51 protein-coding genes (2 of these 51 cut by a window edge) are annotated in these 56,365 nt (G+C 71.2%); 18 read left to right on the top strand and 33 right to left on the bottom strand.

All coding sequences use genetic code 11. The features are described from left to right. On the top strand, window positions 1–941 hold the 3' portion of the coding sequence (locus AB0C28_RS39710; RefSeq protein ID WP_357856235.1) for a DUF523 and DUF1722 domain-containing protein. The gene continues 28 nt to the left of window position 1, outside the view; the window shows 941 of its 969 coding nt (coding positions 29–969); its start codon lies off the left edge, out of view; its stop codon occupies window positions 939–941. A gap of 10 nt (window positions 942–951) precedes the next feature. Then, window positions 952–1,398, top strand: a complete 447-nt coding sequence (locus AB0C28_RS39705; protein WP_358080488.1) for an NUDIX domain-containing protein — start codon at window positions 952–954, stop codon at window positions 1,396–1,398. 70 nt (window positions 1,399–1,468) lie between these two features. Here the strand turns inward: AB0C28_RS39705 and AB0C28_RS39700 are convergent, their stop codons facing one another. Beyond that, a complete protein-coding gene (locus AB0C28_RS39700; protein ID WP_357856230.1) occupies window positions 1,469–2,272 on the bottom strand; it encodes a hypothetical protein in 804 nt (267 codons plus the stop codon). A 15-nt stretch (window positions 2,273–2,287) separates the two neighbouring features. Next, entirely contained in the window at window positions 2,288–2,914 is a 627-nt protein-coding gene (locus tag AB0C28_RS39695; protein WP_357856228.1) for a helix-turn-helix domain-containing protein, read from the bottom strand. A gap of 79 nt (window positions 2,915–2,993) precedes the next feature. Here AB0C28_RS39695 and AB0C28_RS39690 point away from each other — a divergent pair, with 79 nt between their 5' ends. After that, window positions 2,994–3,932, top strand: a complete 939-nt coding sequence (locus tag AB0C28_RS39690) for a zinc-binding dehydrogenase (protein WP_358080486.1) — start codon at window positions 2,994–2,996, stop codon at window positions 3,930–3,932. Between the two features lie 22 nt (window positions 3,933–3,954). On the opposite strand, the gene AB0C28_RS39685 is transcribed toward AB0C28_RS39690, so the two are convergent. Then, complete coding sequence (locus tag AB0C28_RS39685; protein WP_357856223.1) at window positions 3,955–5,100, bottom strand: pyridoxal phosphate-dependent aminotransferase; 1,146 nt, start codon at window positions 5,098–5,100, stop codon at window positions 3,955–3,957. A gap of 135 nt (window positions 5,101–5,235) precedes the next feature. Here AB0C28_RS39685 and AB0C28_RS39680 point away from each other — a divergent pair, with 135 nt between their 5' ends. Beyond that, window positions 5,236–5,688, top strand: a complete 453-nt coding sequence (locus AB0C28_RS39680) for a hypothetical protein (RefSeq protein WP_358080484.1) — start codon at window positions 5,236–5,238, stop codon at window positions 5,686–5,688. A gap of 234 nt (window positions 5,689–5,922) precedes the next feature. Here AB0C28_RS39680 and AB0C28_RS39675 read toward each other — a convergent pair whose 3' ends face one another. The 4 genes from AB0C28_RS39675 to AB0C28_RS39660 form a co-directional block, all read right to left on the bottom strand. After that, a complete protein-coding gene (locus tag AB0C28_RS39675; RefSeq protein ID WP_357856218.1) occupies window positions 5,923–7,554 on the bottom strand; it encodes a tetratricopeptide repeat protein in 1,632 nt (543 codons plus the stop codon). A 275-nt stretch (window positions 7,555–7,829) separates the two neighbouring features. Beyond that, window positions 7,830–9,083, bottom strand: coding sequence for a DMT family transporter (locus AB0C28_RS39670; RefSeq protein ID WP_357856215.1), 1,254 nt, complete (start codon window positions 9,081–9,083; stop codon window positions 7,830–7,832). 277 nt (window positions 9,084–9,360) lie between these two features. Beyond that, entirely contained in the window at window positions 9,361–9,849 is a 489-nt protein-coding gene (locus AB0C28_RS39665) for a GNAT family N-acetyltransferase (RefSeq protein WP_346108146.1), read from the bottom strand. Further along, entirely contained in the window at window positions 9,846–11,399 is a 1,554-nt protein-coding gene (locus AB0C28_RS39660) for an XRE family transcriptional regulator (protein ID WP_357856212.1), read from the bottom strand. Before AB0C28_RS39660 ends, AB0C28_RS39665 begins: the two co-directional genes overlap by 4 nt. A gap of 275 nt (window positions 11,400–11,674) precedes the next feature. Here AB0C28_RS39660 and AB0C28_RS39655 point away from each other — a divergent pair, with 275 nt between their 5' ends. The 4 genes from AB0C28_RS39655 to AB0C28_RS39640 all read left to right on the top strand — a co-directional run bounded on the left by AB0C28_RS39655 (window position 11,675) and on the right by AB0C28_RS39640 (window position 15,367). Further along, complete coding sequence (locus AB0C28_RS39655) at window positions 11,675–11,956, top strand: hypothetical protein (protein ID WP_106238446.1); 282 nt, start codon at window positions 11,675–11,677, stop codon at window positions 11,954–11,956. 626 nt (window positions 11,957–12,582) lie between these two features. After that, a complete protein-coding gene (locus tag AB0C28_RS39650; RefSeq protein WP_357856209.1) occupies window positions 12,583–13,446 on the top strand; it encodes a mechanosensitive ion channel family protein in 864 nt (287 codons plus the stop codon). Window positions 13,447–13,456: 10 nt separating this feature from the next. Beyond that, window positions 13,457–13,837, top strand: coding sequence for a globin (locus AB0C28_RS39645; protein ID WP_106238450.1), 381 nt, complete (start codon window positions 13,457–13,459; stop codon window positions 13,835–13,837). 18 nt (window positions 13,838–13,855) lie between these two features. Beyond that, on the top strand, window positions 13,856–15,367 hold the full coding sequence (locus tag AB0C28_RS39640) for a glycoside hydrolase family 13 protein (protein ID WP_357856381.1): 1,512 nt from the start codon (window positions 13,856–13,858) through the stop codon (window positions 15,365–15,367). A gap of 20 nt (window positions 15,368–15,387) precedes the next feature. On the opposite strand, the gene AB0C28_RS39635 is transcribed toward AB0C28_RS39640, so the two are convergent. From AB0C28_RS39635 to AB0C28_RS39625, 3 genes are read right to left on the bottom strand one after another with little or no spacing between them, the layout of a single operon-like run. Then, entirely contained in the window at window positions 15,388–16,551 is a 1,164-nt protein-coding gene (locus AB0C28_RS39635; RefSeq protein ID WP_357856205.1) for an MFS transporter, read from the bottom strand. Next, window positions 16,548–16,967: a thioesterase family protein gene (locus AB0C28_RS39630; RefSeq protein ID WP_358080482.1), complete on the bottom strand. Its 420-nt coding sequence runs from the start codon at window positions 16,965–16,967 to the stop codon at window positions 16,548–16,550. Before AB0C28_RS39630 ends, AB0C28_RS39635 begins: the two co-directional genes overlap by 4 nt. Before the next feature lie 23 nt (window positions 16,968–16,990). Then, window positions 16,991–18,427 (bottom strand): MFS transporter, encoded by a 1,437-nt coding sequence (locus tag AB0C28_RS39625; RefSeq protein WP_357856199.1) that lies wholly within the window; start codon window positions 18,425–18,427, stop codon window positions 16,991–16,993. A gap of 73 nt (window positions 18,428–18,500) precedes the next feature. Between AB0C28_RS39625 and AB0C28_RS39620 the strand changes: the two genes are divergently transcribed. Next, window positions 18,501–19,421: an SDR family oxidoreductase gene (locus tag AB0C28_RS39620; protein ID WP_357856197.1), complete on the top strand. Its 921-nt coding sequence runs from the start codon at window positions 18,501–18,503 to the stop codon at window positions 19,419–19,421. Between the two features lies 1 nt (window position 19,422). Next, entirely contained in the window at window positions 19,423–20,241 is an 819-nt protein-coding gene (locus AB0C28_RS39615; RefSeq protein WP_357856194.1) for a MaoC/PaaZ C-terminal domain-containing protein, read from the top strand. A 103-nt stretch (window positions 20,242–20,344) separates the two neighbouring features. Here AB0C28_RS39615 and AB0C28_RS39610 read toward each other — a convergent pair whose 3' ends face one another. Further along, window positions 20,345–20,956 carry a TetR/AcrR family transcriptional regulator gene (locus tag AB0C28_RS39610; protein WP_346108130.1) on the bottom strand — a complete coding sequence of 204 codons (612 nt, stop codon included), beginning with the start codon at window positions 20,954–20,956 and terminating at the stop codon, window positions 20,345–20,347. Between the two features lie 109 nt (window positions 20,957–21,065). Between AB0C28_RS39610 and AB0C28_RS39605 the strand changes: the two genes are divergently transcribed. Continuing rightward, window positions 21,066–22,220, top strand: coding sequence for an acyl-CoA dehydrogenase family protein (locus tag AB0C28_RS39605; RefSeq protein ID WP_346108129.1), 1,155 nt, complete (start codon window positions 21,066–21,068; stop codon window positions 22,218–22,220). A gap of 5 nt (window positions 22,221–22,225) precedes the next feature. Next, window positions 22,226–24,310, top strand: coding sequence for an acetate--CoA ligase family protein (locus AB0C28_RS39600; protein WP_358080480.1), 2,085 nt, complete (start codon window positions 22,226–22,228; stop codon window positions 24,308–24,310). Window positions 24,311–24,366: 56 nt separating this feature from the next. Here the strand turns inward: AB0C28_RS39600 and AB0C28_RS39595 are convergent, their stop codons facing one another. The 6 genes from AB0C28_RS39595 to AB0C28_RS39570 all read right to left on the bottom strand — a co-directional run bounded on the left by AB0C28_RS39595 (window position 24,367) and on the right by AB0C28_RS39570 (window position 28,845). Next, window positions 24,367–25,530 carry an ATP-binding protein gene (locus AB0C28_RS39595; protein ID WP_358080478.1) on the bottom strand — a complete coding sequence of 388 codons (1,164 nt, stop codon included), beginning with the start codon at window positions 25,528–25,530 and terminating at the stop codon, window positions 24,367–24,369. Window positions 25,531–25,577: 47 nt separating this feature from the next. Beyond that, window positions 25,578–26,210: a response regulator transcription factor gene (locus AB0C28_RS39590; RefSeq protein WP_358080476.1), complete on the bottom strand. Its 633-nt coding sequence runs from the start codon at window positions 26,208–26,210 to the stop codon at window positions 25,578–25,580. 205 nt (window positions 26,211–26,415) lie between these two features. Next, window positions 26,416–26,667, bottom strand: coding sequence for an SCO4226 family nickel-binding protein (locus AB0C28_RS39585; RefSeq protein ID WP_357856180.1), 252 nt, complete (start codon window positions 26,665–26,667; stop codon window positions 26,416–26,418). Between the two features lie 62 nt (window positions 26,668–26,729). After that, the gene (locus tag AB0C28_RS39580) at window positions 26,730–27,857 is read right to left on the bottom strand and encodes a thiolase (RefSeq protein ID WP_357856177.1); all 1,128 of its coding nucleotides are present in this window, start codon (window positions 27,855–27,857) and stop codon (window positions 26,730–26,732) included. Further along, window positions 27,854–28,261: a Zn-ribbon domain-containing OB-fold protein gene (locus tag AB0C28_RS39575; RefSeq protein ID WP_357856174.1), complete on the bottom strand. Its 408-nt coding sequence runs from the start codon at window positions 28,259–28,261 to the stop codon at window positions 27,854–27,856. The genes AB0C28_RS39580 and AB0C28_RS39575 overlap by 4 nt, the downstream gene beginning before the upstream one ends. A 56-nt stretch (window positions 28,262–28,317) precedes the next feature. Continuing rightward, window positions 28,318–28,845 (bottom strand): VOC family protein, encoded by a 528-nt coding sequence (locus AB0C28_RS39570; protein WP_358080474.1) that lies wholly within the window; start codon window positions 28,843–28,845, stop codon window positions 28,318–28,320. Window positions 28,846–28,982: 137 nt separating this feature from the next. Between AB0C28_RS39570 and AB0C28_RS39565 the strand changes: the two genes are divergently transcribed. Further along, the gene (locus AB0C28_RS39565; RefSeq protein ID WP_357856168.1) at window positions 28,983–30,302 is read left to right on the top strand and encodes an MFS transporter; all 1,320 of its coding nucleotides are present in this window, start codon (window positions 28,983–28,985) and stop codon (window positions 30,300–30,302) included. Window positions 30,303–30,804: 502 nt separating this feature from the next. On the opposite strand, the gene ettA is transcribed toward AB0C28_RS39565, so the two are convergent. The 5 genes from ettA to AB0C28_RS39540 all read right to left on the bottom strand — a co-directional run bounded on the left by ettA (window position 30,805) and on the right by AB0C28_RS39540 (window position 40,430). Beyond that, on the bottom strand, window positions 30,805–32,469 hold the full coding sequence (gene ettA / locus AB0C28_RS39560) for an energy-dependent translational throttle protein EttA (protein ID WP_357856165.1): 1,665 nt from the start codon (window positions 32,467–32,469) through the stop codon (window positions 30,805–30,807). A gap of 445 nt (window positions 32,470–32,914) precedes the next feature. After that, entirely contained in the window at window positions 32,915–34,207 is a 1,293-nt protein-coding gene (locus AB0C28_RS39555; RefSeq protein ID WP_357856162.1) for a GGDEF domain-containing protein, read from the bottom strand. 918 nt (window positions 34,208–35,125) lie between these two features. Continuing rightward, the gene (locus tag AB0C28_RS39550) at window positions 35,126–36,208 is read right to left on the bottom strand and encodes a single-stranded DNA-binding protein (RefSeq protein ID WP_358080472.1); all 1,083 of its coding nucleotides are present in this window, start codon (window positions 36,206–36,208) and stop codon (window positions 35,126–35,128) included. 593 nt (window positions 36,209–36,801) lie between these two features. Continuing rightward, window positions 36,802–38,415: a YfjP family GTPase gene (locus tag AB0C28_RS39545; RefSeq protein ID WP_357855910.1), complete on the bottom strand. Its 1,614-nt coding sequence runs from the start codon at window positions 38,413–38,415 to the stop codon at window positions 36,802–36,804. Window positions 38,416–38,420: 5 nt separating this feature from the next. Beyond that, window positions 38,421–40,430: a dynamin family protein gene (locus AB0C28_RS39540; RefSeq protein ID WP_358080470.1), complete on the bottom strand. Its 2,010-nt coding sequence runs from the start codon at window positions 40,428–40,430 to the stop codon at window positions 38,421–38,423. A gap of 51 nt (window positions 40,431–40,481) precedes the next feature. Between AB0C28_RS39540 and AB0C28_RS39535 the strand changes: the two genes are divergently transcribed. Beyond that, window positions 40,482–41,147 (top strand): hypothetical protein, encoded by a 666-nt coding sequence (locus tag AB0C28_RS39535; protein WP_358080469.1) that lies wholly within the window; start codon window positions 40,482–40,484, stop codon window positions 41,145–41,147. A 699-nt stretch (window positions 41,148–41,846) separates the two neighbouring features. Further along, a complete protein-coding gene (locus tag AB0C28_RS39530) occupies window positions 41,847–41,972 on the top strand; it encodes a hypothetical protein (protein ID WP_358080468.1) in 126 nt (41 codons plus the stop codon). Between the two features lie 29 nt (window positions 41,973–42,001). On the opposite strand, the gene cobA is transcribed toward AB0C28_RS39530, so the two are convergent. From cobA to AB0C28_RS39500, 6 genes are all read right to left on the bottom strand, one after another. Continuing rightward, on the bottom strand, window positions 42,002–43,234 hold the full coding sequence (gene cobA, locus AB0C28_RS39525; protein ID WP_357855900.1) for a uroporphyrinogen-III C-methyltransferase: 1,233 nt from the start codon (window positions 43,232–43,234) through the stop codon (window positions 42,002–42,004). 78 nt (window positions 43,235–43,312) lie between these two features. Then, entirely contained in the window at window positions 43,313–44,326 is a 1,014-nt protein-coding gene (gene speB / locus AB0C28_RS39520; RefSeq protein WP_357855897.1) for an agmatinase, read from the bottom strand. A 24-nt stretch (window positions 44,327–44,350) separates the two neighbouring features. After that, window positions 44,351–45,421, bottom strand: a complete 1,071-nt coding sequence (gene cobT / locus AB0C28_RS39515) for a nicotinate-nucleotide--dimethylbenzimidazole phosphoribosyltransferase (protein WP_357855894.1) — start codon at window positions 45,419–45,421, stop codon at window positions 44,351–44,353. A 56-nt stretch (window positions 45,422–45,477) separates the two neighbouring features. After that, window positions 45,478–46,323: a sirohydrochlorin chelatase gene (locus AB0C28_RS39510; RefSeq protein ID WP_357855890.1), complete on the bottom strand. Its 846-nt coding sequence runs from the start codon at window positions 46,321–46,323 to the stop codon at window positions 45,478–45,480. A 70-nt stretch (window positions 46,324–46,393) separates the two neighbouring features. Continuing rightward, complete coding sequence (gene cbiE / locus AB0C28_RS39505; RefSeq protein ID WP_357855887.1) at window positions 46,394–47,569, bottom strand: precorrin-6y C5,15-methyltransferase (decarboxylating) subunit CbiE; 1,176 nt, start codon at window positions 47,567–47,569, stop codon at window positions 46,394–46,396. 146 nt (window positions 47,570–47,715) lie between these two features. Beyond that, the gene (locus AB0C28_RS39500) at window positions 47,716–48,795 is read right to left on the bottom strand and encodes a GNAT family N-acetyltransferase (RefSeq protein WP_357855884.1); all 1,080 of its coding nucleotides are present in this window, start codon (window positions 48,793–48,795) and stop codon (window positions 47,716–47,718) included. A gap of 202 nt (window positions 48,796–48,997) precedes the next feature. Here AB0C28_RS39500 and AB0C28_RS39495 point away from each other — a divergent pair, with 202 nt between their 5' ends. Beyond that, complete coding sequence (locus AB0C28_RS39495; RefSeq protein WP_357855881.1) at window positions 48,998–50,008, top strand: Vms1/Ankzf1 family peptidyl-tRNA hydrolase; 1,011 nt, start codon at window positions 48,998–49,000, stop codon at window positions 50,006–50,008. A 62-nt stretch (window positions 50,009–50,070) separates the two neighbouring features. Here AB0C28_RS39495 and AB0C28_RS39490 read toward each other — a convergent pair whose 3' ends face one another. The 3 genes from AB0C28_RS39490 to AB0C28_RS39480 are packed head-to-tail and all read right to left on the bottom strand — an operon-like array spanning window position 50,071 to window position 52,734. Continuing rightward, a complete protein-coding gene (locus tag AB0C28_RS39490; protein WP_346105710.1) occupies window positions 50,071–50,628 on the bottom strand; it encodes an LUD domain-containing protein in 558 nt (185 codons plus the stop codon). Then, window positions 50,615–52,006, bottom strand: a complete 1,392-nt coding sequence (locus tag AB0C28_RS39485; RefSeq protein ID WP_358080466.1) for a lactate utilization protein B — start codon at window positions 52,004–52,006, stop codon at window positions 50,615–50,617. The genes AB0C28_RS39490 and AB0C28_RS39485 overlap by 14 nt, the downstream gene beginning before the upstream one ends. Further along, window positions 52,003–52,734: a (Fe-S)-binding protein gene (locus AB0C28_RS39480; protein ID WP_357855874.1), complete on the bottom strand. Its 732-nt coding sequence runs from the start codon at window positions 52,732–52,734 to the stop codon at window positions 52,003–52,005. Before AB0C28_RS39480 ends, AB0C28_RS39485 begins: the two co-directional genes overlap by 4 nt. 97 nt (window positions 52,735–52,831) lie before the next feature. Here AB0C28_RS39480 and AB0C28_RS39475 point away from each other — a divergent pair, with 97 nt between their 5' ends. Then, the gene (locus AB0C28_RS39475) at window positions 52,832–53,530 is read left to right on the top strand and encodes an FCD domain-containing protein (RefSeq protein ID WP_346105716.1); all 699 of its coding nucleotides are present in this window, start codon (window positions 52,832–52,834) and stop codon (window positions 53,528–53,530) included. Window positions 53,531–53,572: 42 nt separating this feature from the next. Here AB0C28_RS39475 and AB0C28_RS39470 read toward each other — a convergent pair whose 3' ends face one another. Next, on the bottom strand, window positions 53,573–55,003 hold the full coding sequence (locus tag AB0C28_RS39470) for a sulfatase (RefSeq protein ID WP_357855868.1): 1,431 nt from the start codon (window positions 55,001–55,003) through the stop codon (window positions 53,573–53,575). 82 nt (window positions 55,004–55,085) lie between these two features. Here AB0C28_RS39470 and AB0C28_RS39465 point away from each other — a divergent pair, with 82 nt between their 5' ends. After that, the gene (locus tag AB0C28_RS39465) at window positions 55,086–56,087 is read left to right on the top strand and encodes an LLM class F420-dependent oxidoreductase (protein WP_358080464.1); all 1,002 of its coding nucleotides are present in this window, start codon (window positions 55,086–55,088) and stop codon (window positions 56,085–56,087) included. A gap of 39 nt (window positions 56,088–56,126) precedes the next feature. Here AB0C28_RS39465 and AB0C28_RS39460 read toward each other — a convergent pair whose 3' ends face one another. Next, a protein-coding gene (locus AB0C28_RS39460; RefSeq protein ID WP_358080462.1) for an FtsX-like permease family protein crosses the window boundary here: on the bottom strand, window positions 56,127–56,365 show its end. It continues 1,702 nt past the right edge of the window; the window shows 239 of its 1,941 coding nt (coding positions 1,703–1,941); its start codon lies beyond the right edge, outside the window — the gene reads right to left on this strand; its stop codon occupies window positions 56,127–56,129.

The raw sequence follows: 56,365 nt of genomic DNA, 5'->3' as shown, positions 1-56,365 counted from the left end.
GTCCTCGGGTGGGCGTGTCGTCCTGCCTGGTGGGTGAGCTGGTCAGATACAACGGCGGGCACAGCCGCGACCGCTTCCTGACCGATGTCCTGGCTCCGTACGTCGACTGGGTGCCCGTCTGCCCCGAGATGGAGGCGGGTCTCGGCACCCCGCGCGAGACCCTGCGCCAGGAGCTGTCGGGCGAGGGCCCCCGGCTCGTGACGCGGGCGACGCACGAGGACCTGACCGACCGCATGACGGCGCTGGCCGAGCGGCGGGCGGCCGAGCTGGACGTCGACGGATACGTGTTCAAGTCCAAAAGCCCCACCTGCGGCATCCACGGCGTGCCCCTCTACCCCGAGGAGGGGCCGCCGCTCGGCCGGCGCAACCGGGGGCTGTTCGCCGGGATCGTCATGGAACATCACCCGCTGCTCCCGGTCGAGGACGAGGGCCGCCTGCGTGACGCGCTGCTGCGGGAGAGCTTCGTCGAGCGTGTCTTCGCGCATGCCCGGCTGCGCGCGCTGCTCGAAGGCGACTGGCGGCCGCGTGACCTGGTCGCCTTCCACGCCCGGCACAAGATGCAGGTGCTCGCGCACGATCCCCAGCTCTACCGGGAGGCGGGCCGCGTGGTCGCGCGGGCGGGGTCGCTGCCGCGCGAGGAGGTGGGCGCCCGTTACGCCGAGGTGTTCCAGCGCGCGCTCGCTACCAAGGCCACCCCGGGCAGGAACGTCAACGTGCTGCAGCACTGTCTCGGCATGCTCGCGCTCGATCCGGTCCGGCGGGCCGACCTGGTGGAGGTGATCGACTCCTACCAGGCGGGCCTGGTGCCGCTGAGCGTGCCTACGACGCTGCTGCTCCATCACGCGCGGGGGGAGGCGGCGGCGTACGTACGCGACCAGACGTACTTCTCCCCCTACCCCGACGACCTGCGGCTGCGTAACCACGTCCCCGCCCGGGGATAACGTTCACCCTGTGAACGCGCTCAACGACCGGCTCGCCGCGCGGGTGGTGTGCCTCGACCGCGACGGCAGGGTGCTGCTGATGCACTGGTACGACGAGGTCGACCAGGTGGACGTCTGGGAGCCGCCCGGCGGCGGGGTCGAGGCGGGTGAGACGCCGCTGGAGGCCGCCCGGCGGGAACTGGAGGAGGAGACCGGGCTGCCGGGCTCGGCCGTGCTGGACGATCGCTGCGTCGAGGTCGGGCGGGACTTCCGCTGGCTGGGCGTGCGGTACGTCAAGCGCGAGCCGTTCTACCTGGCTAGATTCGCCGAGGCCCGCCCGGAGGTGCGTCCAGGGCGCCTGACCGAGGAGGAACTGGGCGCCTTCCGCGGCCATGTGTGGGCCGCGGAACTGCCCGGGGACGTGCAGCCGCCGGAGCTGGCGGCGGTCGTGGCGGAACTCGTGGGCGAGCGACGGTAAGGCGCTCAGGACCGCTCGCTCTCCCGTCGCCCCGTCAGCGCACGCCGGCCCTCGCTCTCCCGTCGCCCCGTCAGCGCATGCCGGCCCGCCCGGCCCCTCCGCTCTGGTGGCCCAGTTCTTCGAGCGTGGTGGCCATCAGGTCGCGCAGCAGCGCCCCCGACACCTTCTCGTGCTCCTCCTCCACCGGCAGCCCCTTGCCGATCCGGTCGCGGTAGACCTCGCGCGCGTGCGCGTCCACGTAGGGCAGCGCGGTCATCGCGACGACCACGGTGACCCTGGTGCCGCCGCGGGGCAGGACGGCCACGGCGTGGGTGCGCAGGCAGGTCTCCTCGGGGGAGCCGTACCAGCCGCACTTGACCGCCGCCTTGGGCGAGCGCAGCGCGTCGCGGGCGCCGAACGTCTGCTCGTCGCCCACGTCGCCCATCCAGCCGAGCACGGTCCCGGCCACCGGGTCGCCCGCCGCGGCGGCCTGGGCGAGCACCGCGTAGGCGGTGGCCACCTCCTCGGCCGCGACCTCGACCGAGCCGAACCTGGACTGGTCGCCGTTCGGCGGCGTCCAGGCCACGCCGGTGCGTTCGCGCAGGTCGTCGAGGATGACGCGGGGGCCGACGGAGAGCCACAGGTTGAGCGTGTCGGCGTTGGAGGAGACGACGACGGCGGGCTCGGCGTGGCGGCGCCACCGCTCGGCGTCGGGGATGTGGGCGGCGCTCATCCAGGCGTAGAGCGGCTTGAGCAAGGAGGCGCAGCGCAGCCGGGTCAGGCCCGACCTGGCGTTGACGGTGCGGGCGGGCGGCCCGCCGTAGCCGCGTCTGATGCCCGCCGCCTGGACGCTGGCGCTGTGGTCGAGGTCACGGAACAGATCGTTGTAGCCCACGCACCCACCGTAGCCCTACGGGGCGTGTCCCCAGCGCCGTTCGTACCACTCGGGGCTCGGCGGTTCGCCCGGCAGGCCGGTCGTGCCCGGCGCGCGCAGGCCGTCGAGGGCGACGGCGAGCAGGCGCTGCTCGGCCTGGTCGTGCTCGGGGGCGGGCGGGCCGGGGGCGGGGCGGCTGAACTGCTCGATCAGCAGGGCGATGTCGAGCCGGGTCACGTCGTTCCTGAGCACCCCGGCCTCGTGCGCCCTGGCCACGAGCCGGGCGGCGGCCTCGCCTGCGGTGCGGGCGACGCGCCACATCTCGTCGGTGACCTCGATGGTGCCGGCGACCGGCGCCAGCGCGCCCGACTTGTCGGCCACGCTGCCGCGTACGTAGAGTGCCAGCCCCTCCCACGGGTCGGCGTGGGTCAGCCCCGCCTCGGCGCGCTCCAGGCTGCGTTCCATGGCGATCAGGCACAGGCGCTGGAGCAGCTCCTCCTTGGTGCGGTAGCGGCGATAGAGGCTGCCCATGCCGACGCCCGCCTTCCTGGCGATGGCCGACACGGGAGCGTCGAAGCCCTGCGTGGTGAACACCTCGTGCGCCGCCCGCAGCAGGGCCAGATCGTTGCGTGCGGCCTCGGCCTGCCTGCCGCGTGTGCTCATGACGTACAGGATATTGCGGAGCGCAGCGCTCCGTTAAGCTAGTCGGAGCGATTTGCTCCGATAAGAGATGAGGTACGACATGCGCGCGGTGGTCCTTCGGCGGTACGGCGGGGCGGAGACGCTGGTGGTGGAGGAGGTGCCCGACCCCGTTCCCGGGGCCGGGCAGGTGCTGGTGGAGGTGGAGGTGGCGGGCATCACGTTCGTGGAGACGCAGCTGCGCGCCGACCGGGGGCCGCGCCGCGTCGAGCTGCCGGCCGTGCTCGGCAACGGTGTCGCCGGTACGGTACGCGCGACCGGCGACGGCGTGGACCCCTCCGTCGTGGGCACGCGCGTGGTCAGCACGCTGGGCGGCCTCGGCGGCTACGCGGAGCTGGCCGTGGCCCAGGCCGGCGACCTCATCCCGATCCCCGGGGACCTGTCGCCCGAGGTCGCGGTGGCGCTGCTCGCGGACGGGCGCACCGCTTTGGGGCTGGTCGGCGCCGCCGCGCCGGCGCCCGGCGAGTGGGTGCTGGTCGAGGCGGCCGGCGGCGGTGTGGGCAGCCTGCTCGTGCAGCTCGCCCGGCGGGCGGGGGCCCATGTGGTCGGCGCGGCGGGCAGCGCGGCCAAACGCGAACTGGCCGCGTCACTCGGCGCCGAGCTGACCGTGGACTACACCGGCCCCGGCTGGACCCGGATCGTCCGGGAGGCGACCGGCGGCCTGGACGTGGTCTTCGACGGGGTCGGCGGCGAGATCGGCGCCGCGGCTCAGGGGTTGCTCAAGGACGGGGGCCGGCTGAGCGTGTACGGGATGGCGGGCGGGGCCATGACCACCCCCGATCCCCGGGTGACCGCCGTGTCCTGGCCCGCCACGGATCTGCGCGAGCTGGCCAGGCGGGCGCTGGAACTGGCCTCCGCCGGGCAACTGCGGCCGGTCATCGGGGCCACGTACCCGCTGGAGTCGGCCGCGCAGGCGCACGCCGCCATCGAGGCCCGCACGATCACCGGCAAGAGCCTGCTCAGACCGGCACGGCAGCCTTAGCAGGCGCTTGACCAGGCTCGGCTCAGGCCAGCGCTGCCGCGAACCGGGCTCGTAGCTCGGACAGGCGCTTGACGGGCTCGGCGCTGAAGACCAGGCGCACGTACCGGCGGGCGACCTCCTCCCCCCACGCCGTCATCGGAGTGGCGGCCACGCGCCCGCGTTCGAGCAGGCGGGCCGAGAGCACGTCCGCCGTCAGCCCCATGGCCTCGGCGTCCACCAGGCACGACCAGCCGCCGCCCGCCCGTACCAGCGGCAGGTCGGCGAGCTGGGCGACCACCGTCTCGTGGCGGGCCTGGTATTCGGCCACCGCCTCCGCGACGCCCGACGGCTCCCTGAGCGCGGCGGCGGCGCCGATCTGGTGGAACCCGCTGGCCACGGTCGTGTTGTAGATGGTCGCCACCATGATCCGGGACATGATGTCGGCCGGGCCCGCCACCCAGCCGATCCGCCAGCCGATCATGCGGTATTCCTTCGACACCGACCCGATGATGATCGTGCGCTCACCCAGGCCCTCCACGCGGCACGGGTTGATCCGCGGATGGCCGTCGAAGACGATGCGTTCCATGGCCGCGTCGTAGATCAGGTAGGCGCCGGTGCGCTCGCAGGCCCGCGCCACCGCCGTCCAGTCCTCCTCGTCGAGGACCACGCCCGACGGCATCGACGGGCTCATCAGTAGCAGCGCCGCGGCCGAGCGCACCTCGCCGAGCGCGTCGCGGTCCAGCCGCCAGTGGCCGCCCTCCACGCGCAGGGGGACCAGGTGGGGGCGGGCGCCCGCCAGGCGTACGCGCTGGAGCAGGCCCGCGTAGGTGGGGTCGGTGAGGACCACCTGGTCGCCGGGCTCGGTGGTGGCCAGCAGCACGGGCATGACCGCCGAGGTGCCGCCCGAGGTGATGGCGATCTGGCGTACCGGGTCGTAGTCGAGCCCGGTGCGCAGGCGCAGGTCCGCCGCCACCGCCTCGCACAGCTCGGGCAGGCCGGTGAACGGCAGCCAGCTGTTGCCCGTCCCCTCCGCCAGGGACCGGGTCGTCGCCGCCACGGCCGCCGGCGGGGGCGGGACGTCGGTGTCGAGGTTCTCCATCCGCAGCACGTCGGGGTCGGCTCCGGCCGCAGCGGCGACCTTGTCGATGTCGAACGGCTGAACCTGCGCGAATCGGGAGTTGGGCCGCATCACAGCACCTCCGTCGAAGAGCGTTCCGTATACGGAACGGTCTCTCAGCCACGAACCCCTGTCAAGCGCCCCGAGGGGAAGTGGAGACAGGCGAGCGGGCGTCCGGTGGGCTCGGCGGATGGCAGCATGGGCGACATGAGGGGGCGTATGGGGCGGGCGGCTGCGGTGTGCGCCGTGCTCGGTGTGCTGTGGTGGGCCTCCGTGCGGCTGGCCTGGACCGGCGTCGGCTGCGAGGAATGGGGCTGCCTGCCGCCGGCCCTCGGCCTCGTCGTGGCGATCAGCCTGGCCCTGCTCGCCGGGTTCGCCCTGGCGCTGGAGCGGGTGGGCGTGCGACCGGGGCGGCGGGTGGCGCTGGTGGCCGCGGGCGTGCTGGTGGTGCTGCGACTGGCCGGCGAGTCACTGCCCTCGTGGACGTCACCACTCGCGGACCTGGCCGCGGCAGTAGCGGCGTTCGCGGGAGCGGGTGCGCTGGCGGCGTTCATGACGGAGCCCGGGGTGGCGCGATGGTGGAAGGTGGTGGCCGCGCTCGGGCTGGCGGCACTGCTGCCGGTCGCGCTGGCCGCCTCCCTGGCCCGCTACGGCCTGTGAGCTCAGCGCTGGCCGCCTCCCTGGCGCGCTACGGCCTGCGAGGTCACGCCGGCCGCCGCCCTAGCATCGCTACGGTCTCTGGAGACGCCACCGCTTCGCCCCGACGGCGGGGCCCTCACGCGCGCCCTCGCCCCGGCAACGAGCACACACGACCGGCAGGACCGCAGGTTGCGCGCGGGCCCAGCCGTCACGCTCCGCTGAGGACAGGCAGACCGCGCGACGGCCGTCCGCGTCTCACGACAGGTGGGCCGCGCGACGGTCGTCCGCCTCCGCATCGGCGTCGCGGCCCAGGGCGCGTAGGGCGACCGCGCGGTTGGCGTACAGGTCGGCCTGGGGTTGTCGTTCGATGGCGCGCGTGAGGTCGGACACCGCCCCCTCCACGTCGCCCATCGCGTACCTCAGCACCCCCCGGTTCCCCCAGGCCGCAGGCAGCTCGGGGGCCAGGGCCACGGCGCGGTCGAGTGCCGTCCGCGCCTCGGCGTGGCGGCCCGCCGCGGTCTCCAGCTGGCCCAGCACCGTGAGCAGGTGCGGGCTGTCGGGGGCCAGCGCCAGCCCGGACTCGACGTCGCGCGCGGCCTCCTCGTCCAGGCCCGCCCCGGCCAGCAGCCCGGCCCGGTTGATGTAGGCGTCCACGGCGTCGGGGTCGAGCTCGATCACCCGTCCGAGGTCGGCCAGCGCCCCCTCGACGTCGCCCCGTACGGTACGCAGCTCCGCCCGGTTGTAGTACGCCTCGGGCAGCGGCGGCCCGGCGGCGATGGCCCGTTCGAAGTCCGACAGCGCGTCGTCGTGGCGTCCGAGCTTGAACAGCAGATTGCCGCGTTCCAGATAGTGGTCGGGAAAGCCGGGATCGATCGCGATGGCCGCCCCGTAGTCCTCCAGGGCCTCCTTGGTGTGCCCGAGCCCGGCCAGCAGCTGCGCCCGGTTGGCCAGCAGCACCATCCGGTGCAGCGGATGGCGCTCCCCCAGCTCGCGCGCCAGCTCGATGGCCGACTCCACCAGCTCAAGCGCGGCGTCCAGCCGGCCCTGCCGCAGCTCGACCAGGGCCAGGCCGTTGCGGTCGAAGCCGAGCTTGAAGGCCCGCTCGGCCGGGTCGGGTAACAGGGTGGAGATGGCGATGGCCAGGTTGACCCAGGACCTGGCCCGGCCCAGGTCGCGGCGGGCGGGGTCGGGGTGGCGGGCGTCGAGCATGCCGGTCCCGTACGCCGCCGCGGCGTGCATCGCCGGATCCTGGCTGCTCAGGCGCACCCGGTCCCAGACCGCCCGCGCCTCGGAGGTACGGCCGAGCCCGCCGAGCGCGGTCGCCGTGCGCTGGGCGAAGCGCCACCAGCGGGCGCCGCCCGGCTCGGTCCGCGCCATGCCCCGCTCCCCCAACTCGGCCGCGGCGTGCAGGAAGCCCTCCCGCGTGCAGCGGTCGACGAGCGTCCAGAGCTCGTCGGCGTCGCGGGTGTCAGGCGGGGGCTCGGGGCCGCCGGAGTACACCGTGATCGACAACGTCGTGGGCGGGATGCGCCGCATCATGACCTCGACCAGCTCGGTGTCGGTCGGGTCGGCCGCGTCGCCGTTGCACACGGCCAGCGCCGCACCCGGGGACACGGCGTCGCGTACGTACTCGGCCAGGCCGTTGGCCAGCCGCAGCGTCCGGCGCGGAGCGGGCACGAGGATGCGCTCGTCCTCGGAGAGCCCGGCCTCGATCGTGCCACGTCCGGCCCGGACGAGTCCGGCCAGTTCGGGCGCGGCGGCGAGGATCTCGATGTCGTGGGCCGCCACGAGAGCGGGTGAGCGACGCAAAGTGTCAGGTACCAGGGCCGGCAGCAGCGCCGCGGCCACGGTGTAGGGGCCGCGCGGCCGCCGGTGTGCGTCGATCATCGGCGTGATCAGCCGCGCGACCCCGGGTCGGGCAGGCGGTGAGCCCTGAACCCTGAGGTGGGACCTCTCCTCGATCACCCCTTGTGAATGACGCTGGAGGTCCCTGCCAGCCTCGCGGTTCCAGGCTTGCGGACGACGATGCGCTTCATGACATGCCTCTCCACTTGGGGGTAATTACCTATTATTGAGTCACCCCACCGGATATCAAGGTTTATTCCGATTAAGTGGGAGGCTAATGGATAAAAAGCACTTGCCTTTTGAATGGTATATCTAACCTATTTGGAGCGAAACCACCGGCGCAATCGTGTGGTATGAGGTGCCGAATCCTCCATCAGGTCGCACAGGCACCGGCCGAGCAGGGTGACCGACTGGCAACACCCGGGCCCGTGTCCCCCCTTCGCCCGGACGATGAACGTCGCCCGCTCGATCAGCCGCTCCAGGCTCGGCTCGGCGCCTCCCTTCAGCGAGCGCGTCTGCCAGGGACACGACCTGACGTCCCGGCAGGCGCTCTTCGCCAGGTACGTGGCCGCGCCGCCCTGCAACCCCAGCGGATCCTCCCGTCTGGCCCGCCTCCCGTCCAGCGCCCTGGCGGCCCGGCCCGCCACCTTCAGCAGATCACGGCGGCCGAGCTCTTTTCTCGTACGTCCGGTCCTGGCCGGCAGCGCCAGCAGCGTCGCCCCCGCCATCAGCACGCCGCCCGCCACCATGCCCCAGCCGATCTCCTCGTGGAACCAGACCACCGCGATCACGGCCACCCAGACCGGCTGCGAGGACATGAGGATCTGGCTCGGCACCGCGGGCACGTGCGCCTGAGCGTAGGAACGGGCCAGGAACCCCAGCGCGCACGCCACCACGGACAGGTGCGCCAGGATCAGCCAGTCGGACACACTCCCCGGCACGGAGATCCCGTCGCGCACGGCGGCGCCCCCGGTGAGCCCGCCGATGGTGAAGAGCTGGATCACGGTCAGCGCGTACGCGGGAAAGCCGGACGGACGCCTGGACAGGCGGGCCAGCATGAGCGTGTGGCCGGCGTACAGGGCGGCGGCGGTGAGCGTGACGCCCAGCGCGAGCACCGACACCTTGTGCCCCTCGACCCCGCGCAGCAGCGTGAAGACGGTCATACCGGTCAGCGCGAGCAGCACCCCGCCCCAGATCCGCCGCCGCACCGGCTCCCTGAACAGCAGCAGCGACAGGATCGGCGTCACGATCACGGTGCAGCCGACGGCGAACCCCGACACCGCCGAGGGCAGGTGGTCCAGCGCGAGCGCCTGACCGACCTGTCCCACCCCGAACATCACCCCGAGCGTGATCCCGTGGATCCACGTCTCCCGCGACAGCCCCCGCAGGCTCTTCGGCCGGAACAGGAACAACGTCGTCGCCGCGATCAGATAACGCTCGGCGAGCAGATCCTCCACAGGTAACCGGGGAATGAGATCTTTCATCAGCGGAAAGGCCGACCCCCAAGCGGCGCTGACGAACAACAGAAGCACGGCTCCCAGAAGGGGGCGGGGAGCGGGTACGCCTGCCATGAGAAAAGCATGGCACTACTATTCGCAGCCGTAGATGTACAGGGAGCAGCCGGTGAGGCTTAGCTACACCTGGGTGGTAAGACCCTCACCCGGAGGCTCGGACATCCTTATCCCGGGGATCCGAAAAGCGCCAAATCGTCCGGCGGAATCGATCTCCGGCCACGAGGAGGAAAATCAAGATCGGCGGAAAGGGCACGCCGGGAGCCCCGGGAAACGGTCACCGGGAAGGACGAGAGGGGGCGGCCCCAGGAGGAGGGGGACGGGGCCGTGCGGTGGTTCAGCGGTCGAGTACGGCCGGCGGGATCAGGTGTTTCTCCCCGTAGACGACGACCAGGTCACCGACCCGTTCGCGGGAGAGTTCGCGCCATCCCTGGCGCGCGTACAGCGCCAGCGCGGCCTCCTGGTTGAGCGTCGTGTCACCTCTGACGCGGTGGAACCCGAGCTCGACCGCACGCCGCTCCAGCGCGACCAGCATGGCCGTGCCGAAACCACGGCCCTGGAACTCGGGGTGCACCCGTAAGCGGCACACCTCGGCGGTGCCGGTGTCGACGGGTCTCAGCCCGCCCATGGACACCACCCGCGAGCCCGCTTCCCCGACCAGGAAGTCCCCGCCGCAGGCCAGGTAGATCTCCTGGATGCGGGGGAAGTCGTCGTCGTAGTAGACGCCGTCGCCGGGGACCAGGCCCACCTCCGCCAGGCAGATCCGGTGGAGGGCGAGGATGGTGTCGAGATCGGACCAGCGATAGCGCCTGATCGTGAGCTTCATTTATCAGCGCCCTTCAGATTGGGCTTCGGCCGCCGCCTGATCAGCGCCTTGAGCCCCTCCAGCCCGGGAGCGTTGGGATCGGCCTCCATGATGGCCTGTTCGAGCCGCAGCGCGGGCCGCACGATGAAGTCGGTGAGATAGTCGTCGGTGATCAGGCTGAGCGCGTTGGTGGCGACGGTCACCGCCTCCCCGACGTCACCGTCGAGCAGCCGGCAGTGGGCCTGGTCCAGCCTGATCAGCGTCTGGTCGAGGATGTGGTTGTCGTATTTGCCCAGCGCCTGGTCGAGCACCACCTCGGCCTCGATCGTCTGGCCGAGCTTGGTCAGCACGTCGCCCTGGTAGAAGTAGAGCTGCCGCTCGGTGTAGCCGAACGCCATGTCCTCCTTGTCGTCGGGCTTCATGTGGGAGAAGGCGTTTCTGGCCCGGGCCAGCGCGCGCTTGGCCTGGTCGACGATCTCCTTCTTGCTCTCGCCTCCCGACAGCATGGCCAGCGCCCTGGCCTCGACGACCGGAGCCATGGCCTGCGCCGGGCACGGCATGGAGCCGGCCATGTCGCGGCTCTTCTTGGCCAGGGTGAGCGCCTCGCGGGCGTCGCCGAAGTAGAGGGGGACGAGCGACTCGCGGGCCGTGATCCACGCCCGCAGCGCGCGGTCGCCGGTCTCGTCGGCCGCGGTACGCCCGGTGCGGAAGAACGAGCGGGCCAGCCGGTGGTCACCCAGGTTGATCATGATCATGCCGCTCAGCCCGGACAGCTGCGCGGCCATCCGGCACAGGCGCTCTTGCAGGTCGATGGGCTGGCGGCGGGACATGGCGGCGCGTACGGCGCTCAGTTCGAGCAGCACGTCGCACAGCAGCCGTAGCGGGGCCGTCGTCGTGTACTGGCGGCCGAAGCTGACCGTCGACTCCTCCCACTGGTCGAGCATCGCGGCGGACACGGTGGAGGACACCAGTGTCTCGTCCAGCCTGCGTTTGATGCCCTCGCACGCGCCCAGCACCGGCCCGTCGAGCTGCATGGAGGCGTTGCCGTCGGTGTTGAGCAGCGTTAACAACGTGCGGCGCAGGACGTTCTCGTCCTCCTCCGCGGCGGGGTCGCTCTCCGCGGGCTGCATGAGCAGCTCGCGCTCGGGAGGCGGCGCCGGGCGCTCCTTGATCTCGGCCGTCACGAGCCCCGGCATCCGGTGCCCGTGGCCGCAGATGCACGGGGCGTCGTAGCCGAGCGCGACCGGCTCGACCCGGTAGACGGTGCACAGGTAGTGGAGGTATTCGGGGCCGGGGCGTTTCAGCCCGCTCTCGTACGCCGACAGCAGCGTCTCGCCGATGCCCGGCTGGGGCTTGGAGTCACGCTCGAACAGGGCGCGCACCTGCTCGATGACGTCGGCCAGCGCGATCCCGTAGGACAGGCGGTGCGCCTTGATCCTCGTGGTGCCGAACGGGCCCGTGCACGCTTCGTGGATCTCTTCCGCTATCTGGGCGGACGTGCGCCCGACGGCCAGGCCCTTGGCCCTGATCCGCCGGGCGATCTCCGTCTCCCGGTGCTGTCTGCCGGACATCCCGGCCCCTCTCCCGCATGTCTCGACCGGTCCGCAACTGGTGACTTAGCGTAGCCCTCAGATTGCTGTGCGCCTACCCATGACTATGAAGCAATGCCGGATGGATGGGAAACGCCCGCAACCAGCCTACGGTTAAGGATCGTCCTCCCCGGGACTGTTTCTTACAACCCATGAGTGAGAAGCCACTCCCCGTGAGCGGAACGGGCCGTTGCGCGAGCCCTTGACTTGAGCCATCTTTGGCCCACCAGCAAAGATTCCTGAGGGAGGAACGAACGGTGGGGGACGACAACTTCGAGCTCTTGGAGCGCCTCGTGGCCGAACTCGGCGCTCGCGGGTTGCTCGCACGAGTGGTCCAGACCCAGAGCGGTCGCAGGTTCGTCCGGGTCATCAACCCGCAGGCGACCAGCCTGTCCGAGAACGTCACCTGTCGGCCGGCGTCCTCCGATCTGCCGGACTGGTGGTACTGCTGGTCCTGGGGCGAGCGGATGCACACCGCCGACGACCCGGCCGGCGCCGCGACGAAGGTCGCACGCGTGCTCGCCGCCGTGGGGGAGTGATGACCGCGGTGATCCGGGTGGAGCGCAGCCACCACGGCTCACCGCGACCCACGGCGGCTCCTGGGGGCCGGCGGAGTGGCCGGTGCGGAGGGTCTCCCTTTCGCGGGGCCCTGGTCACTCCGCCGGTTCCGGCCCGGCCGCGCACGAAGCGCCTGGCGTACACGAAGCACCTGGCGTTCCCGCCGCCGCACATGGCGGGCACGCAGCACCTTACGTACGCGCGCCGCGCGCGCGTACGCGACAAGCCACCCTCCCGGTACGCCGGGCGGGTGTTCGGGGGATCCCTCCCGGAACCGGCACGGGACATGCTTCCGGGTGTGTGTCCCGGTCCGAGCCGTCCGTCATCGGAGCGCCGGCTCTCTCCCTCCGCGGCCCAGAGAACCGGCGTCCCCGTCTTCCCCGGCGTGATGTGACGACGGGCGGTTCGGTCGGCTGGATAATGGATCGAATCGGTCCAAAGAGCCGACCGAACCGCTTCCGGAGGGGGATCCACCATAGTGTTACTGCTGGTGACAGCGGAGCCACCGACAGCTTCTCCGTCGGTGATGCCCAACATCGACCAGATGGCCTCACAGATGTCCGCCCTGTGTGAAGGCGACACCGTACTTTGCTCTACCCTGGTCAAGATGTTCGGCGACGCGCCTTGGGCGCCACTGGTCTCCAGTGCGATCACCATCGTGCTCATCCTCGTGCTGGCCTTCATCATCAGGAAGTTCGCGCACCGGGTCATCACGAGAGTGGTCAACAGAGCGGCGACCGGCGGGTCGATCACGAGCCGGTTCCGCAGGGGCGCGGCGACCGACGGGATCGACGCGCTGCTGCACGAGCGCCGCAAGCAGCGGGCCGAGACGATGGGGTCGGTGCTCAAGCACGTCGCCTCGATCGTCGTCCTCGGCACGGCGGTGCTGACCGTGCTCGATCGGCTGACGATCCCGATCGCGCCGCTGCTGACCAGCGTCGGCATTCTGGGCGTGGCCATCGGCTTCGGCGCCCAAGAGCTGGTCAAGGACTTCATCGCCGGCATGTTCATGCTCCTCGAAGACCAGTACGGCGTGGGCGACGTGATCGACGCGGGCGCCGCGATCGGCACGGTCGAGGCGGTCACCCTGCGCGTCACGAGGTTGCGCGACTCCGACGGCCGCGTCTGGTACGTGCGCAACGGCACGATCACCCGGGTGGGCAACGAGTCACAGGGCTGGTCACGGGCCTACATGGACATCCCGGTGGCCTACGACGCCGACGTCGTCGGGGTGCGGGTGCTGCTCGAGCAGGTGGCCGAGGAGATCTGGGCCGACCCCGAGCTGCGCGAGTCGAAGATGGTGGAGCCGCCGCAGGTGTTCGGCGTCGAGCAGCTCTCCGACAGCTCGCTGGTCTTCCGCATCTCCACCAAGACGCTGCCGTCGGCGCAGGCGGAGGTGGCGAGGGAGCTGCGGCTCCGGGTCAAGACGGCGCTCGACACCGCGGGCATCCCCATGGTCGCCAGCGCCTAAGCTAGGAATCGTGACAGAGACCTCCTTCTATGACGCCGTCGGAGGCGAGGAGACATTTCGCCGCCTCGTGCACCGCTTCTACGAAGGGGTCGCGGACGACCCGCTACTGCGGCCGCTCTACCCGGAGCCCGATCTGACGGGCGCCGAAGAGCGGCTGCGGGGCTTCCTCATCCAATACTGGGGCGGTCCCAAGGACTACAGCGAGCAGCGCGGCCACCCCAGGCTGCGCATGCGCCACATGCCGTTCGTGATCGGCGAGCCCGAGCGTGACGCGTGGCTGCGCCACATGCGCGACGCGGTCGACTCGCTCGATCTGCCGGAGGAGCAGCAGACCCGGCTGTGGGACTATCTGGTCTACGCGGCCCACAGTCTGGTGAACTCCCCCACATAACGGGGCATGAGACGCCACATGGAGATCCCCTGGTGGCGTGACGCAGTCGTCTACGAGATCTATGTCCGCAGTTTCGCCGACGCCTCGGGCGACGGCGTCGGCGATCTGGCCGGGGTGCGCGAGCGCCTGCCCTACCTGCGGCGGCTGGGCGTGGACGCGATCTGGCTGACCCCGTTCTATCCCTCGCCGATGGCCGACGGCGGCTACGACGTGGCCGACTACCGCGGGGTCGACCCGCTCTTCGGCTCGCTCGCCGACTTCGAGGCGCTGGTCGCCGACGCGCACGAGCACGGGCTGCGGGTGCTGGTGGACGTGGTGCCCAACCACAGCTCCTCCGCGCACCCGTGGTTCCAGGCCGCGCTGCGGGGCGAGGGGCGTGAGCGTTACATCTTCCGCGACACCACCAACAACTGGCAGTCGACCTTCGGCGGCCCGGCCTGGACCCGGGTGGCGGACGGGCAGTACTACCTGCACCTGTTCGCGCCGGAGCAGCCGGACTTCAACTGGCGCAACCCCGAGGTGCACGCGGAGTTCCTCGACGTGCTGCGGTTCTGGCTGGAGCGGGGGGTCGACGGGTTCCGCATCGACGTGGCGATGGGCCTGTACAAGGCCGAGGGGCTGCCGAACGTGGGCGACCAGTCCTTCATCTCGGTCTCTCCGGTGTGGGGGCAGCCCGAGGTGCACGGCGTCTACCGCGACTGGCGCCGGCTGCTGGACTCCTATCCGGGCGAGCGGATGGCGGTGGGCGAGGTGTGGACCGACCGCCTCGAGGACCTGGCCCGGTACGTGCGCCCCGACGAACTGCACCAGAGCTTCAACTTCGCCTGGTTGCAGGCGCCGTGGTCGGCGCAGGCGTTCAGGAAGGTGATCGAGGAGACCCTGTCCACGGTGCCGTTCGCCACCTGGGTGCTGTCCAACCACGACGTCGTACGCCACCGCACCCGCTACGAGGGCGCCGAGCCCGGCACGGGCCTGGCGCGGGCCAGGGCGGCGCTGCTGGCGACGCTGGCCCTGCCCGGCTCCGCCTACCTCTACCAGGGCGAGGAGCTGGGGCTGCCCGAGGTGAGCGACCTGCCGGACGAGGCCAGGCAGGACCCGGTCTTCTTCCAGTCGAAGGGCGAGCTGCCGGGGCGCGACGGGTGCCGGGTGCCGATCCCGTGGACGGTCGATCCGCCTTCGCACGGGTTCTCCTCGGGCGGGGCCGAGCCGTGGCTGCCGCAGCCGGAGTCGTTCGCGGAGCTGAGCGTGGAGAAGCAGGAGGGGGTGGCGGACTCGACGCTGGAGTTCTACCGCCGGGCCCTGGCCTGCCGGCGTGAGCTGGCGGGAGAGATTCCTTACTCCTTGGAGTGGCTGGAGTCTCCTGAGGGAGTGCTTTTCTTCACCAGGGGGCCGCTGGTCTGCGCGATCAACTGCGGCGGGCATGCCGTACGCCTGCCCGGCCACGACGAGGTGCTGCTGTCGAGCGGGCCGCTCAGGAGCGGGCTGCTGCCGCCCGACACGGCCGTCTGGCTACGCCGCGCGGCCTCGTGAAGCACATGGGCTTGGAGCGGTCACGAACGCTTCGAGCGCTCGCCGCGTAACGGGATGACGGGCAGGGAGACCAGGGCGGCGACGGCGCCGGCGGCGAAGCCGGCCCAGTAGCCGGTGCTCAGGATGAGCGCGCCCGCCAGCGGCGTCACGGCCAGGGAGACGGTGTTCTGCACGGTGTTGTGGGTGCCGAGCACCTTGCCCGCCCAGCCGGGGCCGGCCAGCTCGCCCGCCGAGAGGTAGGCGAGCCCGTTGCCGGCCACGGTCGTCACCGAGGCCACCGCGATCATCGCGGGCCCGAGCGCGGCGCCGGTGTAGGTGCCGGCGACGAGCAGCGCGAGCACGGCCAGGCACCAGAGGGTGAGCAGCAGGAGGGGTCGCATGCGCAGGCCGGTCCGGTCGGACCAGCGCCCGACCGCGACGCGCACCACGGCCCCGCCGATGGCCGCCACGCCGAACAGCCGCCCGGCCGCCACCGCGTCCCAGCCGTACAGCCTGACCAGGCAGTCCACGCCGTACGTGCTGACCACGACCTGGGGCACCACGTGCAGGGCGCTGGTGGCGTGCACGCGCCAGAGCGCGGGCTGCCGGTACGGCGAGCGCTCCCGCTCCGCGCCGCCCGCGCCGAGCTGGTGCGGCGGCTCGGCCAGGAACAGCGCGGCCAGCACGGCCGCCACCAGGCTCGCGCCCGAGCAGAGCAGCAACACCCCGGGCAGCCCGTACGCCTGCGCCATGGGCGGGAGCGCGAAGGCGCCGACGGCCATGCCGAGGGTGAAGGAGACCTGGCGCACGCCCATGGCCAGGCCGCGTTCCGGCGGGCGGAACCAGCGCAGCACGATGCGCCCGCCGCCCACCATCGCGGCCGAGCCCGCCGCCCCGGCCAGCGCCAGCAGCCCGATGACCGCCCAGGTGTCCTCGACCACGGCGACTGCGGCGAAGATGACCGCCGCGAGCCCGACGCCGGCGCCCAGGACCAGCCGCTCGCCGTACCGGTCGGCCAGGGCACCCCAGGCGACGAGGGTGCACAGGATCCCCAAAGCCGGGGCGTTCCCTATCAGCCCGCCCACCGGAAGAGAGACGTTGAAATGTCGCAAAATTTCGGGCATAACCAAGGGCAGGCCGAACAGACCTAAGGTGACACTGGCATGGGCGTTGACGCCCAGCGCCAGCATCAGCCAGCGTCTCATTCCGCGAAGCGTTTGAGGTAGGCCAGTTCGCTCTCGGTGAGCCTGCGGGGCGCCGCCCGGTCGACGTCGTAGGCGGCCAGGACGGACATGGCGGTGACGTAGACCGCCTCGTCGTCGACGATCTCGTAGCGCAGGGTGAAGCGTACCGACCTGATCTCCGTCACCCAGGTCTCCACCCGCACGGGCTGGGCGCGAAAGCCCAGCGGGCGGCGGTAGTCGATCTCGTGGCGGGTCACGACCAGGCCCTTGAACGGCTCGTCCCCCGCGTTGTACGGATCGATGTGGAACATGCCGAACCGGGCGTCCTCCAGGTAGTCGAGGAAGCGCACGTTGTTGACGTGCCCCTGGGAGTCGACGTCGCCGAATCTCACCGTGCGGGGATAGATGTGCCGTTCGGCAGGAGTGCGTTCAACCACGTCCGCAACCGTACCCGTCCCGGTCAGGTGGCCTTGCGCCGGGCCAGGCAGGCCAGCACGGTCAGGACGGAGATCGTGGCCATGGTGCCCAGCGCCCATTGGTAACCGGTCACGAGTTGTCCGACGGCCTCGCCCGAGAGCTGGGCGAGCGTGCCGGCGAAGACGCTCTGGTGCAGCGCGGCGGGCAGCGGGGCGGTGATGATCGACAGCACCAGGCCGGTGCCGACGACGTTGCCGGTGTTCTGCACCATGAGGCGCATGGCGTTGACGATGCCGAGCCGGTTGGAGGGCAGTCCGTCGAGGATGGCGGTGGTGTTGGAGGGCAGGAACACGCCGGAGCCGAGCCCGATGAGCACGAGCCCGGCCGCCACGGCCGGATACGGCGTGTCGGCCGACATCACGGCGAGCATCACCGTCAGCCCGCACGTGGTGGTGGCGGCCCCGGCCACCGCCAGGGTGCGCGCGCTCAGCAGGCGCTGCAGGAAGCCGGAGGCCACCGAGGCGATCATGGCCGCCACGGCCAGCGGCAGCACCTTCAGCCCGGCCTGGACGGGATCGTCGCCGCGCACGGCCTGGAAGTAGAGCGCGACCAGGAAGACCATGCCCATCCTGGCGACGGCGTTGAGGAACGAGGCGAGCGTGCCGAAGGCGAAGGCCCGTTCCCTGAACAGTCCCATGTCCACGACGGGATGCGCGGCCCGCCGTTCCCGCAGCACGAACAGCGGCAGCCCCACGACGAAGGCCGCCAGCCCGCCCAGCACCACCGGGTGCTGCCAGCCGAGCCGGGTGAACTCCGACAGCGCCAGCAGCAGCCCGCCCAGGGTGAGCAGGACGAGCGCGCTGCCCGGCGCGTCCAGCCCGCTCTCGCGCCGGCCGGGAGCAGGACGGCGCAGCACGAACGCTCCCCACACCAGGCAGATCACCCCGATCGGCACGTTGAACCAGAACACCCAGCGCCAGCCCAGGCTCTCGGCCAGCACGCCGCCCAGCGTCGGCCCGATCAGCCCGGCGATGGAGAACGAGGCCACGTAGACGCCCATCCCCTCCCCCAGCCGCTCGCGCGGGAAGGCGTCGCTGACCAGGGCGGCGCTGTTGGTGAGCAACATGGCGGCCCCGGCCGCCTGGAGCACCCGCAGGGCCACGATCACCCAGGCATTCGGAGCCAGGCCGGCCAGCAGCGCGGCCGCGGTGTAGGTGGCCAGGCCCAGGAGGTACATCCGGCGCCGGCCGAACAGATCGGCCAGCCGCCCGAACACCACCATGAGGACCGTTGTGGTCAACTGATAGCCGAGAAGGATCCAGCCCGCGGCCGTGGCGCCGGCTCCGGTGTTCCTGGCGATCTCCGGGAGCGCGACGTTGATCGCGCTGCCGCCGAGACCGGTCAGCACGCTGGCCATGCTCACGACCGACAACGTGCGCCAGGCGTAGCCGAGGGAGGAGGTCGTACTCGTCGCCGCCAAGGGCCTGTCCTTTCTAGATTTTGATACTAGAATCCAATTCGCATCGTCAGCCGGTCAAGGATCGAGGTGTCGGATGAGCGGGATCGTCGAGGGCCGCGTGGTGATCGTCACGGGTGCGGCCAGAGGCATCGGACGAGGTCACGCGCTGGAGTTCGCCAGACAGGGCGCGAAGGTGGTGGTCAACGACCTGGGCGCGGAGGTCGACGGCACCGGCTCCTCGGGGGCCGCGGCCGAGGTCGTGGCGGAGATCGAGGCCATGGGCGGCGAAGCGATCGTCAACGGCGAGGACGTCTCCGACTTCGACGGCGCGGAACGCCTGGTGCGCTCCGCCATCGACCACTTCGGCACCCTGGACGTGCTGGTCAACAACGCGGGCATCCTGCGCGACCGGATGCTCGTCAACATGACCGCCGACGAGTGGGACGCCGTGATCAGGGTGCATCTGCGTGGCACGTTCGCGCCGCTGCGCCATGCCGCCGCCTACTGGCGATCCAAGGCCAAGGCGGGCGAGCGGGTGGATGCGCGGATCATCAACACCACCTCGTCCTCCGGCATCTACGGTAACCCCGGACAGGGCAACTACGGCGCGGCCAAAGCGGGCATCGCGGGCCTGACGGTGATCGCGGCCAGGGAGCTGGAGCGCTACGGCGTGACCGTCAACGCGGTCGCCCCCGCCGCGCTCACCCGGATGACGGAGAACCTGATGCCGAAGGGCGCGAGCGTCGCCGCCGACCCCGACGACATCGCGCCGGTGGTCGTCTGGCTGTCCAGCGCGGAGGCGCGGGCGATCACCGGGCGGGTGTTCAACGTACGGGCGGGCGTGATCAGCGTGGCGGAGGGCTGGCACGCGGGGCCCGGCGTGGACAAGGGCTCGCGCTGGGATCCGGCCGAGCTGGGCTCGGTCATCCCGGCCCTGGTCGAGAAGGCCGCGCCCAACGCGCTGACCAACGGCAGCATCCCCGGACACCCCGAACATCTCGGACAGGAGGACTGACATGGCGCTCGACCACACCCTCGTCGGCGTCGAGAGCCCGCCGCACGAGCGCACCTGGACCGCGAAGGACGCCATGCTGTACGCGCTCGGCGTCGGAGCGGGCACCGGCGAGCTGGCGTTCACCACCGAGAAGAACCAGCGGGTGCTGCCCACGTTCGCCGTGCTCGTGGCGCAGGCCCTGGGGCGGCGGCTGGGCGACTACGACCCGGCCATGCTGGTCCACGCCGAGCAGGCGTTCGAGCTGCACAGGGAGCTGCCGGCGGCCGGCGGCGTGCGCACCACCTCGAAGGTGACCGGCATCTACGACAAGGGCTCGGGTGCGCTGGTGACCCTGGAGGCCAGGGCGGTCGACCTGGACACGGGTGAGCTGGTCGTCGCCTCGCGCAGTTCGGTGTTCATCAGGGGTGAGGGCGGCTTCGGCGGCGACCGGGGGCCGAAGGACACCTGGGCCGCGCCGGACCGGGCGCCCGATCACAAGGTGACCTACTCGACCCTGCCTGAGCAGGCGCTGATCTACCGCCTGTCGGGCGACTACAACCCGCTGCACAGCGATCCCGAGTTCGCCGCGCGGGCCGGGTTCGACCGGCCGATCCTGCATGGTCTGTGCACGTACGGGGTCACGGGGCGGGCGTTGCTGCACGCGGTGGCGGGGTCGGATCCCGGGCGGTTCAAGGCGATGTCGGGGCGGTTCTCCAGCCCGGTCTTCCCTGGTGAGTCGCTCACGGTGTCGATCTGGGCGGACGGCGGGGACGTGCTGTTCAGGACCGCCAAGGACGACGGGACCGTGGTGATCGACCGAGGCCGAGCGACGATCGCCTGACCCTGACCCGGCCTTCGGCTGGGCCGGCCTTCGGCTGGGCCGGCTTTCGGCTGGGCCGGCTTTCGGCTGGGCCGGCTTTCGGCTGGGCCGGCTTTCGGCTGGGTCAGCTTTCGTCGAGTGATCTGAGGGGGTCGAGGCGGTGGATCAGCGTCACCGCCGCCTCGATGACCTCCTGCGCCTCCTGCTCGCTGTCGGAGGTGGCGACCTCGCGGGCGGCCTCGCCGATGATGCTGGTCAGCACGGCCACGGTAAACCGGTCGAGCGGGTCGCCCCCGGCCCCCAGCAGGACCGCGTTCTGGCGTACCCACTCCCTGCCCCTGGTGCGACGAATCAGCTCGAAGCCGGGCGGCCCGTCGCCGTCGATGAAGAGCCGAGCCAGGTCGCGCCGCTCCCACGCCCCCGCCAGGTAGGCCCGCGCGCCCGCGATCAGCAGCTCGACGGGGTCGGAGACGCCTTCCTTGCGCGCCTTGGCGACGCTGGCGGCCGACGCCTGCTCGTGGGCGGCCTGGTGGTCCTCGTACAGGGCGAGGAAGAGCTCGGTCTTGCCGCCGAAGTGGTGGTAGAGGCTGCCGACGCTGGAGCCTGCGCGGGCGACCACCTCGGAGACGTTGGAGTCGGCGAAGCCGTGCTCGCTGAAGACCTCGCGAGCCGCCTGCAGCATGCTTTTGCGGGTCTGGGCCGTCCGGCTCCACTCCCACGAGGACTTGCGTGCCATGCCCGTCATCTTACCGCCAGGAATTCTAGAATCAGATTCTTGACATCCCCTCACGACGGCTAGAACCTTTCCTAGAGAACGATTCTAGAAAGTGCCCCAGGAGGCGGTTGTGGACTTCTCGCTCACCCCCGAGGAACGACAGATCCGCGACACGGTCAGGTCCTTCATCGAGAAGGAGGTCATGCCGCTGGAGCCCGAGGTGCTGCGCAACGAGCGCGAGGGCCGCCCGGGGCTGGCGCCCGACGTGCTGCGCGACCTGCGGGCCAAGGCCAGGAAGTCCGGGTTCTGGGGCATCAACACCCCCGAGGAGTACGGCGGCGCCGCGCTCGGCCCGATCATGTCGGCCATCATCGCCATGGAGACCGGGCGTACGTTCGTGCCGTTCACGTTCGGCGGCAGCGCGGACAACATCCTCTACGCCGGCACCGACGAGCAGAAACAGCGCTACCTGATCCCCACGATCGAGGGCGAGCGCCGTTCCTGCTTCGCCATCACCGAGCCGGGCGCCGGCTCCGACGCCCGCAACATCCGCACCCGTGCCACCCGCGACGGCGGCGAGTGGATCATCAACGGCGAGAAGACGTTCATCACCGGGGGCAGCGAGGCCGACTTCGTCATGGTGTTCGCCGTGACCGAGCCGTACGGCGTCACCTGCTTCCTGGTCGACCGCGACATGGGCTGGACCTCCGACCCGATCCCGACCATGGGCCAGTGGGGCCCGGCCTCGCTCGTGTTCGAGGACGTCCGGGTGCCGGAGGAGAACATCCTCGGCGAGCTGGGCAAGGGCTTCGAGCTGGCCATGCAGTGGATCGGCCAGGGCCGCTACATGATCCCCGCGCGCGCCATCGGCGCGGCCGAGCGCATGCTGGGCATGGCCATCGAGTACGCCAAGATCCGCAAGTCCATGGGTCAGACGATCTCCAACTACCAGGCCATCCAGTGGATGATCGCCGACTCCCAGGTGGAGATCGAGTCGGCGAAGTGGCTGACGTTGTACGCGGCCTGGCGGGTGCGCGAGGGCATGGACGCCCGGCACGCCTCCTCCATCGCCAAGCTCAACGGCGCCGTCATGGCCAACCAGGTCGTGGACCGGGTGCTGCAGATCCACGGCGGCATGGGCTACACCAAGGAGCTGCCGATCGAGCGGTGGTATCGCGAGCTGCGCCTGCTGCGCATCTTCGAGGGCACCGACGAGATCCAGCGGCGTACGATCGCCCGCAACCTGATCAAGGGGCACGCGCGGCTGGGCCTGATCGGGGAGTGAACGGGATGTCGGTCGGGGAACTGTTCAACCCTCGCTCGATCGCCCTCGTCGGCGCCACCGACAAGTCCGGCTGGTCGATCAGCACGCTGTCCAACCTGCGCACCCACGGCTTCACCGGCTCCGTCCATCTGGTCAACCCGCGCGGCGGCGTGGTGCACGGCCTGCCCGCCTGCCGTAGCCTGACGGAGATCGCGCAGCCGGTGGATCTGGCGTACGTGATGGTGCCGACCGCGGCCGTGCTCGGCGTGCTGCGGGAAGGGGCCAAGCTGGGCATCCGGTGCTACGTGATCCTGACCGCCGGGTTCGGGGAGGCGGGCGAGGAGGGGGCGCGGCTGGAGGCCGAGGTCGCCGGCTTCGCCGCCGAGCACGGGCTGACCATCCTCGGGCCCAACGGCAACGGCTACATCAACGCCGCAGCCGGCGTGACCCCGTACGGGCTGCCCATCGCCCAGCCGCTGCTGCGCGGCGGGGTGGGCGTGGTGCTGCAGAGCGGGGCGCTGGCCAGCTCCGTGCTGTCGTTCGCGCAGGCCCGCAACGTGGGCATCAGCCTGCTCACCTCCATGGGCAACGAGTCCGTCGTCACCGTCACCGATGTCGTCGACTACCTGGTGGACGATCCCGCCACCAAGGTCATCGCGCTCTTCCTGGAGAGCATCAGGAACCCGGCCGCGTTCGCCCGCGTGGCGCGGCGGGCGCTGGAGGCGGGCAAGCCGATCGTGGCGCTCAAGATCGGCCGCAGCCGGCTCGCCTCCGACACCGCCCAGGCGCACACAGGGGCCCTGGTCGGGGACGACGACGTCATCGACGCCGTGCTGCGGCAGCTCGGCGTGATCCGGGTGCGTTCGCTGGAGGACCTCATCATCACGGCGGGGCTGCTGGCGTCCACGGGGGCGCTGCCGGGGCGCCGCGTCGGGGTCGTCACGCCGTCGGGCGGGGCCTCGGAGATCATCGCCGACCGGGCCGAGGACGAGGGGCTGGAGCTGCCGCCGTTCGCGCCGGAGACGGTGGCGCGGCTGACCGAGATCGTCCCGTCCTTCGGCGCCGTGCAGAACCCGCTCGACGTCACCGGCTACGTCCTCATCGACCGCACCCTGCTCGGCCGGGCCCTGGAGGCGGTGACCGCGGATCCGGGCATCGACCTGGTCATGCTGCTGTCGGAGCCGCCCAAGGTCGCACCGCCCGACCCGGCTCCCGTGCTGGCGACGTACGCCGCCAGCGCCCGGCGCATCGCCGCCTCTCCTGTGCCGGTCGTCGTGGTGAGCAACGTGCTGACCGACATCACCGAGTTCGGGCGGGAGGTGCAGCGGGAGACCGGGTTCCCGTACGTGGCGGGCGGGATCGAACACGGCCTGCACGCCATCGGCGCGGCCGTGCGCTGGTCGGAACTACGGGCCAGAGCACTCTCCCGTCCTACGGCTCCGCCCGCCGCCCCCTTGACCGTTCCGTCCGGTGCCACGGGGGTGTGGGCCGAGCACCGCGCCGCCGGGCTGCTGGCCTCGGCGGGGCTGCCGGTGGTGCCGTCGGAGCTGGTACACGAGGAGACGGAGGCGGTCACGGCGGCCGAACGGTTCGGCTACCCGGTGGTGCTCAAGGCGGCGGCGGAAGGGCTCGGCCACAAGAGCGACGTGGGCGGGGTCCGGCTCGGGCTGGGCTCCGGCGAGGAGGTGCGGCAGGCTTACCGGGAGGTGGCCGCCGCCGTGCCCTCGCTCGACGGCGTACTCGTCCAGCCGCAGCGCAGGGGCGGCGTCGAACTGCTGGTGGGCGTCGTACGGGACCCCGCCTGGGGGCTGACGCTGGCCGTGGGGCTGGGCGGGATCTGGGTGGAGGTGCTGCGCGACACCGCGCTGCGGGTGCTGCCGGTGGACGCCGCCGAGGTACGCGCGGCACTGACGGAGCTGCGCGGCACGGCCCTGCTCGACGGGGTCAGGGGCGGCCGGCCCGCAGACCTCGACGCGGTGGCCGACATGGTGTCACGGATCGCCGCGTTCGCCGGATCGCTGGGCGACGGGCTGGAGTCCCTGGAAATCAACCCACTCCTGGTGAACGGATCCCACATCGAGGCCCTGGACGCCCTGATCACCTGGCGCTGAGCCTGCCCGCCGGCCGTCGAGGCCGCTCCAGCTTCGACACGCCATCCGGGAGCCGGTCAGTCGGCGGTGGCGGGTCGGTCGGCCGTTGGGAGCGGCACCCGTACCGTGACATGGGTGCCTTCTCCCGGTGCCGTCTCGACCGTGGCGGTGCCGCCGACCGAGGCGGCGCGGTCGATGATCGAGCGGGAGATGCCGAGCCCCGGCGGGCGCCGGTCCGGGTCGAAGCCGGTGCCGTGGTCGAGCACGCTCACCGTCACCACGCCCGCCCTGGCCTCCGCCCATACCACCGCGTGTCGTACACCCGCGTGCTTGGCCACGTTCGTCAGGGCCTCGCGCAGCGCGCCCGCCAGCGCGTCCACGATCTGCGGTGAGATGCCGCCCCGGTCCGGCGAGGCGCGCAGGCGGCCGGCGTTGAACTCCACGTGCAGCCCGCCGCCGACCGCCTGCCGCACCACCGTCTCCAGCGCGGCCAGCACGTCGCTGCCGGGATCGCCGTCGTCGCCCCGCAGGTACGCGCGCAGCCACCGCGACTCCTCCGCCACCCGCGCCCGCACCGGCGCGTCGGCGATCCACCCGTCCCTGACCAGGGCCTCCAGCGTCTGCAGGATCCGGTCGTGCAGCACGCGGGCGGTCCTCGCGCGCTCGCGTTCCTCCGACAACTGCGCGGTACGCAGCACCTCCTCGGCCCGCGCCCGGTCGAGGTCCCTGGCGTTGTGGACGAGGATCGTGGTCACGTACCAGGACACTCCGGCGTTGGCCGCCATGCCCGCCAGGTGCGGCAGCGGATGCCACCACTCGTCCCCCGCCAGGACGGCGCCGAGCGTGAACGCGCCACCCAGCAGCGCGACCCAGGCCGCCACCGCGGGCCAGGGCCGGAAGGACACCCCGACCATGACCGCCGCGAGCAGCACGTACGGCAGCGCGGTCCCCGGCCACCACGCGGCCGCGACGACGGGGGCGAACCACGGCACCGCCACACACAACGCCGCCACCAGCGCGTAGTCCACGGCCAGCAGCCATCGGGACGGGAGCCGGCGCCGTACCCCGGCCAGCACGGAGATCGCCAGGCTGGTCAGCGTCAGGGCGGCCAACAGCACGGGAAGCGGCCCGACACCGACCCACCGGGCGTCCTCGATCACCTCCAGCGCCCCGCAGAGCACCGCCGCACCCACCTGGAGCGCCACCATCCCCACAGCCCGCATACGCTCAACAGCCGCCATGCCCGTCTCGCGAGCCGCCCTACCCGGCTCGCCTGCTGACGGGCTGGTCATGGTCGGTCGCGGCGCTCGATGCGGTCCAGGGCGGCCCTCGTGAGCTGGGCCTTGTTGCCGACCTGCAGCTTGCTTCTGATCCGCTCCACATACGTGTCCACGGTCGCCTTGCTGATCTGCAGCCGGCGGGCGATCTGGGCGTGGGTGAAGCCCTGCGCGATGTACGACAACGTCTGCTCCTCGCGCTCCGACAGCCGCGGCGGCGCGGGTCCGGCGCCACCCGGGGCCTCCAGCTCGTTCTGCAGGATGTCCGCCAGGCCCGCCGACAGGTAGAAGCCGCCGGCGGCGACCGTGCGCACGGCGTCCACGACCAATTCGGCCGGCGCGTCCTTGGTGACGTACCCGTTCGCCCCGGCCCGGATGGCGGCCAGGACGTCGGCGGACCGTCCCGAGGCGGAGACGATCAGGACCCTCGTGACGGCCGACAGCTCCTTGATCTCGGCCACGCAGGGCCGGTCGGTGGCCAGGTACAGATCGAGGACGAGCACGTCGTGGTCGAGGTCCGAGCCGCGCAGGTCGCCGAGATCCGCGCCCTGGAGCACGACCTTGAGGTCGTCGGAGCGGTGCAGGAGGTACTCCAGGCCGTGCCGGATGAGCTCGTGGTCGTCGATCACCGCGATGCGAATCACGTCGTGTTCCCCTGGGGGCTCTGAACGCGGAGGCATGCCGGAAGGGTGGGCAAGGGCATGCAGGACCGACAAGTCCCACAAAAGTACTACAAGCAGGAATGGGCAGCCCAGAGGCCGCCCATCCCATGAATCCGGCTACTCCATCGTCGTCGATCCGGCTACCCGGTCTCCACCGATCCGGCCGATCGCCCCCAGCCGGATCCGGCTACTCCACCTCCACCGGCAGCTCGTAGATCTCCGTAGTCGGGTGCCCCGCCTTCTCGTGCACGCGCAGCACCGCCTCCTTCGACGGCCCCGACGACAGGCAGAACACCTTCCCGGAGTCCGGGTCGAGCCAGGCGCGCTCGAAGTGCACCCCCTCAGCCGCCTCGATGGCCAGGTCACGCTCGTGCGCCGCGCGCAGCTGCTCCTCGGTCGCGCCGACGAATCCGCTGTGCACGTCCATGAACTTCGGCATGACGCACCTCCTCCTACCTCCAGTTTCCCTCCAGGAGTAAGGGCGTTCCATCCCGTGCCATCTCAGGGGAGGCGGTTCGACAGGACCAGCGTGGCGGCGGAGGCGAACATGCCGCCGTTGCCCAGAACCACGCTCACCTCCACGTCCGGCACCTGCGCCGCGGCCTCCCCGCGCAGTTGCCGCACCGCCTCCTGGATGGCGAACATGCCGTACATCCCGGTGTGCGTGTACGACAGGCCGCCGCCGTTCGTGTTCATCGGCAGGCGCCCGCCGGGCGAGGTGTGGCCCTCGGCGATGAACGCGCCCGCCTCGCCCCTGCCGACGAATCCGAGGTCCTCCAAGCCGTAGATCGGCACGTGGGCGAAGGCGTCGTACACCATGAGATGATCCACGTCCTCGTGGCCGATCTTGGCCTCGGCGAAGGCCGCCTCCCCCGAGAGCCGGAAGCCCTTGGAGGTGGTGAAGTCCTCCATCTGCGAGATGATCGGCGACTCCGCGGACTCGCCGGAGCCAAGCAGGTAGACCGGGGAGCGGCGGGCCCGTTCCTCTGTGGTGACGATCAGCGCGCCGCCGCCGTCGGTCACCAGGCAGCACTCCAGCAGGTGGAACGGGTAGGCGACCATGCGCGAGCCGAGTACGTCCGCCACCGTGATGAGGTCCCGGAACATCGCCCGCGGATTGAGGTGGGCCCAGCGCCGCTGCGCCACCGCGACCTCGGCCAGCTGCTCGTGCGTGAGACCGGTCTCCTTCATGTAGCGCAGCGCCGTGATCGTGAACGACGTGGGCGGCCCGACCACCCCGTACGGCAGCTCGAACTGCCCCAGCAGCGAGTCCGGCCCCATCCCGAAGCGGCCGGCGCCGACCCGCGAGCGGCCCGACTCCCCGTGGGTGATCAGCACGGTCCGGCACAGCCCGGCCCGGACGGCGGCGGCCGCGTGGCGTACGTGGAACAGGAACGACGAGCCGCCCACACCGGTGCCGTCCAGCCAGGCGGGGGTGATGCCGAGAGCGTGGGCGATCTGGACCGGGCCCGGCGTCCCGACGGTGGCGATGCCGTCGATGTCGTGGATGCCCATCCCCGCGTCCGCGAGCGCGTTCCTGGCGGCCTCCAGGTGCAGTTGCGTCGTGGAGTGGCCGGGGAGGCGGCCGACCTCGTCGGTCTCGGCGGCGCCGGCGATCACGATGGTCATGCGGCGCCTCCCGCCGGCTCGAAGAGCGGCACGCAGACGTCCCCGCGCCGTTCGAACACCACCCGCAGCTCCATGTCCAGCGGCAGCTGCTCCGGTACGTTCGGCACGCCCACGATGTTCGTCATCATGCGCACGCCCTCCTCCAGCTCCACGACCGCGATCGCGTACGGGGCCTCGTCCTCGAAGCCCGGCGCGGGGCGGTGGTTGATGACGTAGGAGTACAGGGTCGCGCGCCCGCTGACCCGGACCCATTCGACCTGGTCGCCGCCGCAACGGGGGCAGTTGGGCCGGGGGTAGAAGTAGTGCCGCTCACATGTCAGGCAGCGCTGGATGCGCAGCTCGCCCGCGGCCGTGCCGTCCCAGAAGGGCTGGGTCTCGGGTGTGGGCTTCGGTGCCGGCTTCATCGGCCTCCCCAATCCTAGTTCTAGAATCACACTCTAGATCTAGGCTCGGGGAGGGCTCAAGAGCTCGGAATGCCGTTGCCGTTCCTGCCGCGCCCGGCCAGCACGTCCTCCAGCGAAGGCCGCATGTCGCCCGGCTCACGCGGGCCCGGCTGGGCGAGCTGGATCAGCACGCCGTGCGCCTCCTTGGGGTGCAGGAACACCTCCCGCCAGCGCGCGTCGGCCCGGTTGAGCCCGTGCAGGCGGTAGCCGCGGGCCGTCAGCCTGGCCACCGCCGCGTCCAGGTCGTTGACGTGGAAGTTCAGGTGGTGGACGCCTCCCCTGCCGCGGGTGAGCTCGAAGAAGCTGTCGAAGAACGTGGATCCGGCCAGCGGCTCCATGAGCTCGACCTTGCTGCCGTTGGCGTAGGTGAGCTGAAGGGTGCGAAATCCGGCGAACCGGTTGTCACCACCGCCGCCCAGATGGCGGCCGCCCAGCAGGTCACGGTAAATGGGCAGCAGGTCCGTGATCCGGGGCGCAGCCACGGCCGTGTGATCGAAGGACACCTCTAGGCCGTCGAGTTCCAGGTCCACGCGGGGGCTCCTCACTTCGGGAATCCTAGAATTTCATTCTAGCCGCTCACTCTTGACGCCGCCGCAAGTGAGGAGCAGCATCGCAGAAGTGGATTCTAGAGCTAGCTTCTAGAACAGTACGGGGGGTTCGGCCCGACCAAGAAAGGCTGGCCATGAGGCTGTCCTACGCCCGCGAGCTCGACGAGTACCCGACCGGCGCCCGCCGCATGAAGATCCTCACGATGGCCGTGCTGGCCATCCTCATCGGCTCCTACGAAGGGCAGATCGCGCCCGTCGTTCCCCTGCTGCTCAAAGACCTCGACATGTCGCTGGCCACGTACGGCGCCGTCTCCGGCACGGCGGCCGTGGCGGGCGCCATCGCCTCCATCCTGGGCGGCCGGCTCACCGACCGGCTCGGCCGGGTGCGCCTGCTCATCCCGCTCATGGCGCTGACCGCCATCTGCTGCTTCGGCATGACCCTCGTCCACAGCCCACGCGACCTGCTGATCGCCCGGATCGTCCTCGCGTTCGTGGACGGGGTGGCCATGGCCAGCACCGCCCCGCTGATCCGCGACTTCTCGCCGCGCATGGGCCGGGCGCAGGCGTTCGGCTTCTGGACCTGGGGCCCGGTCGGCGCGAACTTCCTGGCCGCCGCCGTCGCCGGATGGACCCTGCCCATCTTCGACAACTCCTGGCGCTCCCAGTTCGTCATCATGGGCTGCTTCTCCCTGGTCATCTCCGTGATCATCGCCCTGAACATCGCCGACCTCTCCCCCGAGCTGCGGGCCAGGATCCAGCACACCGAACGAGCCGGCACCCAGGTCGTGGACCTCGGCCGGCCGCCGCGCCTGCGTTCGCTGTTCAGCCGGCCCAACATCTGGGCGCACGTCGTCGGGATCTCGCTGTGGCTGGTGCTCTACATCACGCTGTCGCTGTTCGGGCAGACCATGCTGGTCGGAGCGCTGGGTATCAGCAGCGCCGAAGCCTCCACGATCATGGCCGCGTTCTGGAGCCTCAACCTGATCACGCTCATCGTGACGGGCCGGCTCTCCGACCGCACCCAGCTGCGCAAGCCCTTCTCCCTGGCCGGCACCGTCGCCGCCGTCCTCGTCACCGCCTACCTCGCCGTTTCTCTCGGTCAGGAAGGCGTCTCCACCGGCACGCTGATGGTGATCGGCGCGCTGCTCGGCGGCTCGCTCGGCATCGCGTACGCGCCCTGGATGGCCAACTACTCCGAGGACGCCGAGGACGCGGACCCGCGCCTGCAAGGCACGGCGTGGGGGTTGTTCGGCTTCCTCAGCAAGGGCATCGCGGTGATCGGGCTGCTGGTCATTCCGCACGTGGTGGAGGCGACCAACTGGCAGACGTGGCTGTTCGTGGCCCTGGGCTGCCTCGTCCTGTTCATCCCAGCGATCCTGCTCTTCAACGGCCCCTGGCGCCGCCCGTCCCCGACCCCCACCACAAAGATCACCGTAGGCAAAGCCGAAGCCTGACCAGCACCCCGACACCGACAGACCCAACCATCCACAGCCACTGCCGTACACCCGGCCGAAGCACTCGGCCGCCCAAACCAGCCCACCACGGGGCTACCCCGCCACCCCGCCACGGGGCCAGCTCATCCGCACCACCACCAGAGCGACCGAGCCGGATTCATCAACCGGCCTTCACCGCCGAGCCGGGCACACCGTCGTTCCCGCCCAGCCAACCGGGTCACCTTCACCATCCACGGACCCAACAGCCTTCGCCGCCGCAGCCGACCGGCCATCCCTCACCATCCATGCGCCCGAGCAGCCCTCCGTGCCCAGCCCAGCGAGCCTCTCTACCGCTCAACCGACTGAACCCTGCACCACCCGACCGACCGATCCCCGACAGCACTCAGCTCGGCCGATCCAGCGTCTCTGCTGAATCGACCGAGCTGCGGAGTTCGCCCGATGGCCGTCCGAACGACCAGGTGACCGACCGATCAATCGATCAGGGCCGCCCGGTCCCGGCCGATCAGTCGCGGTGCAGTTTGCGGTAGGTCACCCGGTGCGGGCGGGCCGCGTCGGCGCCCAGGCGCTCGATCTTGTTCTTCTCGTAGTCGGCGAAGTTCCCCTCGAACCAGAACCAGTTCGACCCCTCTTCCCACGCCAGGATGTGGGTGGCGATGCGGTCGAGGAACCACCGGTCGTGCGAGGTGATCACGGCGCAGCCTGGGAAGTCGAGCAGCGCGTTCTCCAGGGACGACAGCGTCTCGGTGTCGAGGTCGTTGGTGGGCTCGTCGAGCAGCAGCACGTTGCCGCCCTGCTTGAGGGTGAGCGCCAGGTTGAGCCGGTTGCGCTCGCCGCCCGAGAGCACGCCGGCCTTCTTCTGCTGGTCGGGGCCCTTGAACCCGAAGGCCGCGATGTACGCCCGCGACGGCATCTCCACGTTGCCGACCTTGATGTGGTCGAGCCCGTCGGAGACGACCTCCCAGACGTTCTTGGCGGGGTCGATGCCGCCACGGCTCTGGTCGGCGTAGGAGATCTTGACCGTGTCGCCCACGATGACCGAGCCGGCGTCGGGCGTCTCACTACCGGTGATCATGCGGAACAGCGTGGTCTTGCCGACGCCGTTGGGGCCGATGATGCCGACGATGCCGTTACGCGGCAGGTCGAACGTCAGCCCCTCCATGAGCAGCCGGTCGTCGAACCCCTTGGTCAGCTTCTCGGTCTTGATCACCGTGGTGCCCAGGCGCGGACCCGGCGGGATCTGGATCTCGTCGAAGTCGAGCTTGCGGTGCTTGTCGGCCTCGGCCGCCATCTCCTCGTACCGCTGGAGCCGGGCCTTGCTCTTGGTCTGGCGGGCCTTCGGGTTGGAGCGCACCCACTCCAGCTCGTCCTCGAGGCGCTTCTTCCGCTTGACATCCTTCTGCCCCTCCACCCTGAGCCGCTGCGTCTTGGCGTCAAGATAGGTGGAGTAGTTGCCCTCGTACGCGTAGGCGCGGCCCCGGTCGAGCTCCAGGATCCAGCCGGCGACGTTGTCGAGGAAGTAGCGGTCGTGGGTGACGGCCAGCACCGTGCCTGCGTACTTCTCCAGGTGCTGCTCCAGCCACTGCACGCTCTCGGCGTCGAGGTGGTTGGTGGGCTCGTCGAGCAGCAGCAGGTCGGGCGCCTCCAGCAGCAGCTTGCACAGCGCGACCCGGCGGCGCTCACCACCGGACAGCGTGGTCACGTCGGCGTCGGGCGGCGGGCAGCGCAGCGCGTCCATCGCCTGTTCGAGCTGGCTGTCGAGATCCCAGGCGTTGCGGTGCTCCAGCTGGTCCTGCAGCTTGCCCATCTCCGCCAGCAGCTCGTCGCTGTAGTCGGTGGCCATCTGCTCGGCGATGTCGTTGTAGCGCTGGAGCATCGCCATGGTCTCGGCGACGCCTTCCTGCACGTTGCCGAGGACCGTCTTCTCCTCGTTGAGCGGCGGCTCCTGCTGGAGCATGCCGACCGTGAAGCCCGGCATGAGCTTCGCCTCACCGTTGGACGGCTGCTCCAGGCCGGCCATCATCCGGAGCAGCGTCGACTTCCCCGTGCCGTTCGGCCCTAGAACACCGATCTTGGCTCCGGGCAGGAACGACAGCGTGACGTCGTCAAGGACAACCTTGTCGCCGTGCGCCTTGCGCACGCGCTGCAGCGTGTAGATGTACTCCGGCATGTCCTCTAGCTTAGGGGCTCCCAGGCCAGGCTTCCGACGCTCCACCGGAGTATGGCTTGGAACCGGCTTTGCCCACCCCTCACCATCCCCACGACCACCGCCGTCCCCACCACCCCCGCTCCCGCGCAGAACCGGGCGCGACCAGGGCGATGCGAAGTCGTGGTGGTTGGTGTGCGAGGCGCGCAATCAGCCCCAAAAGGGCGAGGCAATCGGCGCTGGAGGCAAGGAACTACGAGACCGCGCCGGTCGAAGCCGGAGGCAGAGGACTACGAGACCGCGCCAGTCGGAGCCGGAGGCAGAGGACTACAAGATCGCGCCAGGTGGAACGGAATGAGCCAACAGGAGCAGAACCTTGGACGAAGGTACCGATGTACCGATGTACCGATGCGCTGATGCGCTGACCGACGTGCCGATGTGCCGAAGTGCCGAAGTGCCGAAGTGTCCATCAGGCGGCCGGGTCGTTCGGGAGGGCTGGGGGCGGGGGCTGGACCGCGGGGATGCAGACGCGGTCTCGGCCCAACTCCTTCGCCCGGTAGAGCGCCAGGTCGGCCGCCGCCAGCAGGTCGATCAGGTCGTCGCCGTGAACGCTCATCAACGCCACCCCGATCGAGATCGTCACTCTGATCAAGGTGGCGTCAACGGGCACAGCCATGTGACCGATGCGCACGCGCAGGCGCTCGGCCACCCGGCGGGCCTCGTCGATGTCGGCGCCCGGCAGCAGGACCACGAACTCCTCACCCCCGAACCGGCCCACCACGTCGTACTCGCGGAGTTGGCTGCGCAGCGTCGACGCCACCCCCACCAGCACCTGATCGCCGGCCAGATGGCCGTGAGCGTCGTTGACCCGTTTGAAGTGATCGATGTCGATGATCAGAAGCGCCAGGGTGTCGCCGGTGCGACGGGCTCGGACGATCTCGGTGTCGGCCTCCCGCTGCCACGCGGCGGCGTTCAGCAGGCCGGTCTTGGCGTCCGTACGGGCCGCCGCCTGCAACTGCGCATGGAGGAGGCTGCGCTGGAGCAGCACCACGGGCGGCAGCGCGAGGAGCAGCAGGGCCAGGTTGAGACCGCAGCCGACGGACACGGTCACGCCCAGGCACAGCTCGACGATGTCCAGCAGCAGGCTCTCCCGGTCCCACAGGACCTCGCGCCACGTGGTGTCGGGGTCGGCTGTGTGGGCGGCGATGGCGATGAGCGCGGCGTTGAGCAGGGAGAACAGTACGGCGGACGCCACGGCGATCAGGATCGGCGGGCCGCTGCCCTGCGACAGCACCCACGGATCGCTCACGAACCGGTGGAACACGACGGAGGCCGTGCATCCGGCCAACCCGATGGCGGCCGAGCTGAACACCCGTCGGTAGAGCACCGTCGCCCGCACCCGTACCTGAAGCAGGACCTGCAGCACGATCGGCGCGAACAGGGCGTAGACCGGAGGCAGGAGCAACGCGACCGGCAACCACCAGGCGGACAGCAGGTCGCGGGACACGCCGGCGGGCATGCCCAGGCGCCTGGTCGCTTCGATGCACACGGCGCCGCATCCCATGAGAGCGCCGAACATGAGCAGGTCGCGCCATTCGAAGACGGTGGACGTCGCGAACACGATGATCGCGGCCACGTCAAGTGCGACGATCGCGCACAGGTAGACCACGAGCGGGCGACGTTGCCCTAGCAATGGCCAGCGGTCGGCCAGTGTTGACACACCGTCGCGTGACTTGATCGGGACGTGACTGGTCACCGCCATCTCGTCTCCTCCCTGACTAACGATGTGTAACACAATAATTGCGGAGTGTGCGTTGCGCGATGGGAACCGATACGTTGGCAATGACCACAACGCCCGTTCACTCCACGAACGGGCCCGTGATGCAGAGCCGTTCGGGAAAGGAGCAGCCCATGGTGCGGGGCGTGACCTGGACATGACAGATGCTCTAGCCGCCTGAGGCGGGCAACTCACCATCGGTCGCTCATCGGGGTGTCTTCAGGACCCGGCCGGTGCCCCCTCCCCCTCCATTCCGCCTCTCCCACGCCCTCGCACTCACGCCATACGCCGGCCAGCACACGGCCCGGCCCTGCTCGTGCCTCTCTCCCTCAGTGACCGCCCCCGGCATGGGCGATCGGCACTCTTCCCTCACCGCTCGCCGCCTCGGTCTCGGTCTCGATCTCGGTGACCAGCGCCGTTCTCGCTCCCCGTTCACCGCTCCCGTTTCGGTGACCGGCTCCGTTCTTGCTCCCGGTTTCGGTAACGGGCGCCGTTCTCCCCTCCGCGCATCCCCCGCCCTCGGTGAGCGGCGCCACACTCCCCTTCCGCGCACCCTTCTGGGTCAGCGCATTCTTGCCTCCGGTCCAGCGTCCTTTCGTCCGTTCGCCTATCGCCGAGCTCACGAACCGGGTGAACGCCTCAGCCTTGACTCCGACCTCCGCCGTCCTTACCGGCTTCCGGTGGTCTTCGAGCAGACAGCGCTGCGGTCCTTTTCGGAGGCTGGGCGGCGCCATCGGCGCGGCGGACTTGCGGCGGACTTGCGGCGGCTCCACGCCGAGCCGACGTTGCGACGGTCTTACAGGGCCAGTGGCGCGGTCAGGGGGTGGGGCTGGCTGGTGAGGGTGTGGGGGAACCGTGGTGGCCGGTGCCCCCACACTCTCACTCCTCCTGTGCTGGTCCGCTCTACGCCGCCGCTCGTTCCCTTGCCTTCGGTTGTGCCTTTCCGCCCCCGGCTGCGCGGCCTTCGTCAGCGCGGCCGTTTGCGTCGTCGACCTCCGTGCCGTTCAGAACGCGGACGGTGGCGTCGTTCCCGGACTTCGGCGTGCGTGCGGTGTCGCTGCTCGTCCGCCGTGTGCGTGGGGTCTTGCCCACCGAAGTCGGCGCGGGTGCGGCGGCGGTGCCCAGAGTCGGCCTGTGGGGAGTTCCGTCAGCCCAGCCCGGGAGGTGTGCGGCGCCATCGTCGGGGTCCAGCGGGTGGACGGCTCCGTCGGCCGGGCTCTGGGGGTGAGTCGTCAGGTGGTTTGAACCTGCCCCTTCCGCCGTCGCGTCGAAGGGCGCCCGCATTCGCGTGGTCTCGTCGTGCGGGACCAGCGGGCGTACGCTGCCATCGGCCGAGCCCAGAGTCCGCGCGTCGGCACCCTCCGGGGCCAACATCTGTACGTCGCCGCCATCCGGGACCGGCGGGCGTGCGCCAGCGCCGTCAGAGGCCGGCAGGCGTGCGTCGTTGGCTTCCGGGGACGAGTGCCTGGCGGGGTGGTGGTCGGAACCGTAGGTGGAGGATTGCTCGTTGTCCTCGCGGAACTCGGGGCGGTTGAGGGGGCGCTGCTGGCGGGTGCCCATCGCCCAGTCGCGGGTTTCCTCGTCCAGTCGCTCGCGCATCTCCCTGCTCACCAGGGCGGTGCCGCCGCGCTCGGGCTTGGTGAAGACGCCGGTGCCCCACCGCAGGTCGTGGCCCACCGAGCTGGCCTCGATCTCGGGCATGAAGCGGCGGTCTCCGTCAGTGCCGAACTCGCGGATGCGCAGCCTGCCGGACACCACCACGGGATGGCCGGAACGCACCGACGCCGCGACGTTGTCTCCCAGGGCACGCCAGCAGCGGACCGTGAAGCAGACCTTGTCGCCGTCGGTCCATTGGCCTGTCTTCCTGTCGAAGTAGCGGTGTGAGGTGAGGACTTTCAGCGAGGTGACCTTGGTGCCTTCGTCGAAGCTGTACTGCCTCGGCTCTGCCGCGACGTTGCCGGTGAGTGTGATGTAGATGTCGTTCATCTATGCCTCCCAGTGCGGCGGGCCGGCTGCCCGCGATCTGGGAACACGGTGCCGTGTGCGGGTGGGGGGAGGGGGTGCCGAACGGGGTTCTGTGGATGAAGGGGTTGGGGGAGGTTGGGGCTGTGGATGAAGGGCTTGGGAGGGTTGGGGCTGTGGATGACCGCGTCGGCTGCGGCTTGGTGGTCTCGGGCTTTGGCCGTCTGCGACCCTTGGCGGTCTGCGGCTTTGGCAGTCTGGGGCGGGTGAGCGGGGGTTTCGCGGGCGAGTGCGGCTGTATGGCCCTGGTCAGGGCAAGGGCTGAGGCCGTGTGACTCGCCAAACACCTCCCCGGGTTCCTGGGAGGTGTTTGGCATGAGAATGGCGGGCCCCGAGGGAGCCCGCCATCATCGTTCGTCTCGCGCTACGTCGACTCGCGCCACATCGACTCGCGCCACGTCGTCCCGGAGCCGCCCCGGGAAGAGGCGTTCTGGGGCAGGGCCGTTCTGGCCTGGTGAAAGGCCGTTGTGGCGCAAGGTCGTTCGAGGTAAGGCCGTTCGGGGCCTGAGCGTTCTGCGAAGCGCAGTCGGCTCAGGCTTGGGTTCTCTCGGGAAGGGTCAGACGGACAAGTCCCGCATAGCCGTGTAAAACGCGTGATGGCGGCCCAGCTCCCGCTCCACCGGCTCCACCACCATGGTCGTCGACACCGCCGCGACCCTGCGCCTCATCTCCCGTTCGAGCCGCTCCCTCTCCCTGGACGCCCCGAGCTCCACGAAGTTGCGGGACGCGATGCCCGACAGTGCCCCGAGCCCCAGTACGGAGGCCATCATCAACCCCACCCACGGCAGCGTCGCGCTCTCGCCCAGCAGTTCGAAGGCGGGCGGGAGCTGGCCGGGCATGAGCAGGCCCACCACCAGCCAGGCCAGCCCGGCCACGAACGCCAGGACCAGGAAGTACTGCCACACCTTCAGCGCCCGCCACCATCCCGGTACGCGGTCCAGCTGCGGCGCCACCTCCGTGAGGTCCTCCGTCAGGGCCTGCGGCAACTGGCTCGAACGGGACCGGGCCGCCTGGTGCACCGCCGTGCGCCACACCGGGTGCATGCCCATGGACAGCCCGTCGGCCAGCGCCTGCACCGCGTTGGCGACCTCGGCCGACTGGGCGCTCACCGAGGTGGTCGTGATGCCGCGGATCTCCTGGCCGACGTCGTCCAGCCGCAGGCTCTTCAGCGGGTCGGTACGGAACTTCCCGATCCACCTCGGGTACGGCCACCCGACCCACTGGTCGGACCGCTCCGCGTACACGTTCTCCATGGCCTCGCCCACGGCCGGAACGCCCACCGCGTCACACAGCGCGTCGGTCAGCCCCATCCTGCGGGCCTCGTCGACCGTGGACGGCGCGGACAGCGCCTCGCCCATCGGCATGGCCTCGCTGAGCTTCTGCTCCAGCCGGTGCAGGTCGGCCTCGAGCTTCTGGATGGCCGCGCGCCGGCGGCTGACCGCGGTGGCGATGACGCTCCTGAGGCTCTCGACGCCGCGACCGGTGACCGCCGAGGTGGGTACGACGCTGGGATGCTCCACGCCTTCCCTGCGCAGCAGGTCGTTGAGGTCGATGACCAGCTCGGCCAGCTCCTCGGTGGTGAGCCGGTCGGCCTGGTTGAGCGCGAACACGGTCACCGCGTCGTGCCCGGCCAGCTCCGTCACGTAGCGCCGGTGAGTGGAGGCGTCGGCGTACTTCTGCGGGTCGAGCACCCACACGACCAGGTCGGCCAGCCCGATGAGCCGGTCGGCCTCCGTGTCGGTGAGTGCCCTGATCGAGTCGTGGTCGGGCAGGTCGAGCAGGATCAGCCCGTGCAGCTGGCTGTCGCCCTTGTCGAGCGCGCTGGCCCGGGAGAAGCGGTGCCGCCACTGGATCTGCAGCCAGTCGAGCAGCGGCCCCGCGCCCTCCAGCCCCCACACGCAGGCGTGGGTACGGGCGGTGGTCGGCCGGCGTACGCCTGTGGGCGAGAGCTCCAGCCCGGACAGCGCGTTGAACAGCGACGACTTGCCGCTGCCCGTGCCGCCCGCGAGAGCGACGACGGTGTGTTCCGACGACAGCTTGAGCCGGTCACCGGCCCGCTTCAGCAGCCCGGCGGCCTCGTCGAGCAGCTTCTTGTCCAGCCGCCCCGGGCCCAGCTCCACCACCTTGGTGAGCGCGGCCAACCGCGGTGCGAGCCCGGGTCTCGTGGTCATGGTGGTCATCGCGCGACCTCAAGGTTGTACGTAGCCTGATAGAGGCGGGTGGCGACGGATTCGTCGGGAATGCCGGCGGAATCGAGCGCTTGCACGTAACGCATGGCCTCCTCGTCGAACAACATGCCGATCCTTGCCCGCAGGTCACTGAGCGCCTTGGCGCCGATGCCGCGCAGCGACTCCGCGCCGAGCAGGGCGTTGACCAGCCGGTGGGGCACCCCTTCGCCGTTGCTTCCGCTGAACATGGCGACCATGAAGATCAGTGAGAGCGACTCGGGATCGAACGAGACGAGCTTCGACACCGACCGTTTGGCCACCCCCTCCGTGCGTACGAGCTCGCCCAGGTGGTCCTGCCAGGACGCGATGGCCCTGCCGGTGTGGCGGACGAGATTGTCGGACGGCCGGTCGAGGTTCTCCCCGAGCTTGGCGCCCAGCTCGGAACGGTGCCGCCAGCGCGCCGCCACCTCCTCGGAGGCCCGGTTGGCGGCGGCGACGATGACCGATTCGAGCCCGGTACGGACCGCCGCCTTGAACGCCAGCACCCGCTCGGGCGCCTGCTTGGCCGCCCGGCCGCGCCTGCGCAGCTGCAGCGAACGCATGAGGTCGCCGGAGCCGGCGAAGTCCTGCCAGCGGGCCAGCACCTCGCCGTGCAGCAGCGAGCCGTTCTTGGAGGCCTTGTCGATCGTGCTGAGGGCGCTCAGGTACGCCGCCTCCACGTCGCTGCGCAGCTCGGCCCGGAACGCGACCTGCGACTCCAGGTGCCGGGCCAGCGCGGGCACGCGGGTGCGGAAGCTGTTGAGCACGCCGTTCAGCGTGTCGCGTACGGCCTGCGCCCGCCGATCCTCGTCCACGGACAGCTCCGCGAGCCAGAGCCGCAGGTCGGTCATCTCGTTGTCGGGCAGCCTGCCGTCGGCCACCTCCGCCTCGTGGATGACGAACCGGTCGATGTCGCCCAGCCCGTATTCGCTCAGCATCCGCCCGAAGTGCTTGAGCACCACGTCGGCGGACTTCTGCTGCACCCGCGACAGCACGATCGCCAGGCGGGCGCCGCGCTCCTTGGCCAGCCGCAGCAGGTTCCAGGCGGGGGCGTCGGCGTAGCGGGCCGCCGTCGTCACGAAGATCCACAGGTCGGCGGCGTCGAGCATGCGGTGCGCGATCTCGTGGTGCTCCTCGACCACCGAGTCGATGTCGGGGGTGTCGAGCAGCGCGACGCCCTGCGGCAGCTTCTCGGTCGGGACGATGACCAGGCCGGCCATCGCGGCTTCCTGGGTCGGCTTGTCGAGGCGCTGGAGCGCGCCGAGCAGCTCGCCTTCCGCGAACCACTTGTGGTCCTCGGGGTGACAAGCCAGGACCGGGGTGCCGGTGGTGGGACGCCGGACGCCCGTACGCGAGACGTTCTTCTCGGCCAGGCTGTTGACCAGCGTGGACTTGCCTGCTCCGGTCGAACCGGCGATCACGATGAGGGCCGGGGCGGTGCGGGTCCTGATCCGGGGCAGGACGTAGTTGTCGAGCTGGGCCAGGAGGTCGGCCTGCGTGCGCTTGGCTTCGGCGGAACCGGGGAGATCGAGGCCGAAGCGCAGGTCGGCGATGCTGGCGCGCAACGCGTCGAGCGCCGTCGTGAGCGCCTGGACGGCCTCGGGGGGCAGGTCCTCCAGCCGCTCCCCCTTGCGGAGAGGGGCTTCGGAGGTGCCTGGGGTGGGAGTGGACCGGCCCGAGTCACCGGACGTGGTGGCGGGCTGGTCGGAATCGTCGGACGTGGACGCGGGCTGGTCGGAATCGTCGGACGTGGACGCGGGCTGGTCGGAATCGTCGGACGTGGACGCGGGCTGGTCGGCGTCACTGGACGTGGCCGAGAGCTGGTCGGAATCGTCGGACGGTGCCACGGACTGGTCGGCGTCGCGAGGCGCGGGCTGGTCGTCGGCCGCCTCCACGGCCGCGTCGCCGCTCTCGGCCTCCGCAGAGCCGACTTCACCGGAATCCGTGTCTACAGCGCCCTCAGCGTCCTCGGCAGTCAACGCGCTCGCGGAGTCGCCACGGGCATCCGCAGGGTCAGCCTCAGACGCCTCGTGCAGGGCATCCACACGTGCGTCGCCGCCGTCGGCGAGCTCATCTCCGGCGTCGGTACGCGCCTTGCCTACCTTGGTACGCGCTCCGTCGGCGTCGGTACGTGCCTTGTCGGCGTCCGCGAGCGCGTCACCGGTCTCAGCGTCCTCACCAGCGAGCACGTCGCCGGGTTCCGCTGCCGCGAGCGCGTCGCCCGTCGCTGTCTGTGCGTCCGCGTGCGCGTCATCAGCCGACGGCCGCGCGTCCGTGAGTGCCTCATCAGCGGATGGCTGAGCGTCCGGCTCCTCTACCCGAGCTTCGCCGGCTTCCGGTACGAGTTCACCGGCCTGCGCGGCATCAGCGGGCTCGGTGGCGACTGGCTCGGTGGCGACTGGCTCGGCATCAGCCAGCTCGGCGGCTTCCGTGTCGGCGTCAAGCCCGGCGGCGGTGTCGCGGCCTCCCGTGGTCGGGAACTCGGCAGGGCCGGCGGTGTCCTTCCGCCTGGCGGTTTCCGCGTCGGAGTCCGACCCGGCGATGCCGCGGTCTCCCGTGGTCGAGGGCTCGGCGGGGCGGGCGGTGTCTGCGGGCTTTCTGACCCACAGGCTCTCGCCCTGTTCCCGGACGGGCTCGGCGGGAGGGGCGGGCTGGGCGCCAGGGCCGCCGTGGGAGGCGGGCTTGACGAAGAGTGAGGGCCGCCCCGAGGGGGGCTCAGGGTCGTCGAAGCCGGCCGGCGGTCGCAGGGCCTCAAGGTCCTGGGGCGTCGTGGGGCGTCGTAGCGCGGCAGGCTTCTCGAACAGGGAGGGCCTGCCGCTGGGCGCCTCGGGAGGTGCCTGCGAAGGGACCTGCGTCGGAGCGGGCGTGTCGCGGAACCACTGGCCGGGCTCCCGGCTGTCGCTCCCGCTCTCCCGCACAGGGGGCTCGGCGGCCGGCTCGCGGAAGGAGGGCCTGCGTGGCTTGCGAACGGGCAACCGCCCGCCCGGTTCCGTACCGGACCCCTCACGAGACCCTTCACGGGGCTCGCTCCCGCCGAAGCCACCGGCCGAAGCGGACCCACCACCCGAAGCGGGACGACCAGTCACACCGGAGCCGCCACCCGAAACGGGACGGCCTGCGACACCGGACCCGCCGCCCGAAACGGGGCGATTTGCGACGCCGGAGCCGCCATCCGAATCGTCACCGGCCGGAACGGAACGATCCGGCCGACCGGAACCGCCGCGCGCCCCAGCACCTCCGCCCGAAGCGGAGCCGCCGCGCGCCGCATCGCCGCCCGCTGCGGCATCGGCCCTCCGGCCGGAGCCGCGTGGCCCGTCGCCGCCGCCCGGCGCGGAACGGTCCGCTCGGCCGGGGCCGCCAGCGCGGTCCGGGGTGTCGCGGGTGTCGGCGCCGTTGTGGGCGTCGTCGCCCCGGCCCTGCTCATGGCCCTGCTCATGGCCCTGCTCATGGCTGTGGTCAAGGCCCTGGTCAAGGGCCTCGTCGGTCAGCGCGCGGAAGCTCAACGTCTGCTCTCCGGCTGACTCGTGCCGTCCGTCATCCCTGGCCGTGTTCACGGCAAGCGCTCCGCTCGAACCATTGCGACCTCCTGGCCGACCCTCACGACATCGCCGACGATGACGATCGCCGGCGGCCGTATCCCAGCCGCGGACACGCGGTCGGCCACGGTGGCAAGGGAAGCGATAACCGCCCGCTGGGTCGGAAGGGTACCGTCCTGCACCACCATTGCGGGAGTGTCCGGAGCACGTCCGTCGCGAAGGAGCGCCTCGGCCACCTTCGCCAGCCGCTCGACAGCCATCAGCAGCACCAGGGTGCCCTGGGAACGCGCCAGGCCAGGCCAGTCAACGGTGGATTTGGGGTCGTCGGGAGCCACGTGCACGGAGATGACATGAAATTCCTGACTCACCCCGCGATGGGTCACCGGCACCCCTGCCGCGGCGGGCACCGCGACGGCGCTGGTGATGCCGGGGACGACAAGGACGGGGATGCCGGCGTGGGCGCAGGCGATCATCTCCTCGCCGCCGCGCCCGAACACGAACGGGTCGCCGCCCTTGAGCCGGACCACGAACTTGCCCTGTCTGGCGCGGTCCACCATGAGCTCGTTGATCGTCTCCTGGGACAGCGAGCGGCCGTAGGGCACCTTGGCGGCGTCGATCAGCTCCACGTCGGGGGCGAGCTCGTCGAGCAGCCCCCGGGGCGCGAGGCGGTCGGCGACGACCACGTCGGCCTGGGCGAGGAGCTGGCGCCCGCGCACCGTGATGAGGCCGGGGTCGCCAGGGCCGCCGCCGACGAGGGCCACGCCGACCGGCTTGGTGCGGTTGCGCCGGGCGTCGACGGTGCCGTCGCGCAGCGCCCCGACGACCGCGTCGCGGATGCCCGCGGCCCGGCGCGGGTCGCCGCCCGCGGTGACGGCCACGCTGATCTCGTCGACCCGGCCGCTGGCCGGGGTCCAGGCGGCGGAGGCGTCTTTGTCGTCGGCGCGCACGCACCAGACGCGCTTGGCCTCCGCCTCGGCGGCGACCGCGGTGTTGACGGATCTGTCGTCGGTGCAGGCCTGGACGAGCCAGGCTCCGTCGCAGTCGCCGACCTCGTAGGGCCGGGCGTGCCAGGTGACCCTGCCGGCGGCGATCAGGTCGTCGAGCGCCGGCGTGACCGACGGCGACACGACGGTGACCTCCGCACCGGCCTCTAGCAGCGCGGGAACCCGTCGCTGGGCGACGCGGCCGCCGCCCACGACGAGCACCCGGCGGCCGGAAAGCCGCAGGCCGAGGAGGTAGGGGCCCATGGGGGGAATCTCCCGTTCGCGAACGTTGTGTTGAGTGGTAAACCTACCGGCTTCGCATGTGTCATTTGCTGCGACCGGTCAACGACCGTCGAGAAGAGGCTGCCGGGGATCCCAGCGAGGCCCGCCCTCATCGTCCTTACGGCGTCTGGCCATCGCTGACAAGGCCTCAAGGATAACCCGGTTCCCGAGGTAGGCGGTGATGTCGGCATGATCGTACGGCGGCGCCACCTCGACCACCTCCATCCCCGCTACGGGCAGCTCGTAACAGATCCTGCGGACGGCGTCGAGGAGCTGCCTGGCCGTCAGCCCGCCCGGCTCGGGCGTGCCAGTGCCGGGGGCGTGGCCGGGGTCGCACACGTCGATGTCGACCGAGAGGAAGACCTGGTCACACTCGTCGAGCGCGATGCCGAACGACTCCGTCAGGCACTCGTCGAGCCCGCGGGCCACGATCTCGGTCATCTCGTAGGAGCGCATGTTCTGGGCGGCCATCCAGCCGAGCGTCTCCGGCTCGGGCCAGTAGCCGCGCAGCCCGAGCTGCAGGAACCGGTCGCCGCGGATCGCCCCCGACTCGATCAGCCGCCGCATGGGCTGGCCGTGGCCGTACAGGTGGCCGAAGGAGATGTCGCCGGTGTCGGCGTGGGCGTCGAAGTGGATCATCGAGGTGCGCCCGGGCGCGTGGGCCCGGGCGGTGCCCCGCGCGTCCGGCAGCGCCACGGTGTGGTCGCCGCCGAGCACCAGCGGGATCGCGCCCGACGCGGCCACCCGGTGCACCGTCTCCTCGATGGCCGCCAGCGAGCCCTCGACGTCGCCGGAGTAGCACTCGACGTCGCCGGCGTCCAGCACTCTCAGGTCCCGCAGGGCGTCCACGCGCAGGGCCAGGCTGGGCCTGGAGCCGTCGTGGGGCAGGTAGCAGGCCTGGCGCAGTGCCATCGGCCCGAACCTGGCGCCGGGCCTGTTGGAGGTGCCGCCGTCGAACGGAGCTCCGATGATCACCACGTCCGCGTCGGCGTAGGTCGCCGGATCGCCCACGTCGCACCGGCCGACGCCGAGGAACGTGATGTCGGGCCCGTACATGGGTCCGTAACGCGCCATGGCCTGCACCTCCCGCCCCCATCATCACACGGGTTTCTCGGTCACCCCCGCGGAGTCGAACGTGGCCACGTCGTGCATGACGCGTACCGCGGCGCAGACCATCGGATGCGCGAGCAGACCGCCGGTGCCCTCGCCGAGCCGCAGCTCCAGCTCCACCAGCGGGCGCAGCCCGAGGTGGGCGAGCGCGGCGGTGTGGCCGGGCTCGGCCGAGCGGTGGCCCGCCACGCAGTGGTCGATCGCCGCGGGGTCGAGCGCGGCGGCCACGAGGGCGGCGGCGCCGGCGATGACGCCGTCGAGGATCACCGGCACGCGCTCCGCGGCGCCGCACAGGATGAGCCCGGCGATGGCCGCGTGCTCGAACCCGCCGACGGCGGCCAGGGCCCGCAGCGCCTCGCTGGGCGAGGAGGAGACGTCCGACACCGCGTTCACGCGCAGGGCCGAGCGGACGAGGCCGACCTTGCGCTCGTACGTCTCGTCGTCGATCCCTGTGCCCCTGCCGGTCACCTCCGCCGGGTCCATGCCGGTGAAGGCGGAGATCAGCGCCGCCGACGCGGTGGTGTTGGCGATGCCCATGTCGCCGGTGATCAGGCAGCGCGCGCCCGCGGCGATGAGCTCCTCGCCGACGAGGATGCCGGCCTCCAGCGCTCTGACGGCCTGGTCGACGGTCATGGCGGGGCCCCGCGACAGGTCCGCGGTGCCGTACGCGATCTTGTGCCTGATCAGCTGCGGCGCGTCGGGCAGGTCGGCGGCGACGCCGACGTCCACGACGGTCACCGTCGCGCCCGCCTGCGCGGCGAAGGCGTTGGCGACCGCGCCGCCGGCCAGGAAGTTGCCCACCATCTGCACGGTGACCTCCTGCGGCCACGGTGTGACGCCGCGCGCGTGCACGCCGTGGTCGGCGGCGAAGATGGCCAGCGCCGCCGGCTCGGGCATGGGCGGCGGGCTGACCCCCGCGGCGCCCGCGAGCCGGACGGCGACGTCCTCCAGCACGCCGAGCGAGCCGCGCGGCTTGGTGAGGCGGTCCTGATGGGCTCGGGCCTCGGCGAGCGCCCGCGGGTCTGCGGGACGGATCGCGGCGAGCGTCTCGGCGAGCACGGCAAACCTCCGGTCTAGGGGACGAGCTGGAGGATCTAGGGGACGAGCTGGAAGGTCTAGGGGACGAGCTGGAGGGCTTCCTCGTAGCGGTCGATCACGACGTCGGCCAGGATCTCGCAGTCGCCGATCACCTCGGCGCAGCGGATGTCGAGGTCGGGATGCCCCGCCCCGTACGCGAGCGCCTGCGCCCACACGCGCTCCAGCATGCCGCCCGCGAACAGCAGGTACGGCACCACGATCACCCGCTTGGCCCCGAGCCGCCGGCAGCGTTCGAGCCCGCCGGGCACTCCGGGCGGGGTGACCGACACGAAGGCGGTCTCGACCGTCATGTAGTCGTAGGCGTACGTCTCCCAGAACAGCCGCGAGACGCGGTGCACCTCGGCGTTCGCGGTCGCGTCCGTGGAGCCCTCGCCGACCAGGACGACGGCGGTCTCGCCCGGCTCGACGTGCGCGTGGAAGTCGTCGGACGGCGGCGCGTCCACGGAGCGGAGCCTCGGCCTGGCGCCGACCAGTTCGAGTGCGCGCGGCTTGGAGAGCTCGGCGGCGGCCTCGTTGAGCCGCTCGGCCAGCAGCGACAGCACGCGGGGGTCGGGGCCGAGGGGGCGGCCGTAGTCGTACATGAGGGTGGGGTGGCGCTGCTGCTCCAGCGCCATCGCGGCCGGGAACTCCTCGCTCACCCTGCTGAGGCTCAGCGGCAGCGCGACCAGCCGGTGGTGGCCCCTGGCGACGAGGGAGGCCACCGAGTCGCTCAGCCGGGGAGTGGCCCGCTCCAGGTAACCCCCTGACACGTCGGCGCCCGTCTGGTCGAGGCGGCAGCGGAGGCGGTGGACGAACCTGCCGAACTCCGCGGCGTAGGCGTCATCCTGTGAGCCCTGCCCGATCAGCAGGAGCGGCGGCTTCATTGTGAGGGATTCTCCGGTGCGGTAGACAAAGTCACGCGAGGATAACCGATGCGCACCGGTACGGAACAGGTCACCCTGTGTGTGCGGGCGTCGCGTGGACCACGAAGACGGGGTCGGAGGCGGTCAGGCGGTGTGAGCCGTCGGGGTCGAGGGTCAGTTTCGAGGCCATGATCTGGGTGCCCTCGCCATGGTAGCCCTGCTCGCGCAGCCGGTCGAGCACGGCCGCGACCTGCTCGACCTTGCTCAGCGCGCACACGAGCGCACGGGGGCGCCTGGCGGCACAGGCCATCACCACGTCGAGGCCGCCGCCGCCCACGAAGACCGCGTCGGGGTCGGGCAGCGGCTCCAGCGCGGGCGGCGCCTGTCCCCTGGTCAGAGCCACTTTGACGCCGTGTTCGAGCACGTTGGCGCGCAGTTCGGCGCAGCGGCCCTCGTCTCGCTCGACGGCCACGACGGCGGCGCCCAGCCGTGCGCACTCGACGGCGATCCTGCCGGTGCCCGCGCCCACGTCCCACACCAGGTCCCCGAGCCGGGGGCCCAGCTTGGCCAGCACGTACGCCCGCACCTCCGGCGGCAGCCCGCCCTCGTACGGCAGCGCCCACTCGGCCGGGCCAGGCCGCGCCCCCGCCACCCAGCTCGGCTCCTTGGGCTGGTGCAGCGGGTCGATGACGAGGACCACGTCGGGGTCCTTCCACGGCCTGGTGGTGGCCTCGCCCATCCGGCTGTGGGTGACCCGCTCGTCGGGCCCGCCCAGGTCCTCGCAGACGATCAGCGCGCGTGGCGTCGTGGGGGCCAGCTCCCTGGCGATCTCGCCGGGGCCGACGCCGGGCGCGACGAGCAGCGCGACCTTGGGATGGGCGCGGCAGGCGTTGACCACCCGGTTGAGCTGGGCGGGGCCGGAAGGGGCGACGACCAGGGCGTCCTCCCAGTTGAGCCCGGCGCGGGCGAAGGCGCGGCCGACGAGCGAGACGGCCGGTAACACGTCCGGCTTGAGCCCGTGTTCGCGCAGGGTGCGGACGACGCCGAAGAAGCCGGGATCGCCCTCCGCGAGCACGACCGCAGGGCCCTGGCCGTGTTCGAGATGGTCGTCGATGGCTTCGAGCAGCGACCCGTCCACCGCGGTCTTCGCGTTGAGCTGGAGCCTTCCGAGCACGGCCGCGGGCGCCACCACGAGCCCGGCCTCCTGCAGTTTGCCCACCGCCCTGGCCGAGAGCTCGGACCCGTCCCAGCCGACCACCGTGATCATTGCGCCTCACCGTCCTCACCTCAAGGGTGACGGGTGCGGAGGTGTTTCACAAAGGGTGACAAGGTCAGTCCGGCGTGCCCCCGGGCCAGGCGGGCCGACTTGCCGCAGGCCAGGGACGGGTCTCCTCAGGCCGGCGCCGGGTCTCCTCAGGCCAGGTCGGACGGGATGAGGCTGTAGACGACCAGGTCCTCACCGCCGAGCGAAGCGCGGGCGACGCCCTCCCGGACGAAGCCGGCCTTCTCCGCGACCCGCTGCGACGCGGTGTTGCCGGGCGAGGCGCGCAACTGGAGCCGGCTGAAGCCCTGCCGCTCGAACAGCCAGCGGGCGATGGCCAGCACGGACTCACCCGCGTACCCCTTGCCCCTGGCCCAGGGGGCGGTCATGTAGCCGACCTCGGCCGTGCGGCTGCTCCAGTCGACGTCGCGCAGGGACACGTTGACGGCGAAGCGGCCCGTCTCCAGCTCCTCCGCCGTCCAGGTGATGCCGGCGCCCCTGATCCTGGTCCGCTCCGAGCCTTCGACGTAGGCCAGCGCGTGCTCCTCGCTGTAGCCGCGCGGCACGCCCGTCATGGCCTGGGTGAGCGCGTCGGCGCCGGTGGCGGCCAGGTCGCGGACGTCGCCGGGGGACGGATGGCGCAGCAGCAGGCGCGCTGTGTGCAACTCGGTCCTGGGCAGGGCGTCGGCGGGCAGGCGGCCGTCCTCGCGCAGGAGGCCGAACATGACCAGGTCGTGCGTCCCGTCCTCGTCGAGCACGGCCGAGCGCAGCACGCCCTCCCAGGTGAAGCCCGATTTGAGCGCAACGCTGAGCGAGGCCGGGTTGTCCAGGTTGGCCGTCAGGTCGATCCTGCGCAGCCGCGTGGTGTCGAACACCCAGCCCGTCAGCCCGCGTACGGCCTCGGTGGCCAAGCCGCGGCGGCGGTAGAGGGGGTGCACGCCGTACCCGACCTCGGTCGTTCCGGCCTCCCACGAGGTCTTGAACAGGCTGATGGCCCCTACGACGACCCCGTCGGCGTCGGCCATGGCCAGGTGGACGCCCTGTCCTGAGCGGCGCAGCTCGTGCACGCCGTGCGTGAGCCAGCGCGCGATGCCGGAGGTCCTGGTGGGCGCGCCCGGCGGGAGGAAACGGACGCCGGACTGCACGACGGACCTGATCCGCGCGGCGTCCCCGGGGCCGAAGGGGCGGAGCGTCAGCCGTGCGGTGGCGATGCTCACGTCGGGATCGAACACGCTGGGCAGGGTACACAGTCGCGATGTTTGCCCACGAAAGCGGGGGTAAGGGGGCGCTTGGGAGAGGAGTGAGAGAACCATGCGACGTGGGAGCGACAAGCACGGCCCCCGTCTGGACGAGCAGCAGAAGCACGAGACCGAGGGCATGGCCGATCACGCCAAGGCGCTCGGCATCGGTGTGGAGAGGCGGAGGTGGTGACGGGTGCGGCTTGACTTCATCAGGCGCCTGTACGAGCGGCCAGGACCGTACGCGTCGGTCTACCTCGGTGCCTTCACCGGCCCCGAACGCCGGGCCCACTGGCGCGGCGCGCGTGACCGGCTCGGCCGGCTCACCGAGACGACCCTGGACGCGCTGGAGGAGGAGGCCCTGCGGCCCGCCGCCGGGCGGGCGCTGTTCGCCACGGACGGTGACGTCGTGCTGGCCGAGTCGCTCGACCGCCAGCCCGACGAGATGACCATGTGGACGCCGCTGCCGCACGTCACGCCCATGCTGATGCTGCGCGGCGAGAACGTGCCGCACATCCGGGTCATCGTGGACCACGCGGGGGCCGAGGTGACCGTGTTCGCGGGCGGGTCACCGCGGACGACCACCGTGCAGGCCGCCTCCTGGCCGCTGCAGAAGACCGCGCAGGGAGGCTGGTCGCAGAAGCGCTACGAGCAGGCCGTGGACGAGACCTGGGAGAAGAACGCGGTCGCCGTGGCCCACGAGATCGACGAGCAGGTACGCCGCATCGGCGCGGAGCTGGTGCTGATCGCCGGCGAGCCGAAGTCGCGCTCCTACCTAATGCGCCACCTCGGCACCAAGGCCGCCGACCGGGTGACCATGGTCGAGCACGGCAGCCGTGAGAACCACGGCAGGTTCGAGGAGGACGTGGAGCGGGCCCTGGACGACTGGCTCGACCAGCGGCGCGCCGAGCTGCTGGAACGGCACCAGGAGTCCTCGGGGCCCACCGGCATGGCCCGGGTCTCGAAGGCCCTGCGCGAGGGCCGGGTGCACGCCCTGCTGGTGCCCGGCGAGATGCCGAAGCCGGTCTGGATCGGCGAGGGCGGCACGCAGCTGTGCACCGACCGGGAGGAGCTGCACCGGTGGGGCGTGGCCGAGCCGATCCAGGAGCGCTCGGACTCCGCACTGGCCAGGGCCGCGGCGATGACGGACGCGGAGCTGTGGTTCAGCGACGCGGTCGACGACGTCGCCGCGGTGCTCAGGTACTGACGACCGCGCTCAGGGCCGGGCGCCGGCGATCACGCGCTGACGACCGCTCTCAGATCCGGTGATCACGTGCTGATGATCACTTCCAGGGTACGGGGGCCGTGCACGCCCTCGACCCGGTTGAGCTCGATGTCACTCGTGGCCGAGGGACCACTGATCCAGGTGAGCGGACGGGCCGGGTCGAGCCGGGCGACGGCCTCGGGGACGCCGGCCACGATCTGGTCGGCCCGCACCACGCACAGGTGGTAGTCGGGGACCAGCGTCTGCGCCCGCGTGCCCTGGCCCGGCCCGTGGTCGAGCACGATGGTGCCGGTCTCGGCGATGGCCACGGCGCAGTTCGTCACCACGCCGTCGGCGGTCTTGAGGTCGCTCCAGCCGCCCGGCCGGTCGAAGCCGTCCGGGACGATCATGCGGCGCTCGCCCAGGCATTCGTCGAGCTTGGCGGGCACGTCCGCCGCCGGCACCACGTGGACGATCGCCCGGTAGTCGTCGACCCGCTCGGCGAACAGCCCGACGAGGTCCTCCACCTGCCGTTCCGTCCGGTAGTGGCGGGGGATCTCCACCTCCGCGCCGCCGGCGACGGCCCGGCCGATCCGGGCGAGGATCTCCTCACGCGCGCTCATTCCGCTCCCACCAGTCTCTGAACGGTTCTTCGGGAATGTCGGGCAGATCCCGGGTGTCGGTCCAGGCCGACAGCGGGCCGGGCAACCGCTTCGGCACCAGCTTGCGCAGCCGTCCGGCCGCCCGCTGGGCCTTGGCCAGCCGCTCGTGGTCGCTCAGGATCCAGCCGGCCACCTTCATGCCCGCCTGCTCCGCCGCCGCGTGCGGCGCCTTGGCCCGCAGGTCGACCAGCACCTCCGGGATGTCGATGGCCACCGGGCACGCCTCGTAGCAGGCCCCGCAGAGGCTGGAGGCGAACGGCAGCGAGGCGTCGAGTTCGGAGGACATGCCCCTGAGCTGCGGGGTGAGGATCGCGCCGATCGGCCCTGGATAGACCGAGCCGTACGCGTGGCCGCCCGCGCGCTCGTAGACCGGGCAGACGTTCAGGCAGGCCGAGCAGCGGATGCAGCGCAGCGCCTGGCGGCCCACCTCGTCGGCGAGCACGTCGGTGCGGCCGTTGTCGAGCAGCACGAGGTGGAAGTCCTGGCCCTCGACCGCGCCCGTCCACATGCTCGTGTACGGATTCATCCGCTCACCCGTGGAGCTTCTGGGCAGGAGCTGGAGGAACACCTCCAGATCCCGCCAGGAGGGCAGCAGCTTCTCGATCCCGACGACGCTGATGAGGGTCTCGGGCAGGGTCAGGCACATCCGGCCGTTGCCCTCCGACTCCAGCACCACCAGCGTGCCGGTCTCGGCCACCATGAAGTTCGCGCCGGAGATCGCGACCTTGGCCTTGAGGAAACGTTCGCGCAGGTGCAGCCGGGCCGCCTCGGTTAGCGCGGGCGGGTCGTCGGTGAGGTCGGGCGAGACATCCGGCATCTTGTCGAGGAAGATCTCGCGGATCTCCGACCGGTTGCGGTGGATCGCCGGGACCAGGATGTGGCTGGGGAAGTCGTCGCCGAGCTGGACGATCAGCTCCGCCAGGTCGGTCTCGTACGCGGTGATGCCGTGCTCGGCCAGCGCCTCGTTGAGCTGGATCTCCTGGGTGGCCATCGACTTGACCTTGACCACCTCGCGCTCGCCGGTGGCCTTGACCAGGCCGGTCACGATGCGGTTGGCCTCGGCGGCGTCCCTGGCCCAGTGGACGGTGCCGCCCGCCCCGGTCACGGCCGTTTCAAGCTGCACGAGGTAGCGGTCGAGGTGGCGCAGGGTGTGATCCTTGATCGCCTTGCCGGCGGCCCTGAGCTCCTGCCAGTCGGGCAGCTCGGCGACGACGCCCGCGCGCTTGCCGCGGATCGTGTGCGTCGCCTTGCGGAGGTTGAAGCGGAGCTGGGAGTCCTGGACGGCCTTGCGGGAGTTCTCCGGGAAACTCCCGGGCATGCCGAGAAAGGTGGCGCTCATGGGCCCTCCTCCGTCGATGCGAGGATTTCGGCCAGGTGCATGGTCCTGACGCCGGTCTTCTGGCGGCGCAGGGTGCCGCCGATGTGCATCAGGCACGAGTTGTCGGCCGCGCAGAGCACCTCGGCGCCGGTGTCCTGGATGTGGCGGACCTTGTCGGCGCCCATCGCGGCCGAGACGGCGGGGTTCTTCACCGCGAACGTGCCGCCGAAGCCGCAGCACTCCTCCGAGCCGGGCAGCGGCACCAACTCCAGGCCGCGGACGTTGCGCAGCAGCCGGGCGGGCCGGTCGCCCAGGTGCAGGCCGCGGAGCGAGTGGCACGTCGGGTGATATGTCACCCGGTGCGGGAAATATGCGCCGACGTCCTCGACCTTCAGGACGTCGATCAGGAACTCGGACAGTTCGTACACCTTCGGCGCGACCTCGGCGATGGCCGCCGCTCCCCTGCTGCCCGGTTTGGCCAGCTTCGGGTACTGCTCGCGCACCATGGCCGCGCACGACCCCGAGGGCGCGACGACGGCGTCGTAACCGGCGAACACCTCGGTGAAGTGGCGAGCCAGCCGTACGCCGTCCTCCCGGTAACCGGTGTTGACGTGCATCTGCCCGCAGCACGTCTGCGCGGCGGGGAAGTCGACCTCACAGCCGAGCCTGCGCAGGAGCGACACGACGGCCTTGCCGGTGCCGGGGAAGAGCGTGTCGTTCACGCACGTGATGAACAGGGCAACGCGCACGGCTCTCCTTCCGCTAATGGTCTGACCACAGTATGGTCAGACCATATCGAACCATCACGAATCCGGCCAGCATCCATCCCGGCACCAGGAGGCTTCGTTGGACGGCACCGGCTGGCGTCCCGTCAAGCGAACGCGGACGTTCGAGGACGTACTCGCTCAGATCGAGCGGCGCATCACCGAGGACGGCCTCACCGTGGGCGACCGGCTGCCCGCCGAACGCCAGCTCGCCGAGCAGCTCGGCGTGAGCCGATCGTCGGTACGCGAGGCCATGCGCGTGCTGGAGACCCTCGGCGTGGTCTCCTCCCAGGTGGGCCGGGGCCCCGACGCCGGCGCCGTGCTCACCTCACGGCCGGACTCGGCGCTGACCGACCTGCTCCGGCTGCACCTGGGCCTGGCAAGCCTGGAGATGCGCGAGGTCATCGGAACCCGGCACATGATCGAGCAGTGGGCGGCGGCCCAGGCGGCCACCGCCCGCGCCGACACCTCCGCGCTCGCCGCCGCCCTGGCCGGGATGGATGCGGCGGGCTCGGCCGAGGAGTTCGTCGAGCACGACACGGCCTTCCACTGCGCCATCGCTGATGCCTCGGGCAACCGGCTCATCGCCGCCATCATGCGGTCGCTGCGCGACTCGATGCGGAAGTACTCGGTCGAGGCGGTACGACGCCTCGGGGACACGTCGATCCTGCGCGCCGACCACGTCCGCATCCTGGAGGCCCTCGAACGCGGCGAGGCGGACGAAGCCGTCGCGGCCGTCTCGGAGCATCTGGCGCACGCGTACCCCTCGCTGTTCACCTGAGCCGGCCCGGAGCTCTGGAGAGTCACAACCGGCCCCGGGCCGTCACTGCTGCCGGTCGGCCTCGCGGCAGCCGGCCCCCGCGCACCGCACCATCCCGTGCAGGAGCGCGTCCAGCCGGGCCATGAGCGCCGGATCGGCGCTCGCCGCCAGGTTGTGCAACTGGTAGGGATCGGCGTGCAGGTCGTAGAGCTGCAGCTCCCCGGTCTCGTACCGGACATAGGTGTACTGATCAGTGCGCAACGCCCGATAGGCCGGCACCGGCGTCTGGGCCGCCGACGACCGGTTGAGCGGCCGGTTGAACTCGACCAGCACGTGCTTGCGCCACTCTCCCAGCGACCGGCCGCGCAGCATCGGCACGAGCGAGCGCCCCTCCGCGAACGGCGGCACCGTGGCCCCGCCGAGCTCGGCGAACGTCGGCGCCAGGTCGATCGTGGCCCCCATCTGCGTGACCGCCGACGCTACCGGCACGCCGGGACCCCTGACGACGAGGGGGATGTGGATGGCCTCCTCGAACGGCGTGGTCTTGCCCTGCTTGAGCCGGTGCGTGCCGAGATGGAAGCCGTTGTCGGAGGTGAAGAAGATGTAGGTGTTGTCGAGCTTGCCGGTGTCCTGGAGCGCCTGGACCACCGTGCCGACGAGGTCGTCGACGCCGAGCATGGAGCGCAGCCTGGTGCGATATCGCTCGTCGATCTCGGCCACGGTCTCCGGCGTGAACGGCGGCCGCTCGCGCAGCCAGAGCGGTTCGGCGGAGACGTCGGGCTGGTTGAACGAGGGCGTGCGCGGCGCCATGGCCAGCGGGAACGCGTCGGCGTGCCGGTAGGCGGGGTTGGCCGGGTTGTGCGGGCCGATGGGCGCGAGATAGAGGAAGAACGGCTCGTCGGACCCGGCGATGAAGTCGCGCGCCTTACCGGCCAGCACGTCGGCCAGGTAGTCCTGCTCCGACCAGCCGTAGTCGAACAGGCCGCCGTTCTCGTTGAGCCGGTAGCCGTACTCCTGGTAGAGCTGGCGCACCGGTACGTCCCACTCGTCCCAGCCTGGCGGCACGTACGCCTCAGGAGCCGAGTTGCCCGGATAGTGGTTGAGGAACTTGCCCATGAGCGCCGTGCGGTAGCCGGCCTCCTGCATCCAGGTGCCGATCGTGGAACGTTCCAGGTTCTGCTCGTGGAAGCGGGCGAAGCCGCCTTCCGGCGCCGTGTTGGTCAGGACGCCGTGGCTGTGGACGTGCTGGGAGCGCAGGATCGAGGCCCTGGACGGGCAGCACCAGGAGTTGGTGACGAAGAAGCGGTCGAACGAGGTGCCCTGCCTGACCAGGTGCTGGGTGATGTTCGGAAAGTACGGCAGCGTGCCGTTCTCCAGGTCGTCGGCCAGGATCAGGACGATGTTCGGCCGGGAGCCACCCTCGGCCATCGTCGGCCCCGCCGCCGGCAGCAGAAGCAGCAGGCAGGCGACGAGACGGCACAAACCCTTGAGCACAGAGTGTGACTACCCAGGATCTTCCGCCATTGACACGCAGACCGCCCACCGCCGTAATAGAACTTAATTCCGGAGGTGTCTTATGAAGCTCGGCCTGAACCTCGGCTACTGGCAGCGCAACGCCGACGACGCGACAGAATCGGTGCTCGCCGCCGAGCGGCTCGGCTACGACTCGGTGTGGACGGCGGAGGCGTACGGCAGCGACGTGTTCACGCCGCTGGCCTGGTACGGCGCGCGGACGACCCGCATCAAGCTGGGCACCTCGATCGCCCAGCTGTCGGCCAGGCCGCCGGTCACGACCGCGATGACCGCGATGACGCTCGACGCTCTCACCGGCGGCCGGCTGCTGCTGGGGGTGGGCGCCTCGGGCCCGCAGGTCGTGGAGGGCTGGTACGGCCAGCCGTTCGCCCGCCCGCTGGCCAGGACGCGCGAGTACATCGAGATCATGCGCAAGGTCTGGCGGCGCGAGGAGCCGGTCACGTCCGACGGGCCCCACTACCCGCTGCCGCTGCCGGGCGGGCTGGGCAAACCGCTCAAGTCCATCACTCATCCGCTCCGCCCCGACATCCCCGTCTATCTCGGGGCGGAGGGGCCGAAGAACGTCGCGCTGGCCGTCGAACTCGGGCAGGGCTGGCTGCCGCTGTTCGCGTTCCCTGAGAAGATCGAGCAGATGTACGGCGAGGCGCTGTCGGGCGCCCGGCCCGGCTTCGACGTGGCGGCCATGGTGATGGTGATCATCTCCGACGACGTCAAGGCGGCGCTCGACGGCGTGAAGATGATGCTCACGCTCTACATCGGCGGCATGGGCGCCAAGCAGCGCAACTTCCACGCCGACATCATCGGCCGGATGGGCTACGCCGAGGCCGCGGAGCACATCCAGTCGCTCTACCTGGCGGGGCGCAAGGACGAGGCGTTCCGGGCGATCCCGGACGAGCTGGCCGACGGCATCTCGCTCGTCGGCCCGCCCGGCCGGATCAAGGAACGCCTGGAGCTGTGGCACCGCAGCCCGGTGACGAGCCTGCTCGTGATGGGGCCGCGCGACGAGCCCTCGCTGAAGCTCGTCCGCGACCTCGTCCTCGGCTGAGGCCCTCTGGCCTCTGCCTGGGCGCCCGCCCGGTGGATGTCAGTCCGGGCGCGGGGCCGGGTCGGCGGTGACCGAGCGGAGCAGCGGGCGGCTCAGGGCGCCCGCCCCGATCACGCCGGCGAAGCCCACGACGACGCATCCCGCCAGCGTGATCGCCCCGGCCGCGTTGACCCCGCCGATCATGAACGGCAGCGCGCAGAACGCCCCCACCAGGATCGCTCCCCCGCCCATCACCGCCAGCGGAATGAGCGTCTCGGACCGGCGGGCCCGGTCCAGCA

It is taken from the genome of Nonomuraea sp. NPDC048892 (genome assembly GCF_040649735.1).
In the GTDB taxonomy this organism is placed as follows: Bacteria; Actinomycetota; Actinomycetes; order Streptosporangiales; family Streptosporangiaceae; genus Nonomuraea; species Nonomuraea maheshkhaliensis.
The sequence above is the reverse complement of the archived record's forward strand: the minus strand, read 5'-3'. Positions and strand labels throughout refer to the sequence as shown.

What these genes read in the sequence shown, in the direction of transcription:
- AB0C28_RS39695 (WP_357856228.1), bottom strand. Translation starts at nt 2,914, where the DNA reads ATGAGCACACGCGGCAGGCAGGCCGAGGCCGCACGCAACGATCTGGCC.
- AB0C28_RS39690 (WP_358080486.1), top strand. Translation starts at nt 2,994, where the DNA reads ATGCGCGCGGTGGTCCTTCGGCGGTACGGCGGGGCGGAGACGCTGGTG.
- AB0C28_RS39685 (WP_357856223.1), bottom strand. Translation starts at nt 5,100, where the DNA reads ATGCGGCCCAACTCCCGATTCGCGCAGGTTCAGCCGTTCGACATCGAC.
- AB0C28_RS39680 (WP_358080484.1), top strand. Translation starts at nt 5,236, where the DNA reads ATGAGGGGGCGTATGGGGCGGGCGGCTGCGGTGTGCGCCGTGCTCGGT.
- AB0C28_RS39675 (WP_357856218.1), bottom strand. Translation starts at nt 7,554, where the DNA reads ATGATCGACGCACACCGGCGGCCGCGCGGCCCCTACACCGTGGCCGCG.
- AB0C28_RS39670 (WP_357856215.1), bottom strand. Translation starts at nt 9,083, where the DNA reads ATGGCAGGCGTACCCGCTCCCCGCCCCCTTCTGGGAGCCGTGCTTCTG.
- AB0C28_RS39665 (WP_346108146.1), bottom strand. Translation starts at nt 9,849, where the DNA reads ATGAAGCTCACGATCAGGCGCTATCGCTGGTCCGATCTCGACACCATC.
- AB0C28_RS39660 (WP_357856212.1), bottom strand. Translation starts at nt 11,399, where the DNA reads ATGTCCGGCAGACAGCACCGGGAGACGGAGATCGCCCGGCGGATCAGG.
- AB0C28_RS39650 (WP_357856209.1), top strand. Translation starts at nt 12,583, where the DNA reads ATGTTCGGCGACGCGCCTTGGGCGCCACTGGTCTCCAGTGCGATCACC.
- AB0C28_RS39640 (WP_357856381.1), top strand. Translation starts at nt 13,856, where the DNA reads ATGGAGATCCCCTGGTGGCGTGACGCAGTCGTCTACGAGATCTATGTC.
- AB0C28_RS39635 (WP_357856205.1), bottom strand. Translation starts at nt 16,551, where the DNA reads ATGAGACGCTGGCTGATGCTGGCGCTGGGCGTCAACGCCCATGCCAGT.
- AB0C28_RS39620 (WP_357856197.1), top strand. Translation starts at nt 18,501, where the DNA reads ATGAGCGGGATCGTCGAGGGCCGCGTGGTGATCGTCACGGGTGCGGCC.
- AB0C28_RS39615 (WP_357856194.1), top strand. Translation starts at nt 19,423, where the DNA reads ATGGCGCTCGACCACACCCTCGTCGGCGTCGAGAGCCCGCCGCACGAG.
- AB0C28_RS39610 (WP_346108130.1), bottom strand. Translation starts at nt 20,956, where the DNA reads ATGGCACGCAAGTCCTCGTGGGAGTGGAGCCGGACGGCCCAGACCCGC.
- AB0C28_RS39600 (WP_358080480.1), top strand. Translation starts at nt 22,226, where the DNA reads ATGTCGGTCGGGGAACTGTTCAACCCTCGCTCGATCGCCCTCGTCGGC.
- AB0C28_RS39595 (WP_358080478.1), bottom strand. Translation starts at nt 25,530, where the DNA reads ATGGCGGCTGTTGAGCGTATGCGGGCTGTGGGGATGGTGGCGCTCCAG.
- AB0C28_RS39585 (WP_357856180.1), bottom strand. Translation starts at nt 26,667, where the DNA reads ATGCCGAAGTTCATGGACGTGCACAGCGGATTCGTCGGCGCGACCGAG.
- AB0C28_RS39580 (WP_357856177.1), bottom strand. Translation starts at nt 27,857, where the DNA reads ATGACCATCGTGATCGCCGGCGCCGCCGAGACCGACGAGGTCGGCCGC.
- AB0C28_RS39575 (WP_357856174.1), bottom strand. Translation starts at nt 28,261, where the DNA reads ATGAAGCCGGCACCGAAGCCCACACCCGAGACCCAGCCCTTCTGGGAC.
- AB0C28_RS39565 (WP_357856168.1), top strand. Translation starts at nt 28,983, where the DNA reads ATGAGGCTGTCCTACGCCCGCGAGCTCGACGAGTACCCGACCGGCGCC.
- ettA (WP_357856165.1), bottom strand. Translation starts at nt 32,469, where the DNA reads ATGCCGGAGTACATCTACACGCTGCAGCGCGTGCGCAAGGCGCACGGC.
- AB0C28_RS39555 (WP_357856162.1), bottom strand. Translation starts at nt 34,207, where the DNA reads ATGGCGGTGACCAGTCACGTCCCGATCAAGTCACGCGACGGTGTGTCA.
- AB0C28_RS39550 (WP_358080472.1), bottom strand. Translation starts at nt 36,208, where the DNA reads ATGAACGACATCTACATCACACTCACCGGCAACGTCGCGGCAGAGCCG.
- AB0C28_RS39545 (WP_357855910.1), bottom strand. Translation starts at nt 38,415, where the DNA reads ATGACCACGAGACCCGGGCTCGCACCGCGGTTGGCCGCGCTCACCAAG.
- cobA (WP_357855900.1), bottom strand. Translation starts at nt 43,234, where the DNA reads ATGGGCCCCTACCTCCTCGGCCTGCGGCTTTCCGGCCGCCGGGTGCTC.
- speB (WP_357855897.1), bottom strand. Translation starts at nt 44,326, where the DNA reads ATGGCGCGTTACGGACCCATGTACGGGCCCGACATCACGTTCCTCGGC.
- AB0C28_RS39510 (WP_357855890.1), bottom strand. Translation starts at nt 46,323, where the DNA reads ATGAAGCCGCCGCTCCTGCTGATCGGGCAGGGCTCACAGGATGACGCC.
- cbiE (WP_357855887.1), bottom strand. Translation starts at nt 47,569, where the DNA reads ATGATCACGGTGGTCGGCTGGGACGGGTCCGAGCTCTCGGCCAGGGCG.
- AB0C28_RS39490 (WP_346105710.1), bottom strand. Translation starts at nt 50,628, where the DNA reads ATGAGCGCGCGTGAGGAGATCCTCGCCCGGATCGGCCGGGCCGTCGCC.
- AB0C28_RS39485 (WP_358080466.1), bottom strand. Translation starts at nt 52,006, where the DNA reads ATGAGCGCCACCTTTCTCGGCATGCCCGGGAGTTTCCCGGAGAACTCC.
- AB0C28_RS39465 (WP_358080464.1), top strand. Translation starts at nt 55,086, where the DNA reads ATGAAGCTCGGCCTGAACCTCGGCTACTGGCAGCGCAACGCCGACGAC.